Raw genomic sequence first — 53,590 nt, forward strand, 5'->3', positions numbered from 1 at the left:
TGCGGCGTTTCTGACCTACATGCTGGGCGCGGCCGTCATGGTGGTGGTCTATTCGCAACTGACGAGTGCTGGTGCGCTGCTGATCGGCGGAGCTGCGATGGGCTTCTTCGTCAACGGCATGCTCGGCGGCTACGGCGCGCTGATGAGCGAGCTTTATCCGACCGCGGCGCGCGCCACTGCGCAGAACGTGTTCTTCAATATCGGTCGCGCCGTTGCCGGCTTCGGTCCGCTGGTCGTCGGCATCGTCAGTGTCGCTTACGGCTTCCCGACCGCAATCGCAGGCCTTGCACTGCTCTACCTCATCGACATCGCGGCGTTGCTCGCGCTCATCCCGGAGCGGCGCGGCGTCGATCTCGCCTGACGGAGCAGCCCGTTCGCCCGCGTTGGCCATGCCCGGAGAGTGATGGATCCCGTCATGCGCTCTTGGCGGGCCAGGGGACGACCTGCCCCGCCATCACGAGCCGGTCACGACCGCTGTCCTTGGCGGCGTAGAGCGCGCGGTCGGCAGCTGCGATCAGCGTGCTGCAGTCCGTCGCGATCTGGGACGGGAAACTCGTCGCGGCGCCGACGCTGGCCGTCACCAGCCGGGAAGCCGGATTTTGCGCATGCGGCATGGCGAGATCGTGCAGCGCCTGGCGGACTCCTTCGCCGACATCTGCGCAGCCATCCGAGCCGGTGTTCGGCAGCAGAACGGCGAATTCCTCGCCGCCATAGCGCGCTGCGAGGTCGGCCGGGCGCCTGGCCTGTGTGGATAGGATCCGGCCCAGCGCCCGCAGGCACGCGTCGCCGGCCAAATGTCCGTAATGATCGTTGAACTTCTTGAAATGATCGACGTCGATCAGCAGAAGCGATAGCTGCGTGCCGTCGCGCCGGGCGCGCGCCCATTCGTCGGCCAGGCGTTCGTCGAATGCGCGCCGGTTGGCAAGGCCTGTGAGGCCGTCGGTCGTCGCAAGCGCGGCGAGCTTGTCCTGAAGGTCTTTCTGCTCGGTCATGTCGCGCATGACAGCGACGACGCCGTCGATCTCGCCAGTGTCCGAAGCCAGCGTCACGTGCAGTGCCGCCTCTGCCCAGATCTCGCCCTTGTCGCGATGGCGCTGGCGATAGACGAACCGCGCTTCCTCGGCTTCGCCGTTCTTCAGCGCGGCGATGGCCTGCTCGACCCGTTCCATGTCATCCGGGTGGATGCCGGCCAGAGCCGACGTGCCCAGCAGTTCCTCGGCGGGCCAGCCGGTGATGCGCACGCATGCGGGAGAGACGTAGAGCAGCCGGTTATCCAGCCCGATCCGGGTCACCATGTCGCTGGATTGCTCGGCCAGCAGGCGGAAATTTGCTTCCTTGGCGACGAGGACCTGTGCCATGCGTTGCCGCTGCGACAACTGACGGACCAGATAGAAGCCGATCATGGCGATCAGCAGCACGAGGCCGAGAACGAAGATCATGCGCGCGGCCGCTGCGTGTCGCCAGGGGGCGAGCACGTCGTCCTGCGACTTGCTCGCGAGCACCATCAGCGGATAGTGGCTGCTGCGCTGGTAGTAGCTCAGTCGCTGCACGCCATCGAGCGGCGATTTGAAATAGTAGACCGCCGCGGCGGGACGGCTTTCCCAGTCCCTGAACAAGGGCGCATTGGACAGGTCCCGTCCGACGAAACTTCCGCTCTCGTCACGGGTCCGCGCCAGCATGATGCCGGCGTTGTTGAGCAGCGATGCCGAACCATTCGGCCCGAAATCGAACCGCTCGTAGAATTTTGCGAAATAGGCGGTGTCGATCGTGAGCAGGACGACGCCGGCGAAGCTGCCGTCGGGATGGTCGATCCGGCGCGACGCCGTGATGATCCACTGACCGCCGGCGCGACTTTTGATGGGGCGGCCGATCAGCGTGCCCTTCTCCGGGGAGTCGCGGTGCTGCCGGAAATATTCGCGGTCGCTGTTGTTGAGTCCGGAGAAATTGACATGCTCAGTGGTGGCAAGCCAGCGGCCGGTCTCGTCATAGACGAAGATGCCGCGAATGCGCTCCGACGATTTGCGGGTCGGCAAATACGCCTGGAGCCTTGTGATCGTATCGGGGCCGGTCCCGTCGAGCTCGAGCCGGTGGACTAGTCCGACCAGGATCGTATCGGTGAGCTCGAACGTGTCGTCCGCGTGCTGGATCAGCGAATGCGCCAGATTGGTAACGTCGATCTCGGCGCTTCTGAGCTCCGCATCGCGCGTTTCCCATTCGCGCCAGACGCTCAAGCCCAAAATCGTCACGCAGATCAGTGCAACGAATCCCGCCGCCCAGAGCGGAAGGCGGGTCTTGCCGAGTTCGCGGCTCGTGACCATCGGGTTTGCTCCAATTCGGTGCAAACCTCTCACTTTGGCCTTAACGGCCCATTGCAACAACTGTGATGATTGCGCGGGGCCGTACTCAACCGGAGGGAGTTGTCGGCATTTCGATCCAGTTTCGTCGGCGGATGTTAACCACGGTTCCGCGGCGTGATGTCTTCACCTCGCGCTTGCCGCTTCACCCATCCAGCGTAAATCCGACGCGCAGCGTTACCTGGTAGTGGCGCACCGCGCCGTTCTCGATGTGGCCGCGTGTCTGCACCACCTCGAACCATTTCATCTCGCGCACGGTCTTGGATGCGCGGCCGACCGCGTTCTTGACCGCGTCCTCGATCGAAGTCTCGGACGATCCGACCAGTTCCAGGATCTTGTAGACATGATCCTTCTCGGCTGCCGGCATGGTGGGCCTCCCTCGGTTGCGCTGCGGCGTCAGCCGTCGCGGGGTCTTTGGTCTGAACGGGCGCGGGCCTTTCCGGTTCCGTCGCCCGCGATGGCCCGCATGCGCCAATCGCGGTGGAGCAGGCCGGGCTCGCCTGCCAAGCGCCAACGGACGTAATCGCTTCAGTGCGCGGAGCTATGCGGGCTCGCCATGCAGGCGGATGGCGGCAGGCTTGGCGTCGCGCAGCAGGCACCGCAGCAATATCGCGAGCACCGCCATGAGTGCGAAGCCGCCAACGGCCGGAGCCACGCGATTTTGCAGGTCGCTCGCGGTGACGTTCTCTGCGGACAGCCGGGCCGATTGCAGCAGCCCATAGGCGTTAGCCAGCAGGAGCAGGGCGTAGACCGCGCTGCGTTCGCGCGAGCTCGCCAGGCCGGCAAAGTCCGGAAGCAGCAGGGCAAGCCCGATCCCCACGATCGGCAGGTCATAGTCGTAGGCGTAGGGGCTGATCATCACGGAGACGACCGCGACGATGCCGAGCGCGAAGCGGGGAGACGGTCCGCGAGCAACCGCAAGTGCGACGGCGGCCAGCGCAAGACCTGCCATTGCCATCTGCCCCCAGAACGCGCCAGTGGCGGGGAGGCCAGCATTGTACAGGGCCGCATAGGCCGAGATCATCCGATACAGCTGGTAGCGGCCTTCCTCCAGAAAGCCTGCGGCTTCCCGGATGCTGCCGAGCCACGCGAGCCAGATTTGCGGACCGAAGGCGAGCGTGCAGAGGAGCGAGCTCGCGACCACCACGATCGCGGCGGTCAGCACCGCCGGCCAGCGGCGCGTCAACAGCATGTAGATGCCGGCCGCAACGGCCAGATGAGGCTTGATGACCATCAGGCCGAGCGTGATGCCGGCGAGCACCGGGCGCCGTTCCGCGTTAATGCAGATCAGCCCGATCAGCGCGCCGGTCAACAGGCCGTTCTGGCCGATAGCGATCGTGATCGCGATAGCCGGGAAAAACACGACGAGCACGAGCGCGAAGTTGTTTCCGGCGATGGCGCGGAGCGTCATCAGATAGGCCGCCAGCGTGACCGCCGTGAAGAGAAAATAGGCGACCCAGCCCGGAAGAAACGCGAGGGGCGCAAGCACCAGGTCGAATTGCGGCGGGTAGGTCCAGGGCATGACGTCGGCCGGGCCGCCGGCTGCCGCGAGCTGCATCTTCGTGAATGACGCGAATTGGTAGGTCAGGTCGAGATCCTCGAGCCAGATTCGTTGCGCCACGATGTGGAAGGCGGTGAAGTCGGGTGTCTGGTTGCCGTACCAGAGGCCGCCTTCGAAGAACCGGAAGGCCTTGAAGATCAGTATGGCTGCGAGGAGCGAGAGAATGACGCAGACATAGATCGTCCGCTTCCGTGGCGAGGCTTGAATCTGCTCCAGGGTTGCGGTGAGCATATATGACGACCTTACGGCGAGACTGCGCTTTGCAGCTCAGATTGCCGAGCGGGCCTTAAGGGACGGTAACGAACCGGAAAGGATTCCGGCTTTGGATCGCAATTTGCGGTCCGAAGCCGCCACCGGCCATCGTTAACGACAGGCTGAACGGACGGTTGGATCCGATAGCCCTGGAAATTACCGATTAAAGTCTTTGCGTATCAGGTGAAGCGAGCGGAGGACCGGTCCTCGCTCGGACTGCAACCGTGATCGCGAGGTCGTTTTGTGACGCGTCAACGGTTTCGACCGTTCGAACGGATCGAGTCCTAGCATAGCGCGACGAGCGAGCGCTACGGATCCAGCTCCGTATCCCAGTAGAGATAGTCCAGCCAGCTGTCGTGCAGGTAGTTCGGCGGAAACAGGCGGCCGTTGCGGTGGAGCTGGTGCACGGTCGGCGCGAAGGCGTGCTGGCGCGGAAACATCTTGGCCTGCGCCGGCGTGAGATTGCCCTTGCGCAGGTTACAGGGCGAGCACGCCGCGACCACGTTTTCCCAGGTGGTCTGGCCGCCTTTGCTGCGCGGGACGATGTGATCGAAGGTGAGGTCTTCGGGCGAGCCACAATACTGGCAGGCGAAACGATCGCGCAGGAAGACGTTGAACCGGGTGAAGGCGGGATGCGTGGTCGGCTTGACGAAGGATTTGAGCGAAACCACGCTCGGCAGCTGCATTTGCAGCGTGGGGCTGTGAACCGCCTGATCGTAATGCGCTACGATATTGACGCGATCGAGGAACACCGCCTTGATCGCGTCCTGCCACGACCACAGAGACAGTGGGTAGTAACTCAGCGGCCGGAAGTCCGCGTTGAGGACCAGCACCGGCCAACTGCCTTGCGAGACATGTGCGTTCAAGTAACGCTCCCGGCCTCCAATATACGCTGCGAAGCAGCATGTATTGACATACTACATGCAGCGTGACGGGATTGTGAAGCCCGTTGAGCGACTTATTCAGGCGCAAGCAATACGGCGGCGGGGTGGCAGATGCTCAAAAACGCCGCGATTTGGGGAGGCCGTGCCCCGGAATGATGGGCTGGGCTACTCCTGCACCCGCTCCAGCTTCTGCAAGCACCGCGTCGCGCGGACCGCGGCCGGCATCTCCTCGTCCGGAAAGCTCGTCTTCCAGTCGGTGACGCCGACTTCGCCGACATAGATATCGCCCTTCGAATCCAGCGCGATGCCATGTGGTGCCAGAAACTTTCCGCTGGCGACACCCGGGCCTTGCTCGCCGCCGAGCCGCGCGATGCGCTTTCCCGTGGCGTCCACGATCGACAGCCGCGGGCCGAGATTGGGCACCTTGCGATTGACGGCCATGCCGGGGCCGAGCTCGCCGATGACGAAGGTCGGGCTCTTGCCCCCGCCGCAGCAGCACAGCGCACAGGGGCGGTGCAGATTGTTCCACTGCGTCTCGTACTTGCCCTCGCCGTTGAACACCTGCACGCGATGGTTCTCGCGATCGGCGACATAGACCCAGCCATCGGCATCGGTGGCGATGTTGTGCACGATGTTGAACTGGCCGGGATCCGTGCCCGGCTCGCCCCAGCTTTTGATAAGCTTGCCGTCGGGCGTGTATTTGTGCACGCGGGCATTGCCATAGCCGTCGGAGACGTAGATCTCGCCCTTCGGCGACAGCGCGGTGTGGGTGCATCGATGGAACGGCTCGCCGCTCATGAATGGCGCAGGCTTTGCGGGAATGCCGATCGTCAGCAGCACCTTGCCGTCGGTGGTGCATTTGCGCACGGTGTGGTCGCCGTCATCGGTGCAGTAGAGATTGTCGTCGGCATCGATGTGCAGCCCGTGCGCGCGCGAGAACAGGCCTTCGCCAAAGCTGCGCAGGAAATTGCCCTCGCGGTCGAGCACCACCATCGGATGGGCGCCGCGGTTGAAGACATAGACGCGATCCTTGCTGTCGACCGCCACCGAGGCGACGTCGGTGAGCTGCCAGCCGTTGGGAAGCTTCGCGAAATTTTCGACGACGCGGTAGCGGTGTTCGCCGGTGCCGAGAATCGCTGGCATGTGTTGTCCCCTCTTCAGTTGCCTCTGTCGTGCTCGTTTGCAGCCGCGGCCCGTCCCAAAATCCCCTCCTCGATCGCCTTGATCTGCAGCGCGAGAAATTTCGAGTTGATCCGGCACTGCGCGAGGCTGCCGGCGATGAACCACAGGCCGGGCTGCCCGGTGCGCGCATACATGTTGCGCAGCTCGAAACCATCGCCAAAGCCCCAGACCGGGCCGATACGGTCGGCGACGCCGTCGCCGAACAGCTTTCGCACGAGGTATTCCTGTGGCTTGTAGCCGGTCGAGAGCACGATGAGATCGGCTGCGATGGTCGTGCCATCATTCAGCTGCGCGCCATCGGCCGTGAAGCCGTCGATGTCCTCGAATTGCTTCAGCTCGATCGCGCCTTCGACGATCAGGTTGGAGCAGCCGACGTTGAAGTAATAGCCGCCGCCGCGGGTGAGGTATTTGAACTGCCAGCCGGTGCCGGCCTCGCCGAAGTCGAGCTTGAAGCCGACGCGGCGCAGTCCGTCGAGCAGCTCCTTGTCGAGTTCCTTCGACTGTTCCGTCAGCATCACATGGGTCTTCTTCGCCAGCGGCGTCGGCATCGATGTCGCGATCAGATCGTTGTCCTCGAGCGTGCCCTCATTGTAGATCGCATAGGCCAGCTGTGCCGACGGCTCGATATTGGTGACCAGCGTCGGCGAACGCTGCACCAGCGTCACCTTGGCGCCACTGGAATGAAGATCCTGCGCGATGTCGTGACCGCTGTTGCCGGTGCCGATGACGATGGCGCGCTTGCCGTGCCAGTTCTCGCCGTCCTCGTAGCGGCTGGAATGCAGCAGCGTGCCCTTGAAACGATCGAGAGTCGGAATATCAGGCACGTTAGCGATGCCGCTGACTCCGGTTGCCATGATCACATGACGCGGATGCATGGTGCGCTTGCTGCCGTCGGTGCGGCGCAGCGTCACCGTCCAGCGTCCCTTGGCCTCGTCATAGGCGCCGCCTTCGAATTCGGTGCCGGTCCAGAAGTTCAGCTCCATCGCGTCGACGTAAGCTTCGAACCAGTTCGCGAGCTTGTCCTTGGGGATGTAGGTCGGCCAGCTCGGCGGGAACGGCATGTAGGGCAGGTGATTGACCTGCACCTGGTTGTGCAGGGTGAGCGCGTGATAGCGCTTGCGCCAATTATCGCCGACCCGCGTCTCGCGATCGACGATCAGCGTGTCGATCTGCAACTGCTTCAGCCGCGCCGCGATCGCGAGCCCGGCCTGGCCGCCGCCAACCACCAGTACGGCGGGATCACGATCGGAATAGTCGCGCGAGGCCTTGCGCAAGTCGAGCCAGTTCGGCCCGCGGAAATTGCGCGAATAGGCCTGGCCGCGCGGTCGCGACGTGCCGAGCTGTTCCTCAAAACCTTTGAGCTCGTCGAGCGCGGTAAGTAGCGTCCACGCCGTCAAACGATCGCCGTCGGCGGCATCGGGCACGAGCCGCAAGATGCCGCTGCCGCGCCCCTGCGCGGTCTCGAAATTGAAGATCGCCTCGATATTGTTTGTGCCGGCACGTGTCACCCAGCGCGGCGCTGCGCGGTTCGTGGCGATCCTGAGATTGCTCGGCGCCGCATTGGGTGCGAGGCCGGTCAATGCTCGAGCGACGTTATCGCGTCCGGCGATGGTTTGTAGATTCCAGCTTAGTGCCAGCACATCGCGCCAGAAACATTCGGCGACGAACATGCGGTCGAGAGCAGCGCGATCGGATCGAGCAAGCGTGCGCTCGAATTCGTCCAGCCAGGCTTGCGCGGAGACGGAAATATCCTTCGTCTTGTCCAGCATACGCGACCTCGTGCCGTCTTCGCGGCGTTTCCTCTGGCGTTTCCTCTGAGGTCGGACGCTATACTGGTTCAGTCGATGTCGAAAGCGCGTTACCCGAGCAGCGAGAGCATGTGGCTCTGCTCGGGCGGAATGCGCCTCATGTTGTTGGCGGCGAAATCCCGGCTTGTGACTGTGCCGGCATCTCGTTGACCACGCACGCGTCGTTGCAACAGCAACATAGCTTTAAACGCTGTTCGGCGGCCTCACGCCGAAAGCACGCCCTCGCGCTTTTTCACCGCGCGGTAATAGCTCCACCACAGATGCGCGGCAGCACCACGGAACGGACGCCAGGGCTCGGCGAGCGGCGCCATCTGCTTTTCCGTCGGCCGTGCCTGAAGGCCGAGGCCAATCTTGATGCCCTCCTGCACGGCGAGGTCGCCGGCCGGCCAGGCATCGCCATGGCCGAGGCAAAACAGGAGATAGACGTCCGCCGTCCAGGGCCCGATGCCGGGCAGCGAGATCAGCGTGTGATGCGCGGCATCCGCATCTTCTTCGGCGAGCACGTCGAGATTCACCCGCTCCGCGATGATCTCGCGCGCGAGATGTTTCAGTGTCTTGATCTTGGCGGCCGACAGGCCGAGCCGCCCCAGCCGGTCGGTGCGGGCACGGCGCACGGCCTCGTGGTCGAACGGATCGAAGGCGGCGGACAGGCGTCCCCAGATCGCCGCGGCGCTCGCGGTCGAGAGCTGCTGTCCACAGACGATATGGGCAAGTCCCGCAAACCCCGGCTCGCGCCGCCGTAACGCCGGCATGCCCGCGATCTCGAGCACCGGCTTCAGACGCGGATCGCGCTTGACCAGCGTATGGACGGCCTCTTCGAGATCGGACTGGGCTTCGAGGTGGATGGTCATTGTTGCCTAACTCGTGATGCGCGGGCTTGACCCGTGCATCCATCTCATATCGTAACAGGGTCTTGGAAGATGGATGGCCGGGTTATGGGCGAGCGGAAGCGACGCCGTCCTTAACGGCTATGCACGGCCATGACGAGATCTTTGCATATGCCGCCACCCGTTTTCCGATTTGCCCCCAGCCCGAACGGCCTCTTGCATCTCGGCCACGCCTATTCGGCGCTGCTCAATTTCGATCGCGCGCAGCAAACCGGCGGGCGGCTGCTGCTGCGGATCGAGGACATCGACGCGACGCGCTGCCGGCCGGAGTTCGAGACGGCGATTGATGAGGACCTCGCCTGGCTGGGGATCACCTGGGAGACGCCGGTGCGGCGGCAGTCGGAGCATCTCGCCGATTATCGCGCTGCGTTGGAAAAACTCGCCGCGCTCGGCCTCGTCTATCCCGCCTTCGAAAGCCGCGCCGAGATCGCCAGGCTCGTGGCTGCGCGCGAGGCCCATGGACCATGGCCGCGCGATCCCGACGGTGCACCGCTCTATCCCGGTGACGCGAAATCGCTGGCGGCCGGCGAGAGGTCGCATTTGATCGATACCGGCGCGGCTTACGCGTTGCGGCTCGACATGGCGGCCGCCTGCCGGCGCGTTGCCGGCCTGACCTGGAATGAGTTGGGTGAGGGCCCCGATGGCGAGCGCGGCACGGTCGCCGCACTGCCCGAGGCGTGGGGCGACGTGATCCTGGCCCGCAAGGAGACGCCGACCAGCTACCATCTGTCCGTCGTGGTCGACGACGCGCTCCAGGGTGTGAGCGAGATCGTGCGCGGCCAGGACCTGTTCCACGCCACCTCGGTCCACCGCCTGCTCCAGGCTCTGCTCGGCCTGCCTGAGCCCGCCTACCGCCACCACCCCCTGATTCGCGACGCCCACGGGCGGAAGCTGTCGAAATCGGACCGCTCGACCGGTCTGCGGGAGTTACGCGCTGCGGGCATCTCGCCCGCCGGTATCCGCACGTTCGTGGGATTAGGCTAAGTTTCTCTGGGGGTTAGCAAAACGCTGCCGTGACTCCAGGGGTTCCGCCGTGCCATGCTTAGCCGATAGCCAGGGGTTCGAAGGGGATATACTTCGAAGGGGATTTATGGCGGCGAAAACGCGCACTACGCGGGCGTCCAGGCGACCGCCGCGGAAGCGACCCGCGGCGGCCGGTAAGGTACGCAAGCGCGGCGCCAAGCCGGCCGCACCGGACATGGTCCAGGTGGCGCTAGCCGCCTTTGCCCACGAGGTCCGCACCCCCCTGACCGGGATTCTGGCGATCAGCGACCTGCTCTCGACCTCCGATCTCGGCGAGCGGGAACGGCGCTGGGCCGATACCATCAAGGCCGGTGCCGAGCATCTGGCGAACCTTGCCACGCTATTCGTCGATGCCGCCAAGACCGGCAAGCGCGCGGGCGGCAGCACGCTGCGGCAGGATTTGTTCGATCTGCGGGCGCTCGCCCGCAGCACCGGCGATTCGCTCGCCGGCCGCGCCGCCGCCAAGGGTCTTCAGGCCGAGGTCGATATCTCCGACAAGCTTGCGGGCCTCGTGGTCGGCGATCCCGTCCGCCTCCGCGCCGCGCTCGAGAATCTGATCGACAATGCCGTGAAGTTCACTGACCAGGGCGGCGTGGCGATATCGGCGACGCCCTGGCGCCCCGCCAAGGGCGGCGGAAGAGGCAAGACCAAGGACAAGGTGAAAGGCAAGCGCAAAGTCGGCGTCGCCTTTGCGGTGTCGGACAGCGGCATCGGCCTGACCATGGCCGAGATCAAGCGGCTGTTCCGCCCGTTCACCCAGGCCAATGTCACCATCGCGTCGCGCTTCGGCGGCGCCGGGCTCGGTCTGTCCTCGGTGAAGCAGCTGGCGCGCGCGATGGGCGGCGACATCACGGTCGCGCCACGGCGCGGCGGTGGTGCCACCTTCACGCTGACGGTGTCGCTGGATGCGGCGGGTCCCGCGAAGTCCCGCAAATCGGGCGGTGAGGAGCCGAATGCGCTGGCGGCGTTGCGCGTGCTCAGCGTGGAGGACAATCCGTTCGGCCGCGTCGTGCTCAACACAATTTTGACCGAGCTCGGTCATCATGCCGAGTTCATCGGCCGCGGCGAGGACGCGGTGAACCGGCTCGCGCAGGGCGGTTTCGATGCGGTGCTGATGGATATGGTGTTGCCGGGCATCGACGGCGTTGAGGCGATCCGCCGGATCCGCACGATGCAGGCGCCGCTGGCTCAGATCCCGATCATAGGCGTGTCCGGTCGCGGCGAGGACGAGGCGGCGTCGCGCGAGGCCGGCGCCAACGCCTTCCTGGTCAAGCCTGTGTCCCCGCGGGCTTTAGCGACTGCGCTGCTTGAAGCGAGACGCCGTGAGGAAGCCGCGACTTGATGATCGCGGCGTTGAGCTCGCCGCCAAAGACGAAGATCGCGGCGATGAAATACAGAAACACCAGCGCGATGATCACCGAGGCGAGCCCCGCATACATCGTGACGTAATTGTTGGCGAAGCGCGCCAGGTACTGGCCGAACACGACGCCCGAGATCAGCGACGCCACGATGGTGAAGACGATGCCGGGCAGGATCTGGAGGAAGCCGCGCCGTCCGGCCGGCAGCCAGGTATGCAGGATGATCAGCGCCACCACCAGCGCGCTGATGGTGATGCCGTAGCGCAGCCAGGTCAGGATGCTTTCGTTGGATTCGACGAACAGTGGAATGTGGCGCCGCGCTGCCTCGATGAAGAGCGGGCCGAGCACGATCAGGAATGCCATGGCAAGCGCGGTGATGGCCGCGACCAGCGTGTAGCCGATCGATTCCAGCCGCAGCCAGTACCAGCGCCGCATCTCCACCACCGCATAAGCGCGGTTCAGCGCAACGCGAAGCGCCTCGACGCCGTTCGAGGCGAAATAAACCGACAGCACCGCGCCGATCGTCAGCACGCCGGTGCGGGTGGTGGTCAGCACGTCGTGGATCTCGCCGGAGAGCGCATCCGCCACTTGCGTGGGCCACACCTGAAGCATCAGACCAGCCGCCTGGTCGGCGAGCTCCTTGGAGCCGAAGAAGCCGGCCAGCGACGTCAGCACGATCAGGAACGGGAACAGCGCCATCAGCGTCGACAGCGCGATGTGGCTCGCGATCGCCCAGCCGTCGTCGGCCAGGAAGGTATAAAACGCGTCCATCGCGACGACGTAGATGTAGCGGATCGCTCTCAAGATCATTGGGCTAACATCTGATATAATTGGCCTAAAAGCCAGATCGCGAAAACGCTACCTGTTTCCCCCGTTTTCATTCCGGGGCGATGCGTAGGACCGCGCGGAGCGCAAGCCCGAGCATCGAGCCCGGAATGACGGCGTGCGCCATAGCGGACCGGCGCACACGGTGTTATCTAGCCCTGATGGCATCTCTCCTGAGTACTTTCATCCTGCCGGTGGCAGCCGGCGCCGTGGCGATCGTGCTGCTGCTCGGTCTCGTCAACATGATGCGCGGCGGCTCGCCCAACACCTCGCAGAAGCTGATGCGCTTGCGCGTACTGCTTCAGTTCGTGGCGATCGTGGTTGCCATGCTCGCTGTCTGGGCCATGGGGCGCTAACATGGTCGTGCTCAACCGCATCTACACCAAGACTGGTGACGACGGCACGACAGCGCTCGGAACCGGCGAGCGCCGTCCGAAATATGATTTGCGCATCGCGGCCTATGGCACGGTCGACGAGACCAATGCCGCGATCGGCGTTGTTCGCCTGTACACAAAGGATGCGCCCGAGCTCGATGCGATGCTCGGCCGGATCCAGAACGATCTATTCGACCTTGGCGCTGACCTCGCGGTGCCCGAGCGGGAAGGCAAAGCGGAACGGTTGCGCGTGGTGGCGAGCCAGGTCGAGCGGCTCGAGCACGATATCGACGCGCTCAACGACAAGCTCGCACCGCTCACGTCTTTCGTGCTGCCGGGCGGCACGCCGGCCGCCGCCTACCTTCATGTCGCCCGCACGATTTGCCGCAGGGCGGAACGTATGATGGTGGAACTGGCGGCCCGGCCCGGAGAGCCGGTCGGTGCAGCTGGCATCCAATATATGAACCGCCTGTCGGACTTCCTGTTCGTGGCCAGCCGTGCGGCCAACCATAATGGCGCCGGCGACGTGCTCTGGATTCCGGGCCAGAACCGCTGACCCATTGAGCAGCGCATTTCCAAGGTCTAAAATTTGGCCCTGTCGCGCGTTGACCGGGCCGGATCAGGCCTTTAGGTTCCGCGCCAGTTGAATAGCCCCCCTCCCAAATTGAGTGAAAGAGGATCGATGAAGGTCTTAGTGCCGGTAAAGCGGGTGGTCGATTACAACGTCAAGGTCCGCGTCAAGAGCGATGGATCGGGCGTTGAACTCGCCAACGTCAAGATGTCGATGAATCCCTTCGATGAAATCGCGGTCGAGGAAGCGCTGCGCCTGAAGGAAGCCGGCAAGGCTACCGAGGTCGTGGTGGTCTCCATCGGACCGGCGCAGGCATCGGAGACGATCCGCACTGGGCTCGCCATGGGTGCCGACCGCGGCATCCTGGTGAAGGCCGACGGCACCGTCGAGCCGCTCGCCGTCGCCAAGATCCTGAAGAAGGTCGCGGAAGAAGAGCAGCCCGGCCTGATCATTCTCGGCAAGCAGGCGATCGACGACGACAGCAATCAGACCGGCCAGATGCTGGCCGCGCTGCTCGGCTGGTCGCAGGCGACCTTCGCCTCGAAGCTCGAAGTTGAAGGAAGCGACTTCAAGGTCACGCGTGAAGTCGACGGCGGTCTGCAGACCGTGAAGCTGAAGGGGCCGGCGATCGTCACTACCGATCTTCGTCTTAACGAGCCGCGCTATGCCTCACTGCCTAACATCATGAAGGCCAAGAAGAAGCCGATCGCGGACAAGACCGTCGCCGATTACGGCGTCGACATCACCGCGCGCCTCGAAGTTCTGAAAACGGCTGAGCCCGCGGGCCGCAAGGCCGGCGTCAAGGTGAAGGACGTCGCCGAGCTGGTGTCGAAGCTCAAGAACGAAGCCGGGGTGCTCTGATGACGACGTTGCTGATTGCCGAACACGAACAGGAGGTCCTCAAGGACTCCACCAACAAGGCGCTGACCGCGGCGTCCCAGCTCGGCGGCGACGTCCATGTGCTGGTCGCCGGTGGCGGGCAGGGCACCAAGGCTGCGGCCGAGGCTGCCTCGAAGCTCACGGGCGTTGCCAAGGTGCTGGTCGCCGAAGGCGAGCCCTACGCGCACGATCTGGCCGAGCCGCTGGCCGCCCTGATCGTCTCGCTGGCGCCCTCCTATGACGCGATCGTCGCGCCCGCGACCTCGCGCTTCAAGAACGTGATGCCGCGCGTCGCAGCTCTGCTCGATGTCATGCAGGTCTCGGAGATCACCAAGGTGGTCGCGCCCGATACCTATGAGCGTCCGATCTATGCCGGCAACGCCATCCAGACGGTGAAGTCGAAGGACGCAAAGAAGGTCATCACGGTCCGTACCTCGACCTTCGCGGCGGCAGCTGCCGGCGGCAGCGCGCCGGTCGAGAGCGTTCAGGCTGCGTCCGATCCGGGCCTGTCGTCCTTTGTCGGCGAGGAAGTCGCCAAGAGCGACCGTCCCGAGCTGACCTCGGCCAAGATCATCGTCTCCGGTGGCCGCGCCATGCAGAGCCGCGAGAACTTCGCCAAGTACATCGAGCCGCTCGCCGACAAGCTCGGTGCCGGTGTCGGTGCCTCGCGCGCGGCGGTCGACGCCGGCTATGCGCCGAACGACTGGCAGGTCGGCCAGACCGGCAAGGTCGTGGCCCCCGAGCTCTATGTCGCGGTGGGTATTTCCGGCGCGATCCAGCATCTGGCCGGCATGAAGGACTCCAAGGTGATCGTCGCGATCAACAAGGACGAGGACGCGCCGATCTTCCAGGTCGCCGACTACGGCCTGGTTGCCGACCTCTACCAGGCGGTTCCGGAGCTGACGGCCGAACTCGGCAAACTCGGCAAGTAAAACGCGTTAAAAACACCGGCCGGAGGCATAAACTCCGGCCGGTGTTGCTTTTTCGAGGCGTTTTCTTTGGCGTGGGGCACGCCTTCGAAGCGATCCAATCTAGGTTTCGAGCCAGGATTCTGATCTAATCGAGCTTCTGATAAATCAGACTTCCCGGCTCAGGGGATAGGCAGGGCGCGATCTGCGCGCCGTTCCGGTGGATGACATTATGGCGGCAGTAATCAAGAAGGTCGGCGTGATCGGCGCGGGTCAGATGGGCAATGGCATCGCGCATGTCGCGGCCTTGGCCGGCTTCGACGTGGTGCTCAACGACATCTCGGCCGACCGCCTCAAGTCAGGCATGGCGACCATCAACGGCAATCTGGCCCGCCAGGTCTCCAAGAAGGGCGTGACCGAGGACGACAAGGCCAAGGCGATGGCGCGCATCAAGCTCGCCGAGAAGCTCGACGACCTCGCCGACTGCGATCTCGTGATCGAGACCGCGGTCGAGAAGGAAGAGGTCAAGCGCAAGATCTTCCACGAGCTCTGCGCGGTGTTGAAGCCGGAGGCGATCGTCGCCTCCGATACGTCCTCGATCTCGATTACGCGGCTCGCCGCCGCCACCGACCGGCCCGAGCGCTTCATCGGCATTCACTTCATGAATCCGGTGCCGCTGATGGAGCTGGTGGAGCTGATCCGCGGCATCGCCACCGACGATTCGACCTTCGAGGCGTCCAAGGAATTCGTCGCCAAGCTCGGCAAGCAGGTCGCGGTCTCCGAGGATTTTCCGGCCTTCATCGTCAACCGCATCCTGCTGCCGATGATCAACGAGGCGATCTACACGCTGTACGAAGGTGTCGGCAACGTCGAGGCGATCGACGCGGCGATGAAGCTCGGCGCCCACCATCCGATGGGCCCGCTCGAGCTCGCCGATTTCATCGGTCTCGATACCTGCCTCTCGATCATGCAAGTGCTGCATGAGGGCCTGGCCGACTCCAAGTACCGCCCGTGCCCGCTGCTGGTGAAGTACGTCGAGGCCGGCTGGCTCGGCCGCAAGACCCAGCGCGGCTTCTACGACTACCGCGGCGCCAAGCCGGTTCCGACGCGCTGATCCATCTTGTGACAATTCATGTCGCGTTAACCGCTCGCCCCTAGGCTGCCGCCGGTACGAGGATTTGCGTAATGGACACGATGGCGATGGTCAGCACCATGCTGGCCTCTCAGCAAGGCGCGCTGCAGTCGAACATCTCGGCGACGCTGATGAAGCAGAACGCGGATGCGGAGAAATCCGCCGTCCTGACGCTGCTGGGCGCTGGTCAGCCCTCGCTCGCCAATGTCGGCGCAGGCGTTGGCGGCAACCTCAATATCACAGCTTAAAGCGACGCAGCGGTCGGCCCCAGCGCGGCCCGGATCAGCCTGAGCGCGTCGTCGCTCGCCCATTCGGCCGGTCCCGCAATCGTCGCGATTTCGCAGCCCTGCGGGTCGACGAGCACCGAGGTCGGCATGCCCAGGGCTCGGCCTATCGACTTAAGATCCTGAAAAACCTTGGCTTTCTGATCGGTAAAGTAGCCAAGCCGAGTCAGGCTGGCGTCTTTCAGGAAATTCTTCGGCTTCTCGGGGTCGCGGGTGTCGATATTGATCGCGATCACCTCGAAATTCGGGCCGGAAAGCTTGGCCTGGAGCTGGTCCAGCGCCGGCATCTCTTTCCGACACGGCACGCACCAGGTCGCCCAGAGGTTGACCAGCAGCGTCTTGCCTCGGAAATCGGACAGCTTCTTCGGCCTGCCATCGGCATCCTCGAAGGCCAGGTCCGGCAGCTTCAGGGGGGCGCTCGCCATGGTCAGTGCCGCCACCTCGCCATGGGCGAGCGGGGCGATCTTTTGGGCGGTGGCCACCGCAGCCCGGCAGGCCGGATCGCCTGATGGCGCCCGGCTCAGGCCCAGCCCGTACAGCGCGGCGAAGCCGGCCAGCCCGCCGACCACCACGGTGGCGATGACGATGGGGATCCGGCGCGTGGCGGAGGGCTTCTGGTCGAGCATATCGTTTGTCATCCGGTCGCAGATATGGCTATCAGGGGCCTCTTAATACGGCTGGCCTCCGCCAGCAAACGTGCGGCAAAGCAAGGCGTGAGCAGGGGATCATGAGCAACAAGATGTGGGGCGGCCGGTTCTCGGAACGTCCCGATGAGATCATGGAAGAGATCAACGTCTCCATCGACGTCGATCGTCACCTCTTCGCCCAGGACATTGCAGCGTCCAAGGCCCACGCCGCGATGCTTGCCAGCCAAGGCATCATCACGGCCTCTGATGCGAAAAATATCGGCAAGGGTCTAGACACGATTTTGTCAGAGATCGGGAAGGGCGGCTTCGAGTTCAAGCGCGCGCTCGAGGATATTCATATGAATGTCGAGAGCCGCCTGTCGGAGCTGATCGGGCCGGCCGCCGGCCGCCTGCACACAGCGCGCTCGCGCAACGACCAGGTCGCGACCGACTTCCGTCTCTATGTCCGCGAGATCGTCGACGAGACCGATGCCGCGCTCGCCGCGTTCCAGCAGGCGCTGGTGGAGCGCGCGCTGGAGCATGCGGGAACGGTGATGCCCGGCTTCACGCATCTGCAGACCGCGCAGCCCGTGACGTTCGGTCACCATCTGCTCGCCTATGTCGAGATGGCTGCGCGCGATCGCGGCCGTTTCCAGGATGCGCGCAAGCGGCTCAATGAATCCCCGCTCGGCGCGGCCGCGCTCGCCGGCACCTCGTTCCCGATCGACCGTCATGCCACCGCCAAGGCGCTGGCCTTCGACCGTCCGATGGCGAACTCGCTTGATGCGGTCTCCGACCGCGACTTCGTGCTGGAGACGCTGTCGGCGGCCTCGATCTGCGCCGTGCACATGTCGCGCTTCGCCGAGGAGATCGTGATCTGGACCTCGCCGCTGGTTGGCCTCATCCGCCTCAGCGACAAGTTCACCACCGGATCCTCGATCATGCCGCAGAAGCGCAATCCTGATGCGGCCGAGCTGGTGCGCGCCAAGACCGGCCGCGTCATCGGTGCGCTCAACGGTCTCCTGATCGTGATGAAGGGCCTGCCGCTCGCCTATCAAAAGGACATGCAGGAGGACAAGCAGGGCGCGATGGAAGGCTTTGCAGCGCTGTCGCTCGCGATCCGCGCCATGACCGGCATGGTCCGCGACCTCGAGCCGGATGAGGCCAAGATGAAGGCGGCTGCCGGCGAGGGCTATGCCACCGCGACCGATCTCGCCGACTGGCTGGTGCGGACGCTGAAGATGCCGTTCCGCGAGGCCCATCACGTCACCGGCCGTATAGTCGCCAAGGCCGCCGAGGGCGGCGTGGCGCTGCACGAGCTGCCGCTGAAGGAGATGCAGGCGATCGAGCCCAGGATCACCAAGGACGTGCTTGGCGTGCTCTCGGTCGAATCGTCGGTGAAGAGCCGCACCAGCTTCGGCGGTACCGCGCCGAAGAACGTGACATCGCAGGCCAAGGCCTGGGCGAAGCGGCTGGAAAAAGAGCGAAAATTGGGCTGAAGGCAAAATTTCGCTTATGTTTCATGGTCATCCGGCTCTCGCCAGAGCGCGCCAATCTCTGTATGGTGCGCCCCGCGTAGTGGGGATTTCGTCGTGACGTCAAAGTTTCGCCCGGCCGGCTCGGGGTGGGCCATCATTGTCTTGAGCCTGAGCGTGCTTGCGCTCGCCGGCTGCGGCCGCAAGGGCCCGCTCGATCTGCCGCCGACCGCCTCCAACGCGTCCACGGCCAATATCGCCGCGCCGACCGACACCGAGACCGAAGCCCAGAAAACGCCGAGCGTGTTCAATCCGACCTATGGCGCGGATGCCCCCCCGGCGGCGACCAAGGGCAAGAAGAAACCGTTTATCCTCGACCCGCTCCTGGACGATAAGCCCAGCCGATAGGCTGGGGCAACCGAGCCAATGCCATGAACCATTTCGACTACCGCAACGGCGTGCTGCACGCCGAGGCGGTGAACCTGTCCGAGCTGGCCGCAACCGTCGGCACGCCGTTCTATTGCTATTCAACAGCCACGCTTGAGCGGCACTACCGCGTCTTCGCCGATGCCTTTGCCGGCGAGAAGGTGCTGGTCTGCTACGCCATGAAGGCGAACTCCAACCAGTCGGTGCTGCGCACGCTGGCGAAGCTTGGTGCCGGCGCTGACGTCGTCTCCGGCGGTGAGCTGAAGCGCGCGCTGGCCGCCGGTATCCCTGCCAGCAAGATCCTGTTCTCCGGCGTCGGCAAGACCGAAGACGAGCTGCGCGCCGCGCTCGCCGCCGACATCCTCTGTCTCAACGTCGAATCCGAGCCCGAGCTCGAATTGCTCTCGCGGCTTGCGACCGAGACGGGCAAGACCGCGCGGATCTCCATCCGCGTCAATCCGGACGTCGATGCCGGCACGCATGCCAAGATCTCCACCGGCAAGTCCGAGAACAAGTTCGGCATCCCGATCGCGCATGCTCGCGAGGTCTACGCGCGGGCCGCGAAGCTGCCGGGCATCCAGGTGACCGGCACCGACGTGCATATCGGCAGCCAGATCACCGACCTGTCCAAGATGGAGACCGCGTTCCGCATCCTGTCCGAATTCGTGCAGACGCTGCGTTCCGACGGCCACAACATCAGCCACGTCGATTTCGGCGGCGGGCTCGGCATTCCCTATTACATGGACCGCGAGGCGCCGCCGGCGCCGGATGCCTATGCCGCGATGGTCAGGCGCGTCAGCCACAATCTCGGCTGCACCCTGATGTTCGAGCCGGGCCGCATGATCGTCGGCAATGCCGGCATCCTCGTCGCCAAGGTGATCTATGTGAAGCACGGCGACGGCAAGAACTTCGTCATCATCGACGCCGCGATGAACGACCTCATCCGCCCGACGCTGTACGAGGCGCATCACGACATCCTGCCGGTGACGCAGCCGGCAAAGGGCGCGGCGACCGTCGTGGCCGACGTCGTCGGCCCCGTCTGCGAGACCGGCGACTACCTCGCTCTCGACCGCACGCTGCCGACGCCGAAGGTGGGCGATCTCATCGCCATCATGACCGCGGGCGCCTACGGCGCCGTGCAGGCCGGCACCTACAACACGCGACCGCTGGTGCCTGAGGTGCTGGTGAAGGGTGATCAATACGCGGTCGTGCGCCCGCGCATCGAGGTCGAGCAGCTGATCGCGATGGATACGCCGGCGCCGTGGCTGTGAGGACGCCGGCGAGCATGCGCTCGCCGGCGCCGCGTGTTTGTCACGGCCCGTATTTCGGAGCCGGCTTCTGGTTGAAATCGTTCTCGTCGGTGACGCAGGTGAAGCTCGCTGCGTTGTTGGTGTCGCCACTGCCGTTGTATTTCGCGACCTTGGGGAAGACGCAGAGCGGCCGGGTCATCTGAACCGCGGGCGGCGTATCGGCCACGAACTTCGTGGCGAGGATCGTCTCCGGCGCGACGCCGGCCTCGACCCATTTGACCAGCGGTGTGAGCGCATCGAACGTGTTGGGACCGGGGCCGCCGGAACAGTGGTACAGCCCGGGCACCATGAACAGACGCGCGTAACTCTGGGTCCGTCGCAGCGCCGGATTGCCGTTGCCGTGATCGAAGAAGCCGACCGGCTGGAGGCCTTGCTGGAATCCCGGGCCTTCATTCCCCACCAGGGCCAGGAAATAGTTGATGCTGCTCTGGGACGGAATCAGCGGGTCGGCCCAGCCGTGGTACATCAGCAGCTTGCCGCCATGTCCCCTGAATTCGCCGAGATCGGTGCTGGTCGCGTTCAGCACCGCGGCGAGCTGGTCGTCGACCTTGTCGATGTCGCGGTGGAAATCGAAATTGGCAAAATTGGTCGGGCTTGCCGGATAGCCGAAGCTCGGGCCGAACACCCAGTAGAACAGGCCGTCGAAGGCCGGCTCGGGCAGTCGCTCCTGAAACGCCAGGCCGAGGGCGAGGATGTCGTCGGTCTCGTTGCCGCGCTCGGACCCCGGATTGACGAGCTGTCCGTTCACCGGGTCGATCGTGCCGGCGTAATAGCGCTGCATGGTCGTGACCTGGTCGGAGGTCAGGCAGGCCGGCGGTGCGTTGCCGCCGGTGCAGAGCAGGACCTTCGGATCGAAATGGCAGTCGCGCGGATCGGTCAGGAACTGATCGGTTTTGGCGCCGCCGTCCTGGCCGACGCATTGCTTCAGCACGGCCTGGTTGATCAGCGTCATCTGGCCGGCCTGGATGAACCGGCCGGGGCTCGCATGCGTGTTCTGCCAGCCATAGAGTCCCGCCATGTGCAAATGGGTGCGGTTGAATGCGGCGGCGCCGGCGAGGATGCCGTCATAATCGTTGGGGAAGCGCTGTGCCTCCATCAGGGCGTTCTGGCCGCCGGTGGAGCAACCGGCGAAATAGGCCCGTTGCGATCGATGGCCGTAAAACGCGCTGACGATCTCCTTGCCCCGCTCGGTCATCAGATGGATGGCGCGGTAGCCGAAATCCTTGATCCGCTCGGGATGCCCGAACAGGCCGGTCGACGGCGCCGTCGGATCGCCGAACTCGATCGCGAGCGGATTGCCCATGTTGCCGGCCGAGCCGCAGAACAGCGGATTGCATCCCGATGATCCGGTGCCGAGGTCGCTGTTGGTCGCGGCAAAGCCGCCCTGGATGCCGATGGCGAGCTCGTTGTAGGTGATCGTGCCCTGGAAGCCGCCGCCGCCGGTGCCGAGGAACCTGCCGTTCCACGTGGTCTCGGGCAGCCAGACCTCGATCTTGATGCTGGAATCCGAGCTCGGGATCACGGTTGCGGTGACGCGGCAGAAGGCGGGAAGGCCGGTGATCGGGCTCGCGCCAGGCGGCACGAAGGTGCCGGTCGTGTTGTCGTCCGCCGAATTGATCACTGTGTGCTGCAGTTGCAAGGATCGAAGATTGGTGCACGCCGTCGCCATGGCGGGCGACGTACCGAGTGCGACACAGCCAGACAGGGCCGTGGTCGCACCGACAAGTAATTGTCGATGACGCTTCATTCCGTCCTCCCTGATTTTTTTGCAGTCGTGTAGGGCCCGCAGGATACCCCACAACGAATACAACTCAAGGATGAAGCGCCGCCTCGCGAAGCAGCCTGCAGCTTCGCGCCTCGGTTGTGAGGATCAGGGCACGATGGCGTCTCGACAACTCGGGCTGCGCGGTTATCTCCCCGCCAATCCGCCGGTCTTGCCGCCGACCACCACACCTGCCTTCTTCTCGATCGGCTTGATCGCTGCGGTAAAATCGGACTCGGCGCCTTCGGCGCTGATCACCGTCTCCCACAGCCGCCCGACGGCATCCGCGACCTCCATCGACAGGCCGAGCTGCTTCATCTCCTCCAGCGCCAGCCGCACGTCCTTCACCATCAGCCCCGTGGCGAAACCGAAGTCGAAGGTCCGCGGCAGCACCGAGCGCGGAAACTTGTCGCGGCTCGCCGTGTTCATGCCCGAACCTGAATTGATGACGTCGATCATCACGGCGGGATCGAGCCCGGCCTTGACGCCCATCACCACGGCTTCCGACGTCGCCACGATCGCGGTGGCCGAGAGGAAATTGTTGGCGAGCTTCATGGTCTGTGCAGCACCCGGCTTCTCGCCGATGAAGAACACCTTTCCGATCACGTCGAGCGCGGGCTTCAACAGCTCGAACTCCGCCTTCGGCCCCGACACCATCACCGCCAGCGTGCCCTTCTCGGCGCCGCCGACGCCGCCGGACACCGGGCAGTCGATCTGCACGATGTTGCGCTTGGCGAGCAGGCCGTGAATCTTCGCCGCCATCGCCGAGCCGACTGTGGAGAGATCAATGAAACGTTTGGCGCGGCTGCCCTCGATCACGCCGTTCGCGCCCGTTGCGACCTCCAGCGAGGCCTGCAGCGACGGCAGGCTTGCCATCACAGCCTCGACCTTGTCGGCAACATCCTTCGGCGATGCCGCAGCGGTCGCGCCGCGCGCGACAAGCTTGTCAACGACCTCCTTGCGGGTGTCGAACACGACGAGCTTGTGTCCTGCCTCGACCAGCCGCCGCGCCATCGGGAAACCCATGTTTCCAAGGCCGATGAATCCGATATCCATGGTGTTATTTCCTTCCCGTCGTCATTGCGAGGAGCGAAGCGACGAAGCAATCCAGACTGTTGCCGCAGAGGCTTTCTGGATTGCTTCGCTTCGCTCGCAATGACGGAGCAATACGTTGAATGCTGTTTGTCGGCCTCACGCCTTCCCATCAATCTCCGCGAACACCTCGCGCGCGATGCGAAAACTGTCGACCGCCGCCGGCATGCCGCCATAGATCGCGACCTGCATCAGGATCTCGCGGATCTCGTCGCGGGTGACGCCGTTGGTGAGCGCGCCCTTCAGATGCGCACGGAACTCATGCTGGCGGTTGAGGATCGCGATCATCGCGATGTTGAGCATGCTGCGGGTCTTGCGCGGCAGCTCCTCGCGGCCCCACACCGTGCCCCAGCAATATTCGTTGAGCATCTCCTGGAACGGACGGTTGAAGTCGTCGACGTTCTTCAGCGCGTTGTTGACATAGGCCTCGCCCAGTACCGCTTTGCGGACTTCCAGGCCCTTGTCGTGCATCTTCTTGTCCATGACGTTTCCTTGTTTTCCTTGGATGGCGGCGCGGAAACTACGGGGTTGAGCCGGAGCAGTCACGTCCTCGTGTTATGCGGGAAAAGGGGGATGTCCCGTACAGGAACGGATGCCTCAGTGCTGCCGTTGTGGTACGCTTCACTCCACCGGGTAACCTGGAGAGTTGATTGAACGGCGTCACCCCCGAGCCGTCAGACCCGATCCGCGATGGCGACGCTCTGTCGCGGTTGAAGCTGGCGCAGGCCCTCAAGCGGTCCACTTATGCCATCGCGTGGGAACGTGCCTGGCCCGGGCTGGCGCGTATTCTCACCGTCGTCGGCCTATTCCTGGTGGTGTCCTGGGCCGGCCTCTGGCTGGCACTGCCCCTGGTCACCCGTGCCATCGGTCTCGTCATTTTCGCAGGCCTTGCGGCTGCCGCCCTGTTCCCCCTGATTCGGTTTCGCTGGCCGAGCCGCGAGGAGGCGCTCGCCCGGCTCGACCGCGGTTCGGGCATCCGTCATCGCCCGGCCACGACGCTCACCGACACGCTAACCTCGCAGGATCCGATTGCGCAGGCGCTCTGGCAGGCACAGCGCGAGCGCACGCTGGCCTCGCTCAAGCGCATCCGCGCCGGTTTGCCGCACCCGCACCTCGCCATCCATGACCCCTGGGCGCTGCGTGCGCTGGTCATGGTGATGCTGGTCGCGACCTTCTTCGCCGCTGGCGACGAGCGCGGATTGCGGCTCGGCGCTGCCTTCGACTGGAACGGCGTGCTGACGCCGACCAATGTCCGTGTCGACGCCTGGGTCACGCCGCCGCTCTACACCGGCAAGCCGCCCGTGATTCTGTCGGCCGCCAACAAGGAAGCGGCCGCGCTTCCGGCCTCCGGCCCGCTCAGTGTTCCCGCCGGCTCGACGCTGATCGTGCGCTCCTCCGGCGGCAGCCTGGATGTCGTGGTGTCCGGCGGCCTCAAGGAAGTCGCGCCGGCTGAGGCCACGCCCAAGGGCACCAACGAGAAGCATTTCACCATCACCGGCGACGGCACTGCGCATGTCCGCGCCCCCTCGGGCCAGCCGCAATGGGCTTTTGCGGCAACGCCGGACCGCCCGCCGACCATTGCGCTGGCCAAGGATCCGGAGCGCCAGGCGCGCGGCGCGCTCCAGCTCGTCTACAAGATCGAGGACGATTACGGCGTCACCGGCGCCGAGGCGCAAGTCGCTCCGCGTTCCGCCGATGCGGGCAAGGACGGCGATGGCAAGACTGATAACAAGACTGATAACAAGACCGCGGCGCGGCCGCTGTTCCAGCCGCCGAAATTTCCGCTGGTGCTGCCGAATGCGCGCACCCGTAACGGCGTCGGTCAGACGGTGAAGGATCTCAGCGAGGATCCTTATGCCGGCGCCGATGTCACGCTGACGCTCACCGCCAAGGACGAGGCCGGTAACGAGGCGAAGAGCGAGCCGTTCAACATGCGCCTGCCCGAGCGGCTGTTCACCAAGCCACTCGCACGCGCGCTGATCGAGCAGCGCCGCATCCTCGCGCTCGACGCCAACAAGAATTCCGACGTCTACACCGCGCTCGACGCGCTGATGATCGCGCCCGAGCTGTTCACGCAGGAGGCCGGACAATATCTCGGCCTGTACAGTGTCGCGCACCAGCTCGAGGCCGCGCGCACGGATGATTCATTGCGCGAGGTGGTGGCGAGCCTGTGGGCGCTCGCGGTGACGATCGAGGACGGCAACATCTCCGACGTCGAGAAGGCGTTGCGCGCGGCGCAGGACGCGCTGAAGCAGGCGCTGGAGCGCGGCGCCAGCGACGAGGAGATCAAGAAGCTCACGCAGGATCTGCGGGCGGCGCTCGACAATTTCATGCGCCAGCTCGCCGAGCAGTTCCGCAACAACAAGGATGCCCAGCAGCTCGCGCGTCCGCTTGATCCCAACACCAAGATCCTGCGCCAGCAGGACCTCCAGAACATGATCGACCGCATGGAGCGCCTGTCGCGCTCCGGCGACAAGGACGCGGCCAAGCAGCTGCTCGATCAGCTCCAGCAGATGCTGGAAGGCCTGCAGATGGCGCAGCCGGGGCAGTCCGGCGAGAGCGACATGGAGCAGGCGCTCAACGAGCTCGGCGACATGATCCGCAAGCAGCAGCAATTGCGCGACAAGACCTACAAGCAGGGCCAGGACTCCCGGCGCGATCGCATGCGCGGCAAGCAGCAACAGGGCGACCAGTCGATGTCGGACCTGCAGCAGGACCAGCAGGCGCTGCGCGACCGCTTGAAGAAGCTCCAGGACGAGATGGCCAAGCGCGGCCTCTCGCAGAAGGGCCAGAAAGGCCAGCAGGGACAGAAGGGCCAGCAGGGACAGCAAGGCGACCAGGGCCAGCCCGGCCAGGATGGCGATCAGGACGCTGACCAGGGTGATGATGACGGCGGACTCGATTCCGCCGACAACGCCATGGGCGATGCGGGCTCGAAACTCGGCGACGGCAATGCTGACGGCGCGGTGGATTCCCAAGGCAAGGCACTGGATGCGATGCGCAAGGGTGCGCAGAAGATGGCCGAGGCGATGCAGCAGGGCGACGGCGACGGCCAGGGCGACGGTCCCGGCAATCGCACCGGGCGCCAGCAGAGCGGCGGCAACCAGACCGACCCGCTCGGCCGTCCGCTGCACGGCCGCGAGTTCGGCGACGACTACACGGTCAAGATCCCCGGCGAGATCGACGTCCAGCGCGTTCGCCGCATCCTCGAGGAGCTCCGCCGCCGCCTCGGCGACCCCGCGCGTCCGCAGATCGAGCTCGACTATCTCGAGCGGCTGCTGAAGGATTTTTGAGGCGGGGTCGCCACAAGCTCACTGTCATCGCCCGCGAAGGCGGGCGATCCAGTATTCCAGAGACGACGGTGATTGAATCGAGAGGCCGCGGAGTACTGGATGCCCCGCCTTTGCGGGGCATGACAGTGGAATATGTGGCCGCCCCCGCCCACTACCCCTTCTTCGCCGCCAGCGCATCCGCCACCGCCGTGCGGATATCCGCGACCGAGAATGGTTTTGTGACCACGTCATGCACCAGCGCATTGAGGTTCGAGGCACGCTCGCGCTGATCGGCAAAGCCGGTCATCAGCAAAATGGTCAGTTGGGGAAAGTCACGCGCAGCGGAGAGTGCGAGTGCGATGCCGTCCATGACGGGCATCTGGATGTCGGTGAGCAACAGATCGAACGCGCCGTCCTCGCGGGTCAGGATCTCCAGCGCCTCGGCGCCGTCCTGTGCGGTGACGGTCTCGTGGCCGTCCATGGCGATGGCGCGCGCCACCAGCTGGCGCATCGAATCCTCGTCATCGGCGATCAACACTCTTGGCATGACACCAACCTTTGGACCAACCTCCCGTGCGGCACGCGACGGCGCCTGATTACACGCTGCCGCCGGCAATGTCGCGCCGGTTGAAGAAGCGAACGTCGATATTGCGGCCTTCCGGCGGCGGCGAGGCCAGGCGCGAGCGGAAGAAGGCGCGCTCGCCCGGTTGCAGCACGGTCTGCTCCAGCACCGAATTCCAGGCGTAGATCTCGGCGCCTTGCGCGTCGCGCACGGCAAAGCGCAGGCGCGGAATATCGAGCGGCCTCTTGCCCTGGCCCACGATCGCGCCCTCGATCACCAGCACCTGCTTACCGTCCACGGTCTCGGTCGAGAGCTTGACGTCCTTGAAGGCGAGGCCGCGCAGGTTCACCTCAAAGCCGACCATCTTGTAGAAGGCCGCAGTCTGCGGCAGCAGGCGGACCATGTCGCCGCGCCAGATCACCAGCGCCAGCACCAGCGCGCCCATGGCGGCGCAGGCGGTCGGCAGGCCGAAATGGGATTTTCGCCGGGCCACGGCCGGGGCCGGGCGGCTCACCTTTGCCCCGCGGCGGCTGAAAAGGCCGCTGAACCAGGACTGGTGCTGCGCGCCGACGACTTCCTCCTCGGCGGCGCGGGCCGCCGCCGACCACTCGTCCTCGGGCTCGGCGGCGTCCTCTGTCGGCCAGTCGCTGGCGATCGAGGGGCTTTCGACCATCGGGGTTTCGGCGGTTGAATCGTCCTTGGCGTAGGAGTTCCACTGCTCGGCGAGGTCGGACTGGTCGTCAGTCTGGCTGGCTTCGGCCAAGGCCGGCACGGCGGCCTCCCCGACGGCATCCGCGGGATGCGCCATCCACGTCTCCTTGCAGCGGGAGCAGCGGACTGTCCGCCCATTGGCCCCAAGGCTCGCGAGCTTGATCGCGTAGGATGTCGTACAATGGGGGCAGACAATATGCATGGACGGCCTCGACGATGACCTTGTCGCGCGGAGCCGGGCGCCAAGGGACTTCTAAGGAAGGATAGTTCTAAGATGCTGCCTCGGATGCTACAGGGCGACCGTTAACGAACCGGAAACCATAACGGTCGCACAACCCCTTGATTGCATGCGGCGAAACCTTGCTGGCGTGCGACCTGCGTCCCCTCTCGAACGGAGCTGAGCTTGGTTCGGTTCGAAAATGTCGGATTGCGCTACGGTCTGGGGCCGGAGGTCCTGCGCGACCTCAGTTTCCAGATCCCGGCGCATTCCTTCCAGTTCCTCACCGGCCCGTCCGGCGCCGGCAAGACGTCATTGTTGCGCCTGTTGTTCCTGTCGCATCGGCCGACCCGTGGCCTCGTCAATCTGTTCGGCCACGACATCTCCCGGCTTGGCAAGGACGAGATCGCGGATCTGCGCAAGCGCATCGGCATCGTGCTCCAGGATTTTCGCCTGCTCGACCACATGACGACCTACGAGAACGTGGCGCTGCCGTTCCGCGTCATGGGCCGCAGCGAATCGAGCTATCGCAAGGAAGTCATCGACCTGCTGCGCTGGGTCGGGCTCGGCGAGCGCATGGATGCGCTGCCGCCGATCCTGTCCGGCGGTGAGAAGCAGCGCGCGGCAATCGCGCGCGCGGTGATCTCGCGGCCGCAGCTGTTGCTTGCGGACGAGCCGACCGGCAGCGTCGATCCGACGCTCGGGCGGCGACTGCTGCGGCTGTTCATCGAGCTCAACAAATCCGGTACCGCCGTCATTATCGCAACCCACGACATTGCGCTGATGGACCAGTACGAAGCGCGCCGCTTCGTGCTGCATCAGGGCCGGCTGCACGTCTATGAGTAGGACCGACGAGCGCGGCGTATTGGTCGATCTCGGACAGGAACGTCCGCAGCTGCCGGCCAGGGCGCGCAACATGTCGCCGATCGTGCCGCGCGCCTCGATCCACGGCCGCGCGCTGGTCGCCGTTGTCGCCATCATGACCTTCCTCGCCTCGATGACGACGGGCACCGTGCTGCTGGTCAGCGCCTCGGCCGCGGAATGGCAGTCCGATGTCGCGAGCGAGATCACCATCCAGGTCCGCCCGCAATCCGGACGCGACATCGAGCGCGATACCGCTGCCGTCACCGAGGCGATGCGCGCGCAGGCCGGCATCGTCGAGGTCAAGCCGTTCACCAAGGAGGAGAGCGGCAAGCTGCTCGAGCCCTGGCTCGGCACCGGGCTGTCGATGGACGATCTGCCGGTGCCGCGCATGATCATCGCGCGCGTGCAGCCGGGCACGGCGCTCGATCTCGGCGCCTTGCGCGCCCGCTTGACGCAAGTGGCGCCAAGCGCCAGCGTCGACGATCACCGCGCCTGGATCGAACGGATGCGCTCGATGACCAACGCCACCGTGCTCGCCGGCATCGGCATCCTCGCGCTCGTCATCGTCGCAACCATCATCTCGGTCTCGTTCGCGACCCGCGGCGCGATGGCGGCGAACCGCCCGATCGTCGAGGTTCTGCATTTCGTCGGCGCCGGCGACCGTTACATCGCCAATCATTTCCTGCGGCATTTCCTCCGGCTCGGCCTTGAAGGCGGCGTCATCGGCGGCGGCGTCGCCATGCTGTTGTTCGGCTTCTCCGAGTCGATCGCGGGCTGGTTCTCCGGCACCCCGGTCGGCGACCAGTTCGCGGCCCTGCTCGGCACCTTCTCGCTGCGGCCGTCCGGCTATGTGGTGCTCGCGGTGCAGGCCGTCCTGATCGGCGCCATCACAGCGGTCGCCTCGCGCCAGACCCTTTTCTCGACACTGAACGACGTGGATTGAGCCCGACAAACCGGACTCCACTTCGCCTCAAAACGTCCTAAAATAATCCGGGGAAGGGATCACCGACATCATATGACCTCGCCGATCGACGACACATCGCCGAAACTGCCGCGCGGCTGGCTGCGCGCGACCGTCGTGTCGACGATCGCGTTCGTTTTCGTCGGCGCAGCGGCGGGCTTCGTCGCGTTCCTGTCGCAATTGCGCGGCGCCGAGATTGCGCCGGACCGCAAGGCTGACGGCATCGTGGTGTTGACCGGTGGATCCTCGAGGGTCTCGGATGCAATGGAGCTGCTGGCGGCCGGCTACGGCAAAAGGCTCCTGATCTCGGGCGTGCATCCGACCTCGACCGCGAGCGACATCTCCCGGACGCTGCCGGAGAACCAATCCTTCATGGCCTGCTGCGTCGATCTCGACCGCACCGCGCTCTCGACCCGCGGCAACGCGGCGGAGGCGCGGCGCTGGGCCGAGGGGCGCGGCTTCAAATCGCTGATCGTGGTCACCTCGAACTATCACATGCCGCGCGCGCTGGTGGAATTCTCGCATGCCATGCCGGGGACCACGCTGGTTCCGTTCGCCGTGGTCGGCGACAAATGGCGCGAGGAGCCGTGGTGGACCTCGGCCTCGACGCTGCGGCTGCTGTTGTCCGAATATGTCAAGTACGTCGCCGCCGAGTTCAGGGTGCGGCTGGAAGATTTCGGGATTGACCTTTCCCCCGAACTGTCGGAGCAGCCTGCGGGCCTGCAATCCAGGCGGCCCGCCACCGCACAGGCCAATTGATCGGATTCTTGATGTTCCTGATTTTCCTGCGCTCGCTGCTGTTCAACGTGCTGTTCTACGCGGTGCTGGTGTGCCTCGCGATCGTGGCGCTGCCAACTTTCGCCTTGCCGCCGCGTGCCATGCTGACGGTCGCGAGATGGTGGGCGAAGGCGACACTGGTTCTGATGCGCGTGGTCTGCAACATCAGGGTGGAATTCCGCGGCGTCGAGAAGATCCCGCAGGGACCGCTGGTGATCGTGGCGAAGCACCAGTCGTTCTGGGAGACCTTCGTGTTGCTGGGTTTCTTCAATCGCCCGATCTTCATCCTCAAGCGCCAGCTCATGCAGATTCCGGTGTTCGGCCAGTTCCTGGTCAAGACCGGGATGATCGCGATCGACCGCAATGCCGGCGTCAAGGCGCTGCTGGACATGACACGTCGCGCGCGCGAGACGGTGCGTGCAGGCGGCCAGCTCGTCATCTTTCCGGAAGGCACGCGCCGTGCGCCGGGAGCACCGCCGGACTACAAGACCGGCTTTGCACAGATCTACTCGTCCTGTGGCGTGCAGTGCCTGCCGATCGCGCTCAATTCCGGCCTGTTCTGGCCGCGCCGCACCTTCATGCGCTATCCCGGCACGCTGGTGGTGGAGTTCCTCGATCCGTTGCCTCCGGGCCTGCCCAAGGGTGAGTTTCTCGCGCGCGTGCAGACGGCGATCGAGGATGCGACCGCTCGCATCGTCGAAGCGGGCCGCAACGAGCAGGAGCAATTGATCGGCAGCGCGCCGAGTTACGCTCCCTCGGAGAGCTAGCGACTGTCTCTGTTGTCGTCGGGAGCGGGCGCGTGCAGCGAATGCGCGTCGCCATGCAGCATGGTCGCGAGCTGATGCAATTGCGTGTCGCGAAAGCCTTCGGCCTCGATCGCCTTCACGGTCGCCGTCACGTAGTCGCGGTTGGCGCCGGACTGGCCGTGACCCTGCAGCACATGGCGGTGCTGGTCGGCGAGCGACAGCCGGCCGGCGTACTGCACATGACCGCGGTCGACGACATAGGCGAGTGCCGAGACGCGCTCGCGCGCTTCGTTCTCCAGCCACACCGAGCGCATCACCTCGCGATAGACGGAGGTCACCTGCTCGCGCGCCCGCAAATAGGCGACCACGTCGGCACGGTTCTTTTCAGCGATGCGGAAGGCGATGCCGCGGCAGGCGCCGCCGCGGTCGAGGCCCAGCACCAGGCCCGGCTGCTCCGGCGTGCCGCGATGCACGAAGGAATAGACGCAGAGCGCGCGGTGCTCGCCGACCAGCCGCGCCGGGACGCGCTCCTCGAATTCGAAGCCCGGCCGCCACATCAGCGAGCCGTAGCCGAACACCCAGAGGTCGCCCTTGGCGCTGGTGACGGAGGGGAGGGTGATTTCCGACATTTCGGGCACGGCTAGCAGAACCGTGCCCCCAAGCGAAGCGAATTCTCCGCCTTTCGTCGGGGGCCGGCCTCGCTTACATTTGACAAAATCTGGGGTCAAAGGGTCGCCGCATGTCCAATATGACTATTGCCGCCGGCCGGCGCTCCCGTTGGGGGCTCTTCATTGCTCCCGTCCTCCTCCTGATCCTCGCCATCGCCTGGAGCGGCTTCTGGTTCTATGCGGCCTCGCAGGCCGAGGCAGCGGCCGATGCCTGGCGCGCGCAGGAGGCCAAATCCGGCCGCATCTATGATTGCGCCAAGCGCTCGATTGCCGGCTTCCCGTTCCGCTTCGAGGTCCAGTGCTCCGGCGCCAGCGTCGCCCTGGTCTCGCAGAATGCGAGCAAGACGCCGTTCACGGCCAAGCTCGACAACATTCTGGTTCTGGCGCAGGTCTACGATCCCAAGCACGTCATCGCCGAATTTTCCGCGCCGGCAACGCTGACCGATGGCGTCACGCAAAACACCTTCGTGGTGAACTGGAGCAACGGCCGCAGCAGCGTGGTCGGCTTGCCGGCCATCCCGGAACGCGCCTCGATCGTGTTCGATGATCCCAGCATCGTCAGGCTTGATGGTTCGGTGCAGGTGCCGCTCGCGCGCGCCAAGCAGATTGAGCTGCATGGGCGCATCGCGGACGGATCGCCGGCCGATCATCCTGTCATCGAGACCGTGCTCCAGATCGCGCAGGGCAGCATCCAGGGCGTTCATCCCTTGCTCGCCGAGCCGTTCGAAGCCGACACGCGCGCGAAGATCACCGGGCTCTCTGATCTCACTCCAAAACCCTGGCCGCAGCGCTTCCGCGAGATCCAGGCCGCCGGCGGTCATATCGAGATCGTGCAGTCGCGGATCCAGCAGGGCGAGATGATCGCGGTCGCGGCCGGCACGCTGGGCCTCTCGGCCAATGGCCGACTGGATGGCGAATTGCAGATGACCGTGGCCGGTCTTGAACGCGTCATCCCGGCGCTCGGCATCGAGAAGATGCTGGAAGAGGGCGTGCCGCAGGCAACGCTCGATCGCGTCGCGCCCGGCGTGAAGTCCAAGGACCTCAACAATCTCTTTGGCGCGCTCGATCGTGCCGTTCCCGGCCTCGGCAAGGTCATCAAGCAGAATGCCAACGCCGGCGTGGCCGCCGGCATCAACTCGATCGGCACCGAGAGCACGCTCGAGGGCAAGAAGGCCCGCAGCTTCCCGCTGAAATTCGTCGACGGCGCCGTGCTGCTCGGCCCGGTCCAGGTCGGCCAGATTCCGCCGCTGTACTAGCTGTCGTCACTCTCACTGGCGACGTCACGGCCGCTTCGACGAATCGTGATGGTCCCGGTCGGGCCCAATGCGCGCTGCATCACGGGCGCGGCAATCGCGCGCGTGCGGATCGGTCGAGCGGCGAAAATATTCCGGACATGATCGTCAGGAAAACGTGACGCAGAAGATGCGCAGGCCTGCGAATAACTGCTCGCCCATTCGCATCACTCCACACCAGGGAAGCATGCACGCGCCGGGGGCGCAACCAACAGCACCTGCTTCCCAAGTGGAGGGAGGCTTACGTGCGGATCATCAACTGCGGACTGATGCTGGGACTACTCGCTGCCTGTTCGGGACAGGCGCGTGCCGACGACAATGTCACAACCGAAATCCAGGCGCTGAAGACCAAGCTGAAGGAGCTGCAGCAGAAGGTGGATTCGGAGGCGCGTAAGACGCGTCAGGTCGAAGTGCAGGCCAAAGCCATGCCGATGCCGGGGACCTACAAGGCGCTGCCCGTCGAGGCATGTGCGGGCGGCAAGATCTGCTACAAGGGCGTCACGCTGACATTCGGCGGCTGGGTCGATCTCACCGGCATCTACCGTTCCCGCAACATCGCCTCCGACACCGGCTCGGTCTACAATTTCATTCCCTATCAGCAGAGCCACAATTTCTACTTCCCGGAGACGCGGTTCTCCGCGCGCCAGAGCCGGTTCTCGGTGCTGGCCGAAGGCAATGCCGATGCCGATACGCATCTCGCGGGCTACGGCGAAATCGACTTCGAGGGCGCGGCGCAGACGGCGAGCTCGGTTGCCACCAACTCCTTCAATCCGCGGATGCGGCAGCTCAGTCTCGAGCTCGACCGGACCGATCTCGGCCTGCACTTCCTCGCCGGCCAATCCTGGTCGCTGAACGCGCCGACCAAGACGGGCATCGATCCTCGCGGCGTCGACGCGCCCGGCGTGATCGACTTCGAATCCGTTCCGGGATTTCTGGCGGCACGCCAGCCAGGTCTGCGCGTCTGGAAGGATCTCGGGCCCGAGTTCAAGCTCGCCGCGTCGGTCGAGAATCCGCAGACCGCTTTCTTCGGCGGCAATACGCCGACGGTCGGTACGCCCGCGGCCGGTCCGCAGGGTGTGCTCAATCCGAACCTCCAGGTCAATCTGACCGGGCCGGGCGGCAGCTTCTTCAACAACCTCAACAATGTCAGCTTGAACCAGGTGCCCGACGTCACCGTCAAGGCGGCGTGGGACCCGCGGCTCGGGCCCTACAAGCTGCATGTCGAGGCCTGGGCGCTCTATCGCCAGCTGTTCGATCGCTTCAATGGCGCCAACCACGGCTACGACACCGGCAGCTTCGGCGGCCACGTCTTCGCCGAGCTGATTCCGAAGACCCTCGACCTCCAGCTCTACGGCGCGCATGGCGTGCTCGGCCGCTTCACGGCGACGCCGTTCCCCGATGCGGCGGTGGCGCAGGACGGCACGGTGCTGCCGCTGACGATCACGGCGGCCGCGGTCGGCCTGATCTGGCACGCGACGCCGAGCCTCGATGTCTACAGCTACGCCGGTCTGGAAAAGGCCAAGGCCAGTTTTGCCAATGTCGGGATCACTCCGTTCGGCTACGGCAATCCGCTCTACAACAACACCGGCTGCTTCACCGAGAACACGCCGGCCGCGACCTGTAACGGCAACACCAGGGAAGTCCGGCAGATCACCGCCGGCATCTACGACACCATCTACCAGGGCAACTACGGCACGCTGAAAGCGGGCGTGCAGTATTCCTACACGCAGCGGTTCGCCTTCGCCGGTGTCGGCGGCGCGCCCAAGACCGACGACAACATCGTCATGACGCAGATCCGGTACTATCCGTTCTAGGCAGGGAGCCGCGCTTGCGCCCCATCCGGGTTTACTTCAGCTACGGCTTCTTCAGCGCCGCATGCGGCCGGCCGAAGTCCGGCGCCGCCGAATCCTGGCCGATCTCGACGATGCCGCGGCGGATGGCGCGGGTGCGGGTGAAGTGATCGAACAGCGCCTCGCCGTCGCCGCGACGGATCGCGCGGGTGAGCTTTGCGAGATCCTCGGTGAAGGTGCCGAGCATCTCCAGCACCGCGTCCTTGTTGGCGAGGAAGACGTCGCGCCACATCGTCGGATCGGAGGCCGCGATGCGGGTGAAGTCGCGGAAACCGCCGGCCGAGAACTTGATGACCTCCGATTCCGTCACTTGCTGCAGCTCGTCGGCGGTGCCGACGATGGTGTAGGCGATCAGATGCGGCAGATGGCTGGTGATCGCGAGCACGAGATCATGATGATCCGGCGTCATCACCTCGACCTTGGCACCCATTGCCGCCCAGAAGGCGCGTAAGTGCGCGGTGGCCGCGGCGTCGGTGCCTTCCGGCGGCGTCAAAATGCACCAGCGGTTAATGAAGAGCTCGGCGAAGCCGGAATCCGGGCCCGAATGCTCGGTACCAGCGACCGGATGCGCCGGCACGAAATGAACGTCCTTCGGCAGGTGCGGCGCCATGTCCCTGACGATCGCGCCCTTGACCGAGCCGACGTCGGAAATAACAGCGCCGGGCTTGAGATGCGCAGCAATCTCCTGCGCCACCGGCCCGCAGGCGCCGACAGGAATGCAGAGGATGACGAGATCGGCATCCTTCACCGCTTCCGCGTTGGTCGCGACGACCTGGTCGACGATGCCGAGCTCGAGCACCCGCGCGCGGGTCTTCTCCGAGCGCGCGGTGGTGACGATCTCGGAAGCCAGGCCCTGGAGCTTCGCTGCGCGCGCGATCGAGCCGCCGATCAGGCCGAAGCCGATCAGCGCGACGCGCTGGAAGTGCGGGTCCATGCTCATTTGCCGGCCATGAAGTCGCGCAAGGCCTCGGCGACGAGGCGGTTGGCCTCCTCGGTGCCGATGGTCATGCGCAGCGAATGCGGTAGGCCGTAGTTTTTCAACGCGCGCAGCACCAGGCCCCGCTTGGTGAGATACGCATCGGCGTCGTCAGAGGTCTTGCCCTTGTCGGTCGGGAAGTGGATCAGCACGAAATTGGCGACGCCCGGCGTCACCTTGAGCCCGGTCTTGGTGATCTCCTCGGACAGCCAGTTGCGCCAGGTCTCGGTGAACTGCTTCGACATCGCCTGGTGCGCGGTGTCCTCGATCGCGGCGACCGCGGCGTACATCGCCGGGGTCGACACGTTGAACGGACCGCGGATGCGGTTGACCGCGTCGATGATGTGCTCAGGGCCGAACATCCAGCCGATGCGCAGCGCGGCGAGGCCGTGGATCTTGGAGAAGGTGTGCGTCACCACCGTATTCTCTGTGGTGGCGACGAGCTCGATCCCCATCTCGTAGTCGTTGCGCGAGACGTAGTCGCAATAGGCGGCGTCCAGCACCAGCAGCACGTGCGACGGCAGGCCGGCGCGCAGGCGCTTGACCTCGTCGAACGGGATATAGGTGCCGGTCGGGTTGTTGGGATTGGCGAGCCAGACCAGCTTCGTCTTCGGCGTCACCGCCTTGAGGATGGCGTCGACGTCGCAGGTCAGGTTCTTCTCCGCCGCGACCACGTTCCTGGCGCCGACCGCCATGGTCGCGATCGGGTAGACCAGGAAGCCGTGCGTGGTCGAGATCGCCTCGTCGCCGTGGCTGAGATAGGTGTGGGCGAGCAGGTTGAGGATCTCGTCCGAGCCGGCGCCGCAGATGATGCGGTTCGGATCGAGCCCGAAAGAACGGCCGATCGCCTCGCGCAGCACACGCGAGGTGCCTTCCGGATAGTCTTCCAGATGATCTGCGACGCGCTTGAAGGCCTCGATTGCCTTGGGCGAAGGTCCGAACGGCGTCTCGTTGGCCGAGAGCTTGAATACCTTGCGGCCCGGCTCCGCGACCGGGCTCTTGCCGGGCGTGTAGGGCGCAATATCGAGAATGCCGGGATTCGGCACGGGGCGGGACATCTTCAACTCCGGATAGGCCAAGTCTGCTCGCGACGTCTGTTCGCGATTTACGATTTCGACCCGGTCGGGGGCACCGTATAGCGCGTTGCGTGGCTGCCGACGAGGGCCGTGGAGCGCACCGAGGCCCCTGCTTCGATCAGGGCTGCCTTGATTTTGTCGATGCTGGTCGCGCTCGTGACCGAGACCAGCAGCGCCGCGCCGTCGAAGGCGGTATCGGGCACCGCCACGATCTCGGCGAGCGGCGACAGGGCGCGTGCGACCTCGGCGTTCCACCCGGATACCCGCACGCTGAAGGTCTCGACCTCCGTCACCACGGCGCTGTCGGCGACGCGAGAGACCGCGAAAACGGGCAGCGCGGCCGGATGGTCGGCACGCTCGACGAAGGGCAGCCGCGCGATGATCTTTGGCGCGCCGTCCGCTTCCAGCTCCAGCCACCACGGCGTGCGGCTCGAGGTCGCCGAGACCAGCGCCAGATCGCCCTTGGACTTCGCCACCGCTTCGACCGCGGCCTGCGCGCTGAAATGCGCGACGTAAGGAACCGTGAAGCCGAAATGGAAGCGCACGGAATCGCGCATTGCCGGCTCGCTGACCGAGATGTCGGCATGCACTGAGAACGGCGCCTGGACATAGGTGAAAGTGGAGATGATGACGCGCCAGATGCTCTCGACCGTGTCGAGCGGCAGGATGCCGCGATGACGTTGCACGATGTCACGCATCATGGAGGCTTCGCGCGCCGGGCGGAACGCCGAGCCGACCTCCTGGGTCTGCTTCACCTGGATCAGGCGGTCGATGATGTCGGCGCGCTGCATCAGCAGGCGATGCATGCCCTCGTCGATTGCGTCGATCTCCTTGCGCAATTCCTGGAGTGATGGTGGCGCGGGCGGACGTTGGGACATATCTGCGACGTGCTGTTGAGAGGCTGTGGTCGAGGTTCTGATTAGGCAGGATGGGCGGCGAAAGCAAAGAGAAATGCAAAGAGAAGTCAGGCCCGCGTCGGCTGGCAGCACGGGAGCGAATTTGGCTCATCCGAACCGCGACTTGACGAAAAGCGCCCAAGCCGGTAGGTTTTTGCCTGTTCCGTGGTCATTTGAGCCGGCCGGCTTGCAGCCACGTTAAAAAACTCGCTAAACAGGCCGGGGACACTTCCGATCCCGGCCGAACCTATCGTTCAGGCCGGGTTTTTCATGGCCTGATGTCAGTCGCGATCTGAAGTCCGATCGCAAACGAGGTCGATGGTCAGAGATGGTTGGCGTCAAGTCTGTCCCCAGTCCCGCGATCAGTGCCGACGATCGGTCGCATGAGGTCGATCATCCGAGTTCGGAGGTCGCGCAGTTCGGCGCCGACCAGCCGCTGCGGCTCGATTGCGGCATCGATCTCACCCCGTTCCAGATCGCCTACAAGACCTATGGCGAGCTCAACGCCGATCGGTCCAACGCCGTGCTGATCTGCCATGCGCTGACCGGCGATCAGCACGTCGCCAATGTGCACCCCGTCACCGGCAAGTCCGGCTGGTGGGAGACGCTGGTCGGCCCCGGCCGTCCGCTCGATCCCAGCCGCTACTTCATCATCTGCTCCAACGTGATCGGCGGCTGCATGGGCTCGACCGGGCCGGCCTCGATCAACCCCGCCACCGGCAAGGTGTGGGGCCTGGATTTCCCCGTCATCACCATCCCCGACATGGTGCGGGCGCAGGCGATGCTGATCGACCGGCTCGGCATCGACACGCTGTTCGCGGTCGTCGGCGGCTCGATGGGTGGCATGCAGGTGCTGCAATGGACTGCGGCCTATCCCAAGCGCGTCTACTCGGCGCTGGCGATTGCCTGTTCGACGCGGCACTCGGCACAGAACATCGCCTTCCACGAGCTCGGTCGTCAGGCCGTGATGGCCGATCCCGATTGGCACAATGGCGCCTACGCCGATCAGGGCATCCATCCGCATCGCGGCCTCGCGGTCGCGCGCATGGCTGCACACATCACCTATCTCTCGGACGCCGCGCTGCATCGCAAGTTTGGCCGCCGCATGCAGGACCGCGAGCTGCCGACCTTCTCGTTCGATGCCGATTTCCAGGTCGAGTCCTATTTGCGCTACCAGGGCTCGTCCTTTGTCGAGCGTTTCGACGCCAACTCCTATCTCTATCTCACGCGCGCGATGGACTATTTCGACATCGCCGGCGATCACGGCGGCGTGCTGGCAAAGGCGTTCGCCGGAATCGAGACGCGCTTCTGCGTGGTCTCCTTCACCAGCGACTGGCTGTTCCCGACCTCGGAATCGCGTGCGCTGGTGCATGCGCTGAATGCGTCGAGTGCGCGGGTGTCGTTCGCCGAGATAGAGACCGATCGCGGCCACGACGCCTTCCTGCTCGACGTGCCTGAATTCTTCGACATCTCCCGCGCCTTCCTGCAATCGGCAGGCAAGGCGCGCGGGCTCACCGGCAAGAATGACTGACCAGGAATGACCGACAAGGACGGCTAGCGATGTCTGTACAGGAAGTGCTGCCGCTCAACGGCCTCGCTGCGGAGCAGTCCGGCCCGTTTCGCGCCGACCATCTGCTGGTCGCCGAGATGGTCAAGCCGGGCTCGAAAGTGCTCGACGTCGGCTGCGGCGAGGGCGATCTGCTTCAGTTGCTGGAGACCCGCGGCATCGACGGCCGCGGCATCGAGCTGTCGCGCGCGGGCGTCAACCGCTGCGTGGCAAAAGGCCTCGCGGTGGTGCAGGGCGACGCCGACACCGACCTCGTCAACTATCCCGACGACGCCTTCGACTATGTGATCCTGTCGCAGACGCTGCAGGCGACGCGCCAGCCCAAGGTCGTGCTGGAGAATCTTCTGCGCATCGGCCGCCGCGCCATCGTGTCGTTCCCCAATTTCGGCTTCTGGCGGATGCGCCTGCAGCTCCTGGTCGGCGGCCACATGCCGCGCACGGAGAATCTGCCGGCGAGCTGGTACGACACCGCCAACATCCATTTCTGCACCATCAAGGATTTCGTCGAGCTCTGCGACACCATCGGCGTCAAGATGGAGCGTGCCGAAGCGCTCGACCTCTACGGCCGTCCGCTGCGGCTGCGATTGCCATGGTGGGTCTGGAATCTGTTCGGCGAGCAGGGCGTGTTTTTGCTGAGCCGCGGGCAGGGGAAGTAATTTATCGTCATTGCGAGCGCAGCGAAGCAATCCAGNNCGCTCGCAATGACGGAGTGCGAGCCAACGCCTTCGCCCTAATGCGCCGCCGCCGACCTTGGGTCGCGCACCGGCCACCGTCCCGCTTCCACCAGCGTCACGAACCGCTCCACGCTCGCGTTGAACAGCGCGGGCTCTTCGAGATTGAGCACGTGACCGGACTTCGGAAACATCGCGAGCCCCGCTGCCGGCAGATGCTTCTTCAGGAACAGGCTAGCCCCCACACACGGATCATCCTCGTCGCCGCAGATGATCAATGCCGGCGTTGCCACGCCTCTGATCGCATCCGTCATGGTGTAGATCGAGGGACGGCCGCCCTGGAAGCCGCGCATGGTGTTGGCCGAACCCTTGGAATCGTGCCGCGCCAGCGCGGCGTAAAAATCGGCGTGGCCGCGCGGGTCCTTCACCAGGAATGGAATCCGGCTCGGCGCCTCGCGGGTGACTTTTGCGACCTCGGCGGAGCCGAGCGCCTCGAATTGCTCGGCATTGGCACGGCACTGCTTGCGCCAATTGTCGAGATTCTCGATCTCCGAGCCGGAGCCGACGCCGGCAAGCGTCATCGACAGTGCGCGCTGCGGCGCGTTCAATCCGATCTGGAGCGATGAATAGGCGCCCATCGACAGACCGACGAGATGCGCGCGCTCGATCCTGAGATGATCGAGCACCGCGAGCGCGTCGGTGTAGAAATGTTCGTAGCTGTAGACCTCACCCGCCGGCACATCAGATGGCGTGTAGCCGCGCGCGGAATAAGTGATGCAGCGGTGGCCGCGCGAGAAGTAACGCATCTGCGGCTCCCAATTGGAGTAGTCGGCCGCGAACTCGTGCAGAAAAAGTATCGGCGTTCCCTGACCCGATTCTTCAAAATAGATGCGGACGTTGTCCCTGGTCGTGGCACGGGGCATTAACCGTTTCCCTCTCTTCAAGTCGTGAGTTCAGAATCGCAGTTAATGCTGTTGTCCGCAATGAGGCAGCCTCGAGCCAGCACTGACGCAAGATCATCGCAGCTATTCGCGGCCGCGGCGTCTTTTTCTCGCCACATCGGGCGGCTTAACGGCCAGACGGATGTCGGCCACCGCAGGGGCCGATTGGAAGTGGGGGTGTCAACGAAGGATGAAGAATGTTCGAGTTGTTTGCGTCTCGCCTGTCGCGTTGTGTTGTCGCGCTGGCGCTTTTCTTCGCGGCGGTCGCCGCAGTGTCGTCTCCGGCCTCAGCGCGGCCGCATCATCGTCATAGCGCAGAGCGGCACGCCTACGTGCATCACGCCAGACATCATCATTATCGCCACGATGCACGCAGCTCGCGCTTCGAGCGCAGCGCGGTGCAGTTGCAGGCGAGCGGCTTTGCCGACACTCAGGCGAGTTACAATCCGAACGCCAATAGCGGCGGCATGGCCAATAACGGCATGGCTGCAAGCGGTGGCTTCGGTGGCGGGTCGGGTCTCGTCTCCGAGGCGCGCCGCTACATCGGCGGCAATCCGACCGGTCGCGGCAGCTTGTGGTGCGCGCGCTTCATGAACATGGTGCTGCAGCACACCGGCCAACAGGGCACCGGCTCCGACATGGCGAATTCGTTCGCGCATTACGGCACGCGTGTCTCCGGTCCGCAGGTCGGCGCCATCGCGGTGATGGGGCGGCGCGGCGGCGGTCATGTCGGCATCATCACCGGCGTCGACGCGCAGGGGAATCCGATCATGATCTCCGGCAACAACGGCAACCGCGTCCGCGAGGCGCCGATCTCGCGCGGCCGGATCTATGCGTATGTGATGCCGAACTAACGACCGTCATTGCGAGCGAAGCGAAGCAATCCAGAATTCCTCCGCAGAAATAGTCTGGATTGCTTCGTCGCAAGTGCTCCTCGCAATGACGGAGTGTGTTGAGTCGGTGCTAGCTCATACCAGTCTCGGCTGCTCGACCGCAACCTTATCACCCACGCCGATCTCGCCGTCAGCGATCACCTCGGCATAGATGCCGCAATCCATGTGGCCGAGATTGCGCGACAGCGTCGGTGGTATCTCGAGATCGCGTATGGCCGTCTGGGGATCGACGTTGACGGCCGGGCAGCGGACGATGCGCTTGACCACCTTTAGCCGGGCCTGCCCGATCGCAAGCGTCTCTCCGACCAGGTCGAGCTCGGACCACGCCGGCCAGCCCTTCACGTAAAAATTGGCGCGGAAGCGCAGGGGATTGACGGCAATACCGCCGAGCATGGTCTCGATGGCGCGAACGCTGTTGAGATTGATGATGGAGACGACCTTGCGGGCGACGTCGGAAAAGCTGTGGCCGTGGCCGGACAGCACCTTGGGCGGACCCTTCAGCTCCGGCTGGAAATTCTCCGTGAAGTAGCCCTCGATGGCGGCGCGCCCCGCCGCGCTCTCGAGATCGCCGCTGGCGACGATCCGGCCGTCCTTGCGGATGGTGAGGCTGTTGGTCGCGTCCTCGAAACGGCTGTCGAGGGACGCCAGCCGCTCATTGCGGGCCAGCATCAGAAACTGGATTTTCGGCTTCCACTCCGGAGCCTTCGGGTCGAACCCGCTCGGGCCGTTCTCGATGGCGTAGCGGCGGTCGGCGGGGAGGGTCTGGCCGGTCCGCAACGGGACCCGGGCCAGGGATTCCGGCGTCAGGCCCTTGATCGGGTAGCGGTAGAGACCGGTGATTTCGGCAGTCTGGCTGGTTGTCATAGGCCTACTTAGGGGATTCGCTCCGTGCCCGCCAAGCCGGCCGATCAGCGCACGAAATTGTGAACGTTCCTCTTCCGATCCGAGGGCACGCCTCCCACATCTGGATCAGGCCGGCGCCAGCGTCGGCTGATAACGACCGCTGATGCGTTGAGGAATGTCAACGCGATCAGCGGAAACCCAATGAAGATGCCGTTTGGGGTGCCTTAGAGGGCCCCAGGGGCAGGCCGAGGGAAAGAAAAGACCATGAATATCGAGAAGTATACTGAACGCTCCAGGGGCTTCATCCAGTCCGCGCAGTCGCTTGCGATGCGCGAAGGGCATCAGCAATTTTCGACCCTGCACGTCCTGAAGGTGCTGCTGGACGACAATGAGGGGCTGGCTGCCGGTCTGATCGACCGCGCCGGCGGCAATTCCCGCGCAATTCTGAAGGCGACCGAGGACGCCCTCAACAAGGTGCCGAAGGTCAGTGGCGGCGGTGCCGGCCAGATCTATCTGGCGCCCGAGCTCGCTCGCACTTTCGATGCGGCCGAAAAGGCCGGCGAGAAGGCCGGCGACAGCTTTGTCACCGTCGAGCGGCTCTTGCTCGGGCTCGCACTGGAGAAGGCCAGTGAGGCCGGCGCAATCCTCGCCAAGGGCGGCGTCACTCCGCAAAATCTCAATGCCGCGATCGAGGCGCTGCGCAAGGGCCGCACGGCCGACAGCGCGACCGCCGAGAACGCCTATGACGCGCTGAAGAAATATGCCCGCGACCTGACCCAGGCTGCGCGCGACGGCAAGCTCGACCCGGTCATCGGCCGCGACGAGGAGATCCGCCGCACCATCCAGGTGCTGTCGCGCCGGACCAAGAACAATCCCGTCCTGATCGGCGAGCCCGGCGTCGGCAAGACCGCCATCGCCGAGGGCCTCGCGCTGCGCATCGTCAATGGCGACGTGCCCGAGAGCCTCAAGGACAAGAGGCTGCTGTCGCTCGATTTGGGCGCGCTAATTGCGGGTGCGAAATACCGCGGTGAGTTCGAGGAGCGGCTGAAGGCCGTGCTCCAGGAGGTCACTGGGAGCGACGGCAATTTCGTCCTGTTCATCGATGAGATGCACACGCTGATCGGCGCGGGCAAGGGCGATGGCGCGATGGACGCCTCCAACCTGCTCAAGCCTGCGCTTGCGCGCGGCGAGCTGCACTGCATCGGCGCGACCACGCTCGACGAGTACCGCAAGCACGTCGAGAAGGATGCGGCGCTGGCGCGGCGCTTCCAGCCGATCTTCGTCAGCGAGCCTTCGGTCGAGGACACGATCTCGATCCTGCGCGGCCTGAAGGACAAGTACGAGCAGCACCATGGCGTGCGGATCACCGATTCCGCACTCGTGGCGGCGACGACGTTGTCCAATCGCTACATCACCGACCGCTTCCTGCCGGACAAGGCGATCGACCTCGTGGACGAGGCGGCCGCGCGGCTGAAGATGCAGGTTGATTCCAAGCCGGAAGAGCTGGATTCGCTGGACCGCGAGATCATCCGGCTCAAGATCGAGCAGGAGGCGCTCAAGAAGGAAACCGACCTCGGCTCCAAGTCGCGTCTCGAAACGCTCCAGAAGGAGCTCGCCGACCTTGAGGAGAAATCTGCGTCGCTGACCGCGCGTTGGAGCGCCGAAAAGAGCAAGCTCTCCGACGCCCAGAAGCTCAAGTCCGAGCTGGACGCGCTGCGCGTGGATCTCGCCGACGCGCAGCGGCGCGGCGAATTCCAGAAGGCTGGCGAGCTAGCCTATGGCCGGATCCCGCAGCTCGAGAAGCAGCTCGCCGAGATCGAGGCGCGTGAAGGCTCCGGCGAGATGATGGAGGAGGCTGTTACCGCCGACCACGTCGCGCAGGTGGTCTCGCGCTGGACCGGCGTGCCGGTCGACAAGATGCTGGAGGGCGAGAAGGAGAAGCTCCTGAGGATGGAGGAGCAGCTCGGACAGCGTGTCGTCGGCCAAGCCGAGGCCGTGCGTGCAGTCGCGACCGCCGTGCGACGTTCGCGCGCAGGCCTGCAGGATCCGAACCGGCCGACCGGCTCGTTCATGTTCTTAGGTCCCACCGGCGTCGGCAAGACCGAGCTGACCAAGGCGCTCGCCGAGTATCTCTTCAACGACGAGACCGCGATGGTCCGCCTCGACATGTCCGAATACATGGAGAAGCACTCGGTCTCGCGGCTGATCGGCGCGCCTCCGGGCTATGTCGGTTACGACGAGGGCGGCGCGCTCACCGAAGCGGTGCGGCGCCGGCCTTATCAGGTCGTGCTGTTCGACGAGATCGAGAAAGCGCATCCGGACGTCTTCAACGTCCTGTTGCAGGTGCTCGATGACGGCCGCCTGACCGATGGCCAGGGCCGTACCGTCGATTTCCGCAACACGCTGATCATCATGACCTCGAACCTCGGTTCGGAGTATTTGGTGAATCAACCCGAGGGCGAAGACACCTCTGCCGTGCGTGAGCAGGTGATGGGGATGGTCCGGGCACATTTCCGTCCCGAGTTCCTGAACCGCGTCGACGAGATCATCCTGTTCCATCGCCTGCAGAGGAGCGAGATGGGCCGGATCGTCGAGATCCAGTTCGCGCGGCTGCAGAAGCTGCTGACCGATCGCAAGATCGTGCTGACGCTCGACGCTTCGGGGCGCGACTGGCTCGCGGCCAAGGGCTGGGATCCCGCCTACGGGGCTCGCCCGTTGAAGCGGGTGGTGCAGCGCTATCTCCAGGATCCGCTCGCCGAGATGATCCTGGCCGGCGACGTCCGGGATGGCGATACGGTCGCGATCTCGTCCGAAGGCAACGTGCTGACCTTCAACGGCAAGGCGTCGCAAACCGCCGAGATCGCCCGGTTCGAGGCGCCGGTACCGAAGCGCAAGCTGAACTGATCGTCGCGATCACGGCAGAACGGAAAGCGCCCTGGAGAGGCCATGCTTCTCCGGGGCGAATTGTTTTGGTCAGCCCGGCCGGCTTGCTAACTGACTGCGGACGCAGAGCCGGGATCGGCCGGACCTTCCTCGTCGCCTTCCTGCTCGAGCTCCGAAAGGATATCCACGAGCTCGCGCACCCGGCCCTGTGCCAACGGACGGAGGTCGTTGATCATGGGCTCGTCGTTGGCGAGCCAAGCCTGGGCCTCGGCAAGCTCCTCGACTGTCGCGCCGGTTCCGATGATCTGTGCAATCGTGACGTCATCAGCTCTGCTGACGGCCTTGACCACGTCGTCACGTGAGAGGCGCTGCATGGATTGTCCTCCTCTTGGTGATATTTAATGAAACTGCTGCGACCGGCGCAGGTTGCCCCACATGGATTCGCCGTTGGACGCACCAATCCGGCGTCGGAGTTGACCGACGTCGCGTCCGATTGTTCCTGTCGGCTGCAAAGGCATTTGCCATGGGTTCCCGGCGAATCCCGCGAGCGTGGGGTATCGCCATGAACAAGGATCTTGTCTCCCGTAACCGACCTGCCTTCGACGAGCTTCATCCAAAGATCTATGGTGCCGCCGTCGGCCTTGTCGCCTGGTTCGCGCTGATGGCTTGGGTACTGTTCGATCGCAGCAGCGATATCAGCCTGTTGCTCGCGTTTGTCAGCCTGTTGTTCCTGGTCGCGGCGGGGATTCCGTGGATATTGTCGCGGGTCTGGAGGCGCCAGGTGTCCGATGAGCCGCATCTCCAGCAGCCCTCGTTGCATGATTGGGAAGCCGGCGACTTCAAGGTTTGGGGTGCAACGCTTCACGGCACCGATGCCGCGATCGACGTCCTGCTGCCGCTCATGGCCGTCTCGTTTGGTCTTACGGCGATCGGAATCGTCTTCGTGATCGTGCGCGCAGCTGCGTTGTCGTAGCGCCGCTCCGATCGTGGCCCCGCCAGCACGTGGGGCGCGGGCGGGGCGCAGTCTGCTAGCGGCTTGCGGTCAGCCGCGGCGGGTTCTGTGACATGATCCAGAGCTCGATGGCGGCAAGCACGGCGACTGCGATGCCGACCACGATGTGGATGGTCATTGCCGTCTTGGCCCCCTGGAAGCCGAGCACCCAAGGCGCAACAAGCGTCCAAAGGCCGACGATCAGATTCAGCCACTCTTCCCACACCGCAAAGGCCGCCAGCGCCGCGATCGCCAGGATCGCAATCACGATGCCCGCGATGTATGCGTTCTGTGAGGCCGCTCCGGCGCCAAAACCGAACATCCAAGGCGAGAAGAACAGGAACGCGCCGAGGATCAGGTTTGCGACGTCGCACAGCTTTGCGTTCGTCCAATTGTCCATGACATCCTCCATTCAGCCCCTGCCTGTCGTGGGAAATCAACCAGTCCGGACCCCGGCCGGTTCCAACCAGATCGAATGCAGAACGGAAGGTTTTGAAGCCGACGCCTGGGGCTTCGGTCGGTTCCCTGACGATCGGGCGGGCTACCGGTTGGTGACCTGGAGCGGCCCACCCGTCGCATCCGACATGCGGGCGATCGCGCCGCCCCGGCCACTCATCATGCCGTCGAGCCGGTCGCGCTCCTTCTCGAAACCTGACAGCATCGGGCCTTCGAGCGAACGGCCGCGCGGCAGCTTCACGCGCATCGGGTCGACGAAGCGGCTGTTGACGAGAATTTCGTAGTGGACGTGGGGGCCGGTCGACTGGCCGGTCGAGCCGACGAAGCCGATGACCTGGCCCTGCCGCACCTTCTTGCCGGGCTCCATGCCCTTGGCGAAGGCCGACATGTGGCCGTAGGCGGTCTCGTAGCCGTTGTTGTGCTTGATACGGACGTATTTGCCGTAACCGCCCTCGAGCTGGGCCTTTTCGATCACGCCGTTGCCGGCGGCGAAAATCGGCGTGCCGTAGGCGGTGGCCCAATCGACGCCGGTGTGCATCTTCACATAGCCGAGGATCGGATGGCGGCGACCGCCGAAGCCGGAGCGCATGATGGCGGTGTTGACGGGCTTACGAACCAGGAATTTCTTCGCGCTCTTGCCGGTCTCGTCATAGTAGTCGACGACGCCGTCGTCGGGGCTCTGATAGCGGTAGTATTTCTTGGTTTCGCCGCCGACCGTGAGCGAGGCGAACAACACCTCGCTCTTGTCGGTCGCCGTCACGCCTTCGTCCTCGCCGGCGTAGAACACGTCGAACGAGTCGCCCGGCTGCACCTTGCGCTGGAAATCGACGTCGTAGGAGTAGATCTTGATCATGTCGTCGATGACAGGCATCGGCACTTTATTGCGCATCGCGGTCTCGTAGATGCTCTGGTAGAGCCGCACGCCGCTGCCGTCATCTTCGTCATCGTCGTCGCTGTTGGCGTTGGCCGCAGCGTCCGCGACGGTGTTCATGCTGGAGACGTCGACCGCGACGTATTTGCCGAGATCGGACAGCGCCGCGATCGCCTCGACCATGGTGTCGTTGGCGACGACGACGCGATAGGGCTGCAGCCGGGCGCCGGGGCTTGCGGGCGCCATCAGGATGCGAAGTTTTTCGCCCTCCTTCAGGCCGCCGTCGCGGCCGCGGGGGCCGAGCGTCGCAGTAATCGATTTGATCTCGTCAGCCGTGGCGCCGAGGTCGCGCAGGACGGACGCGACTGTGTCGCCCTTCTTGACCAAATGGACGCGCTCGCCGTTGGGATTGCCGCCGGTGATCTGCTCCTTGGTCTTCGGCAGCAGCGTGACGTTTTCCGGCACCACGCGGGTCTCGAAGCCGGCATAGGGATCGGACGGCGACACTTCAGTGGCGTAGGCCATCTTCATGTCGGAGGGGCCGCTTGCGCCGGCGATGTCGGCGGTGGCATTGGCAAGTGACGCGTAGCGCACCCCGCCATTGCCGCGCCAATTGGCGGCATCGCGCACCCGCATCAGGATGTCGTCGAGCGCCACAACCGCGGAAATCTTGGCCTTCGGCAGCACCGGCGAGAGGTCCTTGGTGACGAAAGAGACCTCGGCGTCGGGCTCGACGGCTTCAGGATTGTTCGGATCGTCGGTCGCGGTTTTCGGATCGGAGCCGACGTCGGTGAGCATGCGCTGTGCGTTGAACGGCGGGATTTTCGCCGACAGGTCGCTCGTCGTCATCGACAGATTGCCGGCGATCCGGATGAAGGGACGCACGCGCATCACGTCGCGGTTGCCGACGCGGGCGACCGTCGAGACGCGCACGATGTTGCGAGAAGCGGTGGAGTCGTTCGGCGGCGGCAGGCGGTCGCTCTTGTGCAGGGTGGCGGCGCGATCGGCAGCTCCGAATGCACCACGTAGCGCGCCTTCGACCCGCTCCGGCACCTTGGCGAAGGTCATTTCGCCGTCGAGAGATGCGAAAACGGCGCCGCCGATCAGGGCTGCGCCGCAGAGTCCGGTCAGAATTGTGCCGCTGAACCATTGCACCGAGACGCGACGGCGATCGATGACCGCGGCCTCGGAACCGTCGACGGACAGCGGCGGCTCGTGGCCGAGATCGATGATCCCGGTCTCACGCCCATAAGCGCCGCGCGACGTCCTCTGGTTCAACCCAAGTCCCCCAATCCAAGTCCCCAAATCAACGACCCCAGACCCTTCGCCTCGAACCTCTCCCTGGTCGCCCTCTTGCGGGGGGATCGCGGAAAAAGCCGTGCCGCACAGGTGCTCGCGCTCAGTAGGCCCCGATCAGGGCCCGGCCGAAATTACGAACAGCAAGGCAGGTGAAGATCTCTCGATGTCTTTCGAATGTCCGAAGAAGGCTGCGTCATCATCAGATCGCCTTCTCTGGACCCCATGAAAATCGCCGGCAGCCCCCACTGGCATCCCGCGATTCAAGCTTGTCTCTTATCAGAACGCCGCGGGATTGTGGCTCTAGTACGGCGCCTAATACGGAAAAAGTTTCCTGAACGGCCGGGCGCAGGGGCCTTGCGCCGAGGGGCGCCGCAAGCTGCTTGCGGCGTTTCCACCGGGGGCCCCGTCCGGAGCCTCTCCCGAGCCGCTTCCGAGCCCCTCGGGGGCCAAACTTTTTTCAGATTTTTTGCCGGGCGACTTCGCCCCACCGCTTCCACGGCCTTCTAATCGACTGGAATCGCTGGATTATTTTCGACGATCCGCTGTGCGACGATTTGTTGACGATGGGCGTTGACAATCCCGGGCGGGGGGGCCTATAACCCGACCACTGAGCGCGGCGCCGCCGGGTCACTGACCAAGGCGAGCGAACGCGCCACTGATGCTCCTCACCTTGTTGAGTGCACAACAGCCGACACAAATCGGTTGGAGTTCATTCGTCGTCGGTAAGGGTGTCGGAACCCTTCCACTCTGGAAGGTTGGGGCCTCCTGGTCCCGGGCTGTTTGACAAGTGAAGATGAAGAAAGAGAAACGTGGACGGCGGAGTCCTTGCGGGTCTCGCATCTGAAAAGCTTCGGCTTTTCTGATCGGGACCGGACGAAAGACTTCGGCGGTACACGTTTCAAAGGTACACCATCGTTGCCCGCGATGTGAATCGCAGGCAGCTCGTCGATTTCGGTCGACGAAAAATGGTGGGACCTCGTCAAACGTTGTGATCAGCCGGTTCAAAGTTCAAGTCCAACTTGAGAGTTTGATCCTGGCTCAGAGCGAACGCTGGCGGCAGGCTTAACACATGCAAGTCGAGCGGGCGTAGCAATACGTCAGCGGCAGACGGGTGAGTAACGCGTGGGAACATACCTTTTGGTTCGGAACAACACAGGGAAACTTGTGCTAATACCGGATAAGCCCTTACGGGGAAAGATTTATCGCCGAAAGATTGGCCCGCGTCTGATTAGCTAGTTGGTAGGGTAATGGCCTACCAGGGCGACGATCAGTAGCTGGTCTGAGAGGATGATCAGCCACATTGGGACTGAGACACGGCCCAAACTCCTACGGGAGGCAGCAGTGGGGAATATTGGACAATGGGGGCAACCCTGATCCAGCCATGCCGCGTGAGTGATGAAGGCCCTAGGGTTGTAAAGCTCTTTTGTGCGGGAAGATAATGACGGTACCGCAAGAATAAGCCCCGGCTAACTTCGTGCCAGCAGCCGCGGTAATACGAAGGGGGCTAGCGTTGCTCGGAATCACTGGGCGTAAAGGGTGCGTAGGCGGGTTTTTAAGTCAGGGGTGAAATCCTGGAGCTCAACTCCAGAACTGCCTTTGATACTGAAGATCTTGAGTCCGGGAGAGGTGAGTGGAACTGCGAGTGTAGAGGTGAAATTCGTAGATATTCGCAAGAACACCAGTGGCGAAGGCGGCTCACTGGCCCGGTACTGACGCTGAGGCACGAAAGCGTGGGGAGCAAACAGGATTAGATACCCTGGTAGTCCACGCCGTAAACGATGAATGCCAGCCGTTAGTGGGTTTACTCACTAGTGGCGCAGCTAACGCTTTAAGCATTCCGCCTGGGGAGTACGGTCGCAAGATTAAAACTCAAAGGAATTGACGGGGGCCCGCACAAGCGGTGGAGCATGTGGTTTAATTCGACGCAACGCGCAGAACCTTACCAGCCCTTGACATGTCCAGGACCGGTCGCAGAGATGTGACCTTCTCTTCGGAGCCTGGAGCACAGGTGCTGCATGGCTGTCGTCAGCTCGTGTCGTGAGATGTTGGGTTAAGTCCCGCAACGAGCGCAACCCCCGTCCTTAGTTGCTACCATTTAGTTGAGCACTCTAAGGAGACTGCCGGTGATAAGCCGCGAGGAAGGTGGGGATGACGTCAAGTCCTCATGGCCCTTACGGGCTGGGCTACACACGTGCTACAATGGCGGTGACAATGGGACGCTAAGGGGCAACCCTTCGCAAATCTCAAAAAGCCGTCTCAGTTCGGATTGGGCTCTGCAACTCGAGCCCATGAAGTTGGAATCGCTAGTAATCGTGGATCAGCACGCCACGGTGAATACGTTCCCGGGCCTTGTACACACCGCCCGTCACACCATGGGAGTTGGTTTTACCTGAAGACGGTGCGCTAACCAGCAATGGAGGCAGCCGGCCACGGTAGGGTCAGCGACTGGGGTGAAGTCGTAACAAGGTAGCCGTAGGGGAACCTGCGGCTGGATCACCTCCTTTCTAAGGATGGTTCTTCAGAAGCTTGCTTCTATCGAACCGTTTTAGAAACATCAGTGGCCAACGGTCGTCAGGATCGTTGAGCTGCATTGGCGGGATTTCGCCGTCTACGTTTCTCTTTCTTCGCGGACGAACACGCGCTGGGCCTGTATGCGCAGGATCCCTGGTCCTTGACGGGATATGCGTTAGGGGCTTGTAGCTCAGTTGGTTAGAGCGCGCGCTTGATAAGCGTGAGGTCGGAAGTTCAAGTCTTCCCAGGCCCACCACACTCATCGGGTAAGCATTCGTCTTCTGGTTACGGGGCCATAGCTCAGCTGGGAGAGCGCGTGCTTTGCAAGCATGAGGTCGTCGGTTCGATCCCGTCTGGCTCCACCAGATGGTTTGATTGCCGACAAATTGTGTACCTAAATCGTCCGCGAAACATCACTTCGCATCCTGCTAGTCTGGATAGACAGCAGGTTGCGTGATTTCTGACATCGTAAAGAGGAGATCGATCCGAGTTGGATCGTGCAGAAGGTTTCTGCGCGAGACTTCATTATCTCCGGATCATTTCGGCGCTCGCGCGCCTTTCAGTGTGGCTCACAAGGTCGCGTCTGAAAGACATGCGAGTTGTAAATGATCCTTTTAGCGAAGCTTGACCGCCTCGCTATCGGAACGATCTTACGAAGCAAGCTGGTCTTTCTAATCATTGTCCGGCTGCAGATAGCGTTCATCGAGGGCGCGTGCCTTAGAGACTTAGGTTTCTTGGTAATTCTGCAGACAACATTCTGCCGAGTGTGTGGACATTGATAATGAGAGCAATCAAGTGCCTTAAGGGTGTTCGGTGGATGCCTTGGCGCTGAGAGGCGAAGAAGGACGTGCTACGCTGCGATAAGCCGTGGGGAGCTGCGAAGAAGCTTTGATCCGCGGATTTCCGAATGGGGAAACCCACCTTCGATAGCCGGAACTCCAAGACCTCAGTCGAAAGACTGCGGTGTGGGGTTCGACCAGATAATGGAAGATTCCTGGCCTTTAGATTTCGATCGAAGAGGTTTTGGATTTCCGGTTATCAAGAGAAGGTATGAGACTTCTGAATACATAGGAGGTTTCAAGCAAACCCAGGGAACTGAAACATCTAAGTACCTGGAGGAAAGGACATCAACAGAGACTCCGTTAGTAGTGGCGAGCGAACGCGGACCAGGCCAGTGATACATCAAAGACAATCGGAACCAGTCAGGAAAGCTGGGCCTCAGAGGGTGATAGCCCCGTACGAGTAATGCGATGATGTATCCACGAGTAAGGCGGGACACGTGAAATCCTGTCTGAACGCGGGGGGACCACCCTCCAAGCCTAAGTACTCCTCAGCGACCGATAGTGAACCAGTACCGTGAGGGAAAGGTGAAAAGCACCCCGACGAGGGGAGTGAAATAGACCTGAAACCGGACACCTACAAACAGATGGAGCCCAAGATACGTTCTGGGTGACATCGTACCTTTTGTATTATGGGCCAGCGACTTAATTTAACGAGCAAGCTTAAGCCGATAGGCGAAGGCGTAGCGAAAGCGAGTCTGAATAGGGCGCCAAGTTCGTTGTATTAGACCCGAAACCTAGTGATCTAGCCATGAGCAGGTTGAAGGTGAGGTAACACTCACTGGAGGACCGAACGGGTGTCTGTTGAAAAAGACTCCGATGACTTGTGGTTAGGGGTGAAAGGCCAATCAAACTGGGAAATAGCTGGTTCTCCGCGAAAGATATTTAGGTATCGCCTCGGATGAATACCTCAGGGGGTAGAGCACTGGATGGGCTAGGGGGACTTACCGTCTTACCAAACCCAACCAAACTCCGAATACCTGA

General features: G+C 64.0%; 47 protein-coding genes, 2 tRNA genes, 2 rRNA genes and 1 riboswitch (2 of these 52 cut by a window edge). Of the genes, 28 read left to right on the top strand and 23 right to left on the bottom strand.

Translation table 11 applies throughout. The annotated features are described in order from the left end of the window. Positions 1-361, top strand: the final stretch of a protein-coding gene (locus FXB38_RS15185; protein ID WP_246229907.1) for an MFS transporter. It extends 884 nt beyond the left edge of the window; the window shows 361 of its 1,245 coding nt (coding positions 885-1,245); the start codon falls outside the window, past its left edge; its stop codon occupies positions 359-361. Between the two features lie 52 nt (positions 362-413). On the opposite strand, the gene FXB38_RS15190 is transcribed toward FXB38_RS15185, so the two are convergent. From FXB38_RS15190 to FXB38_RS15220, 7 genes are all read right to left on the bottom strand, one after another. After that, positions 414-2,318, bottom strand: a complete 1,905-nt coding sequence (locus tag FXB38_RS15190) for a sensor domain-containing diguanylate cyclase (RefSeq protein WP_187434891.1) — start codon at positions 2,316-2,318, stop codon at positions 414-416. Positions 2,319-2,499: 181 nt separating this feature from the next. After that, positions 2,500-2,721 (bottom strand): dodecin, encoded by a 222-nt coding sequence (locus FXB38_RS15195; protein ID WP_148751666.1) that lies wholly within the window; start codon positions 2,719-2,721, stop codon positions 2,500-2,502. Positions 2,722-2,895: 174 nt separating this feature from the next. Continuing rightward, a complete protein-coding gene (locus FXB38_RS15200) occupies positions 2,896-4,146 on the bottom strand; it encodes a glycosyltransferase family 87 protein (RefSeq protein ID WP_148751667.1) in 1,251 nt (416 codons plus the stop codon). A 329-nt stretch (positions 4,147-4,475) separates the two neighbouring features. Then, positions 4,476-5,033, bottom strand: a complete 558-nt coding sequence (locus FXB38_RS15205) for an HNH endonuclease (protein ID WP_148751668.1) — start codon at positions 5,031-5,033, stop codon at positions 4,476-4,478. A 183-nt stretch (positions 5,034-5,216) separates the two neighbouring features. Next, positions 5,217-6,194, bottom strand: coding sequence for a peptidyl-alpha-hydroxyglycine alpha-amidating lyase family protein (locus tag FXB38_RS15210; protein ID WP_148751669.1), 978 nt, complete (start codon positions 6,192-6,194; stop codon positions 5,217-5,219). Positions 6,195-6,208: 14 nt separating this feature from the next. Further along, on the bottom strand, positions 6,209-8,002 hold the full coding sequence (locus FXB38_RS15215; RefSeq protein WP_148751671.1) for a flavin-containing monooxygenase: 1,794 nt from the start codon (positions 8,000-8,002) through the stop codon (positions 6,209-6,211). Between the two features lie 242 nt (positions 8,003-8,244). Further along, positions 8,245-8,892, bottom strand: coding sequence for a DNA-3-methyladenine glycosylase family protein (locus FXB38_RS15220; RefSeq protein ID WP_148751672.1), 648 nt, complete (start codon positions 8,890-8,892; stop codon positions 8,245-8,247). Between the two features lie 147 nt (positions 8,893-9,039). Here FXB38_RS15220 and gluQRS point away from each other — a divergent pair, with 147 nt between their 5' ends. Both gluQRS and FXB38_RS15230 read left to right on the top strand, forming a co-directional pair. Beyond that, positions 9,040-9,912, top strand: a complete 873-nt coding sequence (gene gluQRS / locus FXB38_RS15225; protein WP_148751674.1) for a tRNA glutamyl-Q(34) synthetase GluQRS — start codon at positions 9,040-9,042, stop codon at positions 9,910-9,912. A 106-nt stretch (positions 9,913-10,018) separates the two neighbouring features. After that, a complete protein-coding gene (locus FXB38_RS15230; RefSeq protein WP_148751676.1) occupies positions 10,019-11,293 on the top strand; it encodes an ATP-binding protein in 1,275 nt (424 codons plus the stop codon). Here the strand turns inward: FXB38_RS15230 and FXB38_RS15235 are convergent. Beyond that, a complete protein-coding gene (locus tag FXB38_RS15235) occupies positions 11,220-12,113 on the bottom strand; it encodes a YihY/virulence factor BrkB family protein (RefSeq protein WP_148751816.1) in 894 nt (297 codons plus the stop codon). The genes FXB38_RS15230 and FXB38_RS15235 overlap by 74 nt on opposite strands. A 182-nt stretch (positions 12,114-12,295) precedes the next feature. On the opposite strand from FXB38_RS15235, the gene FXB38_RS15240 reads away from it, so the two are divergent. The 6 genes from FXB38_RS15240 (at position 12,296) to FXB38_RS15265 (ending at position 16,246) form a co-directional block, all read left to right on the top strand. Then, entirely contained in the window at positions 12,296-12,490 is a 195-nt protein-coding gene (locus tag FXB38_RS15240; RefSeq protein ID WP_148751678.1) for a twin transmembrane helix small protein, read from the top strand. A 1-nt stretch (position 12,491) separates the two neighbouring features. Beyond that, the gene (locus tag FXB38_RS15245) at positions 12,492-13,064 is read left to right on the top strand and encodes a cob(I)yrinic acid a,c-diamide adenosyltransferase (protein WP_148751680.1); all 573 of its coding nucleotides are present in this window, start codon (positions 12,492-12,494) and stop codon (positions 13,062-13,064) included. A 126-nt stretch (positions 13,065-13,190) separates the two neighbouring features. Further along, on the top strand, positions 13,191-13,940 hold the full coding sequence (locus tag FXB38_RS15250) for an electron transfer flavoprotein subunit beta/FixA family protein (RefSeq protein WP_148751682.1): 750 nt from the start codon (positions 13,191-13,193) through the stop codon (positions 13,938-13,940). Then, a complete protein-coding gene (locus tag FXB38_RS15255) occupies positions 13,940-14,890 on the top strand; it encodes an electron transfer flavoprotein subunit alpha/FixB family protein (RefSeq protein ID WP_148751683.1) in 951 nt (316 codons plus the stop codon). Before FXB38_RS15250 ends, FXB38_RS15255 begins: the two co-directional genes overlap by 1 nt. A gap of 208 nt (positions 14,891-15,098) precedes the next feature. Then, entirely contained in the window at positions 15,099-15,980 is an 882-nt protein-coding gene (locus FXB38_RS15260) for a 3-hydroxybutyryl-CoA dehydrogenase (RefSeq protein WP_148751684.1), read from the top strand. A 71-nt stretch (positions 15,981-16,051) separates the two neighbouring features. Next, positions 16,052-16,246, top strand: coding sequence for a hypothetical protein (locus FXB38_RS15265; RefSeq protein ID WP_148751685.1), 195 nt, complete (start codon positions 16,052-16,054; stop codon positions 16,244-16,246). On the opposite strand, the gene tlpA is transcribed toward FXB38_RS15265, so the two are convergent. Continuing rightward, positions 16,243-16,908 carry a thiol:disulfide interchange protein TlpA gene (tlpA, locus tag FXB38_RS15270; protein WP_148751686.1) on the bottom strand — a complete coding sequence of 222 codons (666 nt, stop codon included), beginning with the start codon at positions 16,906-16,908 and terminating at the stop codon, positions 16,243-16,245. The genes FXB38_RS15265 and tlpA overlap by 4 nt on opposite strands. Positions 16,909-17,009: 101 nt before the next feature. Between tlpA and argH the strand changes: the two genes are divergently transcribed. From argH to lysA, 3 genes are all read left to right on the top strand, one after another. Continuing rightward, complete coding sequence (argH, locus tag FXB38_RS15275; protein WP_148751688.1) at positions 17,010-18,407, top strand: argininosuccinate lyase; 1,398 nt, start codon at positions 17,010-17,012, stop codon at positions 18,405-18,407. Between the two features lie 93 nt (positions 18,408-18,500). Further along, positions 18,501-18,791 (top strand): LPS translocon maturation chaperone LptM, encoded by a 291-nt coding sequence (gene lptM, locus FXB38_RS15280; RefSeq protein ID WP_148751689.1) that lies wholly within the window; start codon positions 18,501-18,503, stop codon positions 18,789-18,791. 23 nt (positions 18,792-18,814) lie between these two features. Next, positions 18,815-20,080, top strand: coding sequence for a diaminopimelate decarboxylase (lysA, locus tag FXB38_RS15285; protein WP_148751690.1), 1,266 nt, complete (start codon positions 18,815-18,817; stop codon positions 20,078-20,080). Between the two features lie 40 nt (positions 20,081-20,120). On the opposite strand, the gene FXB38_RS15290 is transcribed toward lysA, so the two are convergent. The 3 genes from FXB38_RS15290 to FXB38_RS15300 form a co-directional block, all read right to left on the bottom strand. Then, the gene (locus tag FXB38_RS15290; protein ID WP_148751692.1) at positions 20,121-21,866 is read right to left on the bottom strand and encodes a tannase/feruloyl esterase family alpha/beta hydrolase; all 1,746 of its coding nucleotides are present in this window, start codon (positions 21,864-21,866) and stop codon (positions 20,121-20,123) included. Positions 21,867-22,028: 162 nt separating this feature from the next. Further along, positions 22,029-22,937: an NAD(P)-dependent oxidoreductase gene (locus FXB38_RS15295; RefSeq protein WP_148751693.1), complete on the bottom strand. Its 909-nt coding sequence runs from the start codon at positions 22,935-22,937 to the stop codon at positions 22,029-22,031. 135 nt (positions 22,938-23,072) lie between these two features. After that, positions 23,073-23,456, bottom strand: a complete 384-nt coding sequence (locus FXB38_RS15300) for a carboxymuconolactone decarboxylase family protein (RefSeq protein ID WP_008567285.1) — start codon at positions 23,454-23,456, stop codon at positions 23,073-23,075. A gap of 167 nt (positions 23,457-23,623) precedes the next feature. Between FXB38_RS15300 and FXB38_RS15305 the strand changes: the two genes are divergently transcribed. Beyond that, positions 23,624-26,266: a TIGR02302 family protein gene (locus FXB38_RS15305; RefSeq protein WP_148751695.1), complete on the top strand. Its 2,643-nt coding sequence runs from the start codon at positions 23,624-23,626 to the stop codon at positions 26,264-26,266. A gap of 151 nt (positions 26,267-26,417) precedes the next feature. Here the strand turns inward: FXB38_RS15305 and FXB38_RS15310 are convergent, their stop codons facing one another. Beyond that, entirely contained in the window at positions 26,418-26,792 is a 375-nt protein-coding gene (locus FXB38_RS15310) for a response regulator (RefSeq protein WP_148751696.1), read from the bottom strand. 49 nt (positions 26,793-26,841) lie between these two features. Next, on the bottom strand, positions 26,842-27,720 hold the full coding sequence (locus tag FXB38_RS15315) for an MJ0042-type zinc finger domain-containing protein (protein ID WP_148751698.1): 879 nt from the start codon (positions 27,718-27,720) through the stop codon (positions 26,842-26,844). A gap of 201 nt (positions 27,721-27,921) precedes the next feature. Here FXB38_RS15315 and ftsE point away from each other — a divergent pair, with 201 nt between their 5' ends. The 4 genes from ftsE to FXB38_RS15335 all read left to right on the top strand — a co-directional run bounded on the left by ftsE (position 27,922) and on the right by FXB38_RS15335 (position 31,104). Next, positions 27,922-28,581 carry a cell division ATP-binding protein FtsE gene (gene ftsE / locus FXB38_RS15320; protein WP_148751700.1) on the top strand — a complete coding sequence of 220 codons (660 nt, stop codon included), beginning with the start codon at positions 27,922-27,924 and terminating at the stop codon, positions 28,579-28,581. Then, complete coding sequence (locus FXB38_RS15325; RefSeq protein WP_148751702.1) at positions 28,574-29,542, top strand: cell division protein FtsX; 969 nt, start codon at positions 28,574-28,576, stop codon at positions 29,540-29,542. Before ftsE ends, FXB38_RS15325 begins: the two co-directional genes overlap by 8 nt. Before the next feature lie 72 nt (positions 29,543-29,614). Then, positions 29,615-30,319 carry a YdcF family protein gene (locus FXB38_RS15330; RefSeq protein WP_148751703.1) on the top strand — a complete coding sequence of 235 codons (705 nt, stop codon included), beginning with the start codon at positions 29,615-29,617 and terminating at the stop codon, positions 30,317-30,319. An 11-nt stretch (positions 30,320-30,330) separates the two neighbouring features. Further along, the gene (locus tag FXB38_RS15335) at positions 30,331-31,104 is read left to right on the top strand and encodes a lysophospholipid acyltransferase family protein (protein WP_148751705.1); all 774 of its coding nucleotides are present in this window, start codon (positions 30,331-30,333) and stop codon (positions 31,102-31,104) included. On the opposite strand, the gene FXB38_RS15340 is transcribed toward FXB38_RS15335, so the two are convergent. Continuing rightward, positions 31,101-31,712: a gamma-glutamylcyclotransferase gene (locus FXB38_RS15340; protein ID WP_187434892.1), complete on the bottom strand. Its 612-nt coding sequence runs from the start codon at positions 31,710-31,712 to the stop codon at positions 31,101-31,103. The genes FXB38_RS15335 and FXB38_RS15340 overlap by 4 nt on opposite strands. A gap of 110 nt (positions 31,713-31,822) precedes the next feature. On the opposite strand from FXB38_RS15340, the gene FXB38_RS15345 reads away from it, so the two are divergent. Together FXB38_RS15345 and FXB38_RS15350 are read left to right on the top strand one after the other, a co-directional pair. Then, a complete protein-coding gene (locus FXB38_RS15345) occupies positions 31,823-33,007 on the top strand; it encodes a DUF2125 domain-containing protein (RefSeq protein ID WP_148751707.1) in 1,185 nt (394 codons plus the stop codon). 281 nt (positions 33,008-33,288) lie between these two features. After that, the gene (locus FXB38_RS15350; RefSeq protein ID WP_187434893.1) at positions 33,289-34,857 is read left to right on the top strand and encodes a hypothetical protein; all 1,569 of its coding nucleotides are present in this window, start codon (positions 33,289-33,291) and stop codon (positions 34,855-34,857) included. Between the two features lie 40 nt (positions 34,858-34,897). Here the strand turns inward: FXB38_RS15350 and FXB38_RS15355 are convergent, their stop codons facing one another. From FXB38_RS15355 to FXB38_RS15365, 3 genes are read right to left on the bottom strand one after another with little or no spacing between them, the layout of a single operon-like run. Continuing rightward, on the bottom strand, positions 34,898-35,833 hold the full coding sequence (locus tag FXB38_RS15355) for a prephenate/arogenate dehydrogenase family protein (RefSeq protein ID WP_148751708.1): 936 nt from the start codon (positions 35,831-35,833) through the stop codon (positions 34,898-34,900). Continuing rightward, on the bottom strand, positions 35,830-36,927 hold the full coding sequence (locus FXB38_RS15360; protein WP_148751709.1) for a pyridoxal phosphate-dependent aminotransferase: 1,098 nt from the start codon (positions 36,925-36,927) through the stop codon (positions 35,830-35,832). The genes FXB38_RS15355 and FXB38_RS15360 overlap by 4 nt, the downstream gene beginning before the upstream one ends. A gap of 47 nt (positions 36,928-36,974) precedes the next feature. Further along, entirely contained in the window at positions 36,975-37,823 is an 849-nt protein-coding gene (locus FXB38_RS15365) for a chorismate mutase (protein ID WP_148751710.1), read from the bottom strand. A gap of 173 nt (positions 37,824-37,996) precedes the next feature. Beyond that, positions 37,997-38,076, top strand: a riboswitch (SAM riboswitch). A gap of 93 nt (positions 38,077-38,169) precedes the next feature. Here FXB38_RS15365 and metX point away from each other — a divergent pair. After that, positions 38,170-39,372, top strand: coding sequence for a homoserine O-acetyltransferase MetX (metX, locus tag FXB38_RS15370; protein ID WP_148751711.1), 1,203 nt, complete (start codon positions 38,170-38,172; stop codon positions 39,370-39,372). A 29-nt stretch (positions 39,373-39,401) separates the two neighbouring features. Then, positions 39,402-40,064, top strand: coding sequence for a methionine biosynthesis protein MetW (metW, locus tag FXB38_RS15375; RefSeq protein WP_148751712.1), 663 nt, complete (start codon positions 39,402-39,404; stop codon positions 40,062-40,064). 74 nt (positions 40,065-40,138) lie between these two features. Here metW and FXB38_RS15380 read toward each other — a convergent pair whose 3' ends face one another. Next, positions 40,139-41,002: an alpha/beta fold hydrolase gene (locus FXB38_RS15380; protein ID WP_148751713.1), complete on the bottom strand. Its 864-nt coding sequence runs from the start codon at positions 41,000-41,002 to the stop codon at positions 40,139-40,141. Between the two features lie 215 nt (positions 41,003-41,217). Here FXB38_RS15380 and FXB38_RS15385 point away from each other — a divergent pair, with 215 nt between their 5' ends. Next, on the top strand, positions 41,218-41,874 hold the full coding sequence (locus FXB38_RS15385) for a TIGR02594 family protein (RefSeq protein WP_148751714.1): 657 nt from the start codon (positions 41,218-41,220) through the stop codon (positions 41,872-41,874). Positions 41,875-41,988: 114 nt separating this feature from the next. On the opposite strand, the gene FXB38_RS15390 is transcribed toward FXB38_RS15385, so the two are convergent. Further along, positions 41,989-42,777, bottom strand: coding sequence for an MOSC domain-containing protein (locus FXB38_RS15390; protein ID WP_148751715.1), 789 nt, complete (start codon positions 42,775-42,777; stop codon positions 41,989-41,991). A 243-nt stretch (positions 42,778-43,020) separates the two neighbouring features. Here FXB38_RS15390 and clpB point away from each other — a divergent pair, with 243 nt between their 5' ends. Next, entirely contained in the window at positions 43,021-45,660 is a 2,640-nt protein-coding gene (gene clpB / locus FXB38_RS15395; RefSeq protein ID WP_148751716.1) for an ATP-dependent chaperone ClpB, read from the top strand. Positions 45,661-45,746: 86 nt separating this feature from the next. Here clpB and FXB38_RS15400 read toward each other — a convergent pair whose 3' ends face one another. After that, the gene (locus FXB38_RS15400) at positions 45,747-46,013 is read right to left on the bottom strand and encodes a hypothetical protein (RefSeq protein ID WP_148751717.1); all 267 of its coding nucleotides are present in this window, start codon (positions 46,011-46,013) and stop codon (positions 45,747-45,749) included. 188 nt (positions 46,014-46,201) lie between these two features. Between FXB38_RS15400 and FXB38_RS15405 the strand changes: the two genes are divergently transcribed. Further along, positions 46,202-46,612: a hypothetical protein gene (locus FXB38_RS15405; RefSeq protein ID WP_148751718.1), complete on the top strand. Its 411-nt coding sequence runs from the start codon at positions 46,202-46,204 to the stop codon at positions 46,610-46,612. Positions 46,613-46,667: 55 nt separating this feature from the next. Here the strand turns inward: FXB38_RS15405 and FXB38_RS15410 are convergent, their stop codons facing one another. Continuing rightward, positions 46,668-47,030 (bottom strand): SPW repeat protein, encoded by a 363-nt coding sequence (locus FXB38_RS15410; protein ID WP_148751719.1) that lies wholly within the window; start codon positions 47,028-47,030, stop codon positions 46,668-46,670. Positions 47,031-47,171: 141 nt separating this feature from the next. Further along, complete coding sequence (locus FXB38_RS15415) at positions 47,172-49,235, bottom strand: M23 family metallopeptidase (RefSeq protein ID WP_148751720.1); 2,064 nt, start codon at positions 49,233-49,235, stop codon at positions 47,172-47,174. 1,036 nt (positions 49,236-50,271) lie between these two features. On the opposite strand from FXB38_RS15415, the gene FXB38_RS15420 reads away from it, so the two are divergent. From FXB38_RS15420 to FXB38_RS15435, 4 genes are all read left to right on the top strand, one after another. Continuing rightward, positions 50,272-51,760 (top strand): 16S ribosomal RNA (locus FXB38_RS15420). Between the two features lie 186 nt (positions 51,761-51,946). Beyond that, positions 51,947-52,023: transfer RNA gene (locus tag FXB38_RS15425), tRNA-Ile, on the top strand. A gap of 33 nt (positions 52,024-52,056) precedes the next feature. Beyond that, positions 52,057-52,132, top strand: a tRNA-Ala gene (locus tag FXB38_RS15430). A gap of 424 nt (positions 52,133-52,556) precedes the next feature. Continuing rightward, a 23S ribosomal RNA gene (locus FXB38_RS15435) occupies positions 52,557-53,590 on the top strand; it runs 1,839 nt beyond the window's last position. The 16S and 23S rRNA genes sit together here with 2 tRNA genes alongside, the layout of an rRNA operon.

Source organism: Bradyrhizobium cytisi (assembly GCF_008123515.1).
Lineage (GTDB): Bacteria > Pseudomonadota > Alphaproteobacteria > Rhizobiales > Xanthobacteraceae > Bradyrhizobium > Bradyrhizobium cytisi.

Excerpts from the sequence above, each read along its gene's own strand:
- FXB38_RS15190 (WP_187434891.1), bottom strand. The coding sequence starts at position 2,318 with ATGGTCACGAGCCGCGAACTCGGCAAGACCCGCCTTCCGCTCTGGGCG.
- FXB38_RS15195 (WP_148751666.1), bottom strand. The coding sequence starts at position 2,721 with ATGCCGGCAGCCGAGAAGGATCATGTCTACAAGATCCTGGAACTGGTC.
- FXB38_RS15200 (WP_148751667.1), bottom strand. The coding sequence starts at position 4,146 with ATGCTCACCGCAACCCTGGAGCAGATTCAAGCCTCGCCACGGAAGCGG.
- FXB38_RS15210 (WP_148751669.1), bottom strand. The coding sequence starts at position 6,194 with ATGCCAGCGATTCTCGGCACCGGCGAACACCGCTACCGCGTCGTCGAA.
- FXB38_RS15215 (WP_148751671.1), bottom strand. The coding sequence starts at position 8,002 with ATGCTGGACAAGACGAAGGATATTTCCGTCTCCGCGCAAGCCTGGCTG.
- FXB38_RS15220 (WP_148751672.1), bottom strand. The coding sequence starts at position 8,892 with ATGACCATCCACCTCGAAGCCCAGTCCGATCTCGAAGAGGCCGTCCAT.
- gluQRS (WP_148751674.1), top strand. The coding sequence starts at position 9,040 with ATGCCGCCACCCGTTTTCCGATTTGCCCCCAGCCCGAACGGCCTCTTG.
- FXB38_RS15230 (WP_148751676.1), top strand. The coding sequence starts at position 10,019 with ATGGCGGCGAAAACGCGCACTACGCGGGCGTCCAGGCGACCGCCGCGG.
- FXB38_RS15240 (WP_148751678.1), top strand. The coding sequence starts at position 12,296 with ATGGCATCTCTCCTGAGTACTTTCATCCTGCCGGTGGCAGCCGGCGCC.
- FXB38_RS15245 (WP_148751680.1), top strand. The coding sequence starts at position 12,492 with ATGGTCGTGCTCAACCGCATCTACACCAAGACTGGTGACGACGGCACG.
- FXB38_RS15250 (WP_148751682.1), top strand. The coding sequence starts at position 13,191 with ATGAAGGTCTTAGTGCCGGTAAAGCGGGTGGTCGATTACAACGTCAAG.
- FXB38_RS15255 (WP_148751683.1), top strand. The coding sequence starts at position 13,940 with ATGACGACGTTGCTGATTGCCGAACACGAACAGGAGGTCCTCAAGGAC.
- FXB38_RS15260 (WP_148751684.1), top strand. The coding sequence starts at position 15,099 with ATGGCGGCAGTAATCAAGAAGGTCGGCGTGATCGGCGCGGGTCAGATG.
- FXB38_RS15265 (WP_148751685.1), top strand. The coding sequence starts at position 16,052 with ATGGACACGATGGCGATGGTCAGCACCATGCTGGCCTCTCAGCAAGGC.
- tlpA (WP_148751686.1), bottom strand. The coding sequence starts at position 16,908 with ATGCTCGACCAGAAGCCCTCCGCCACGCGCCGGATCCCCATCGTCATC.
- argH (WP_148751688.1), top strand. The coding sequence starts at position 17,010 with ATGAGCAACAAGATGTGGGGCGGCCGGTTCTCGGAACGTCCCGATGAG.
- lysA (WP_148751690.1), top strand. The coding sequence starts at position 18,815 with ATGAACCATTTCGACTACCGCAACGGCGTGCTGCACGCCGAGGCGGTG.
- FXB38_RS15290 (WP_148751692.1), bottom strand. The coding sequence starts at position 21,866 with ATGAAGCGTCATCGACAATTACTTGTCGGTGCGACCACGGCCCTGTCT.
- FXB38_RS15295 (WP_148751693.1), bottom strand. The coding sequence starts at position 22,937 with ATGGATATCGGATTCATCGGCCTTGGAAACATGGGTTTCCCGATGGCG.
- FXB38_RS15300 (WP_008567285.1), bottom strand. The coding sequence starts at position 23,456 with ATGGACAAGAAGATGCACGACAAGGGCCTGGAAGTCCGCAAAGCGGTA.
- FXB38_RS15310 (WP_148751696.1), bottom strand. The coding sequence starts at position 26,792 with ATGCCAAGAGTGTTGATCGCCGATGACGAGGATTCGATGCGCCAGCTG.
- FXB38_RS15315 (WP_148751698.1), bottom strand. The coding sequence starts at position 27,720 with ATGCATATTGTCTGCCCCCATTGTACGACATCCTACGCGATCAAGCTC.
- FXB38_RS15325 (WP_148751702.1), top strand. The coding sequence starts at position 28,574 with ATGAGTAGGACCGACGAGCGCGGCGTATTGGTCGATCTCGGACAGGAA.
- FXB38_RS15330 (WP_148751703.1), top strand. The coding sequence starts at position 29,615 with ATGACCTCGCCGATCGACGACACATCGCCGAAACTGCCGCGCGGCTGG.
- FXB38_RS15335 (WP_148751705.1), top strand. The coding sequence starts at position 30,331 with ATGTTCCTGATTTTCCTGCGCTCGCTGCTGTTCAACGTGCTGTTCTAC.
- FXB38_RS15340 (WP_187434892.1), bottom strand. The coding sequence starts at position 31,712 with ATGTCGGAAATCACCCTCCCCTCCGTCACCAGCGCCAAGGGCGACCTC.
- FXB38_RS15345 (WP_148751707.1), top strand. The coding sequence starts at position 31,823 with ATGTCCAATATGACTATTGCCGCCGGCCGGCGCTCCCGTTGGGGGCTC.
- FXB38_RS15355 (WP_148751708.1), bottom strand. The coding sequence starts at position 35,833 with ATGAGCATGGACCCGCACTTCCAGCGCGTCGCGCTGATCGGCTTCGGC.
- FXB38_RS15360 (WP_148751709.1), bottom strand. The coding sequence starts at position 36,927 with ATGTCCCGCCCCGTGCCGAATCCCGGCATTCTCGATATTGCGCCCTAC.
- FXB38_RS15365 (WP_148751710.1), bottom strand. The coding sequence starts at position 37,823 with ATGTCCCAACGTCCGCCCGCGCCACCATCACTCCAGGAATTGCGCAAG.
- metX (WP_148751711.1), top strand. The coding sequence starts at position 38,170 with ATGGTTGGCGTCAAGTCTGTCCCCAGTCCCGCGATCAGTGCCGACGAT.
- metW (WP_148751712.1), top strand. The coding sequence starts at position 39,402 with ATGTCTGTACAGGAAGTGCTGCCGCTCAACGGCCTCGCTGCGGAGCAG.
- FXB38_RS15380 (WP_148751713.1), bottom strand. The coding sequence starts at position 41,002 with ATGCCCCGTGCCACGACCAGGGACAACGTCCGCATCTATTTTGAAGAA.
- FXB38_RS15385 (WP_148751714.1), top strand. The coding sequence starts at position 41,218 with ATGTTCGAGTTGTTTGCGTCTCGCCTGTCGCGTTGTGTTGTCGCGCTG.
- FXB38_RS15390 (WP_148751715.1), bottom strand. The coding sequence starts at position 42,777 with ATGACAACCAGCCAGACTGCCGAAATCACCGGTCTCTACCGCTACCCG.
- clpB (WP_148751716.1), top strand. The coding sequence starts at position 43,021 with ATGAATATCGAGAAGTATACTGAACGCTCCAGGGGCTTCATCCAGTCC.
- FXB38_RS15400 (WP_148751717.1), bottom strand. The coding sequence starts at position 46,013 with ATGCAGCGCCTCTCACGTGACGACGTGGTCAAGGCCGTCAGCAGAGCT.
- FXB38_RS15405 (WP_148751718.1), top strand. The coding sequence starts at position 46,202 with ATGAACAAGGATCTTGTCTCCCGTAACCGACCTGCCTTCGACGAGCTT.
- FXB38_RS15410 (WP_148751719.1), bottom strand. The coding sequence starts at position 47,030 with ATGGACAATTGGACGAACGCAAAGCTGTGCGACGTCGCAAACCTGATC.